49 protein-coding genes, 5 tRNA genes, 2 pseudogenes and 1 riboswitch (1 of these 57 running past the window's edge) are annotated in these 57,671 nt (G+C 40.1%); of the genes and pseudogenes, 13 read left to right on the top strand and 43 right to left on the bottom strand.

What is annotated here, in order from left to right; all coding sequences use genetic code 11:
• From rplB to rpsL, 8 genes are all read right to left on the bottom strand, one after another.
• On the bottom strand, positions 1–769 hold the 5' portion of the coding sequence (rplB, locus tag FFM59_RS00275) for a 50S ribosomal protein L2 (protein WP_137601065.1). Its footprint begins 77 nt before the window's first position; only the first 769 of its 846 coding nucleotides appear in the window; it begins with the start codon at positions 767–769; its stop codon lies off the left edge, out of view.
• A 28-nt stretch (positions 770–797) separates the two neighbouring features.
• A complete protein-coding gene (rplW, locus tag FFM59_RS00270; protein WP_057889772.1) occupies positions 798–1,085 on the bottom strand; it encodes a 50S ribosomal protein L23 in 288 nt (95 codons plus the stop codon).
• Positions 1,085–1,711, bottom strand: coding sequence for a 50S ribosomal protein L4 (gene rplD, locus FFM59_RS00265; RefSeq protein WP_137601064.1), 627 nt, complete (start codon positions 1,709–1,711; stop codon positions 1,085–1,087). Before rplD ends, rplW begins: the two co-directional genes overlap by 1 nt.
• A gap of 18 nt (positions 1,712–1,729) precedes the next feature.
• Entirely contained in the window at positions 1,730–2,395 is a 666-nt protein-coding gene (gene rplC / locus FFM59_RS00260) for a 50S ribosomal protein L3 (RefSeq protein ID WP_137601063.1), read from the bottom strand.
• Positions 2,396–2,430: 35 nt separating this feature from the next.
• A complete protein-coding gene (rpsJ, locus tag FFM59_RS00255; protein WP_137601062.1) occupies positions 2,431–2,739 on the bottom strand; it encodes a 30S ribosomal protein S10 in 309 nt (102 codons plus the stop codon).
• 325 nt (positions 2,740–3,064) lie between these two features.
• Complete coding sequence (gene fusA, locus FFM59_RS00250; RefSeq protein WP_137601061.1) at positions 3,065–5,161, bottom strand: elongation factor G; 2,097 nt, start codon at positions 5,159–5,161, stop codon at positions 3,065–3,067.
• Positions 5,162–5,288: 127 nt separating this feature from the next.
• Positions 5,289–5,759 (bottom strand): 30S ribosomal protein S7, encoded by a 471-nt coding sequence (gene rpsG / locus FFM59_RS00245; protein WP_137601060.1) that lies wholly within the window; start codon positions 5,757–5,759, stop codon positions 5,289–5,291.
• A 14-nt stretch (positions 5,760–5,773) separates the two neighbouring features.
• Positions 5,774–6,187 (bottom strand): 30S ribosomal protein S12, encoded by a 414-nt coding sequence (gene rpsL / locus FFM59_RS00240; protein ID WP_057889778.1) that lies wholly within the window; start codon positions 6,185–6,187, stop codon positions 5,774–5,776.
• A gap of 281 nt (positions 6,188–6,468) precedes the next feature.
• On the opposite strand from rpsL, the gene FFM59_RS00235 reads away from it, so the two are divergent.
• Positions 6,469–7,152: a prepilin peptidase gene (locus FFM59_RS00235; RefSeq protein WP_137601059.1), complete on the top strand. Its 684-nt coding sequence runs from the start codon at positions 6,469–6,471 to the stop codon at positions 7,150–7,152.
• Positions 7,153–7,217: 65 nt separating this feature from the next.
• Here FFM59_RS00235 and rpoC read toward each other — a convergent pair whose 3' ends face one another.
• The 6 genes from rpoC to FFM59_RS00205 form a co-directional block, all read right to left on the bottom strand.
• Positions 7,218–10,865 carry a DNA-directed RNA polymerase subunit beta' gene (gene rpoC / locus FFM59_RS00230; RefSeq protein ID WP_137601058.1) on the bottom strand — a complete coding sequence of 1,216 codons (3,648 nt, stop codon included), beginning with the start codon at positions 10,863–10,865 and terminating at the stop codon, positions 7,218–7,220.
• Between the two features lie 43 nt (positions 10,866–10,908).
• Complete coding sequence (gene rpoB, locus FFM59_RS00225) at positions 10,909–14,523, bottom strand: DNA-directed RNA polymerase subunit beta (RefSeq protein WP_137601057.1); 3,615 nt, start codon at positions 14,521–14,523, stop codon at positions 10,909–10,911.
• Between the two features lie 240 nt (positions 14,524–14,763).
• On the bottom strand, positions 14,764–15,363 hold the full coding sequence (locus FFM59_RS00220) for a TetR/AcrR family transcriptional regulator (RefSeq protein ID WP_137601056.1): 600 nt from the start codon (positions 15,361–15,363) through the stop codon (positions 14,764–14,766).
• 128 nt (positions 15,364–15,491) lie between these two features.
• Positions 15,492–17,966 (bottom strand): ATP-dependent Clp protease ATP-binding subunit, encoded by a 2,475-nt coding sequence (locus FFM59_RS00215; protein ID WP_137601055.1) that lies wholly within the window; start codon positions 17,964–17,966, stop codon positions 15,492–15,494.
• A gap of 17 nt (positions 17,967–17,983) precedes the next feature.
• Entirely contained in the window at positions 17,984–18,451 is a 468-nt protein-coding gene (locus FFM59_RS00210; RefSeq protein WP_137601054.1) for a CtsR family transcriptional regulator, read from the bottom strand.
• A gap of 345 nt (positions 18,452–18,796) precedes the next feature.
• Positions 18,797–21,646 (bottom strand): YhgE/Pip domain-containing protein, encoded by a 2,850-nt coding sequence (locus tag FFM59_RS00205; RefSeq protein WP_170175883.1) that lies wholly within the window; start codon positions 21,644–21,646, stop codon positions 18,797–18,799.
• A 329-nt stretch (positions 21,647–21,975) separates the two neighbouring features.
• Between FFM59_RS00205 and FFM59_RS00200 the strand changes: the two genes are divergently transcribed.
• From FFM59_RS00200 to FFM59_RS00185, 4 genes are all read left to right on the top strand, one after another.
• Positions 21,976–22,242: an ACT domain-containing protein gene (locus FFM59_RS00200; protein WP_137601052.1), complete on the top strand. Its 267-nt coding sequence runs from the start codon at positions 21,976–21,978 to the stop codon at positions 22,240–22,242.
• A gap of 15 nt (positions 22,243–22,257) precedes the next feature.
• Positions 22,258–23,604: a PFL family protein gene (locus FFM59_RS00195; protein WP_137601051.1), complete on the top strand. Its 1,347-nt coding sequence runs from the start codon at positions 22,258–22,260 to the stop codon at positions 23,602–23,604.
• Between the two features lie 422 nt (positions 23,605–24,026).
• Positions 24,027–24,320 carry an autorepressor SdpR family transcription factor gene (locus FFM59_RS00190; RefSeq protein WP_137601050.1) on the top strand — a complete coding sequence of 98 codons (294 nt, stop codon included), beginning with the start codon at positions 24,027–24,029 and terminating at the stop codon, positions 24,318–24,320.
• Between the two features lies 1 nt (position 24,321).
• Positions 24,322–24,909 carry a DUF1648 domain-containing protein gene (locus tag FFM59_RS00185; protein WP_137601049.1) on the top strand — a complete coding sequence of 196 codons (588 nt, stop codon included), beginning with the start codon at positions 24,322–24,324 and terminating at the stop codon, positions 24,907–24,909.
• A gap of 45 nt (positions 24,910–24,954) precedes the next feature.
• Here the strand turns inward: FFM59_RS00185 and icd are convergent, their stop codons facing one another.
• The 7 genes and pseudogenes from icd to FFM59_RS00155 all read right to left on the bottom strand — a co-directional run bounded on the left by icd (position 24,955) and on the right by FFM59_RS00155 (position 32,757).
• A complete protein-coding gene (gene icd / locus FFM59_RS00180; protein ID WP_137601048.1) occupies positions 24,955–26,214 on the bottom strand; it encodes an NADP-dependent isocitrate dehydrogenase in 1,260 nt (419 codons plus the stop codon).
• Positions 26,215–26,229: 15 nt separating this feature from the next.
• A complete protein-coding gene (locus FFM59_RS00175) occupies positions 26,230–27,375 on the bottom strand; it encodes a citrate/2-methylcitrate synthase (protein WP_137601047.1) in 1,146 nt (381 codons plus the stop codon).
• Between the two features lie 114 nt (positions 27,376–27,489).
• Complete coding sequence (gene acnA, locus FFM59_RS00170; protein WP_137601046.1) at positions 27,490–30,135, bottom strand: aconitate hydratase AcnA; 2,646 nt, start codon at positions 30,133–30,135, stop codon at positions 27,490–27,492.
• 331 nt (positions 30,136–30,466) lie between these two features.
• The gene (locus tag FFM59_RS00165) at positions 30,467–31,060 is read right to left on the bottom strand and encodes a DMT family transporter (RefSeq protein ID WP_225420257.1); all 594 of its coding nucleotides are present in this window, start codon (positions 31,058–31,060) and stop codon (positions 30,467–30,469) included.
• Positions 31,061–31,087: 27 nt separating this feature from the next.
• A complete protein-coding gene (locus FFM59_RS10105) occupies positions 31,088–31,339 on the bottom strand; it encodes an EamA family transporter (protein WP_225420256.1) in 252 nt (83 codons plus the stop codon).
• 2 nt (positions 31,340–31,341) lie between these two features.
• Positions 31,342–32,019, bottom strand: a complete 678-nt coding sequence (locus FFM59_RS00160) for a hypothetical protein (RefSeq protein WP_137601045.1) — start codon at positions 32,017–32,019, stop codon at positions 31,342–31,344.
• 93 nt (positions 32,020–32,112) lie between these two features.
• Positions 32,113–32,757: pseudogene (locus FFM59_RS00155) on the bottom strand (bifunctional 2-keto-4-hydroxyglutarate aldolase/2-keto-3-deoxy-6-phosphogluconate aldolase).
• Between the two features lie 159 nt (positions 32,758–32,916).
• On the opposite strand from FFM59_RS00155, the gene FFM59_RS00150 reads away from it, so the two are divergent.
• A complete protein-coding gene (locus FFM59_RS00150; RefSeq protein ID WP_137601044.1) occupies positions 32,917–33,825 on the top strand; it encodes a LysR family transcriptional regulator in 909 nt (302 codons plus the stop codon).
• A 94-nt stretch (positions 33,826–33,919) separates the two neighbouring features.
• A complete protein-coding gene (locus tag FFM59_RS00145; protein ID WP_137601043.1) occupies positions 33,920–34,696 on the top strand; it encodes an SDR family NAD(P)-dependent oxidoreductase in 777 nt (258 codons plus the stop codon).
• 58 nt (positions 34,697–34,754) lie between these two features.
• Here FFM59_RS00145 and FFM59_RS00140 read toward each other — a convergent pair.
• Positions 34,755–34,828, bottom strand: a tRNA-Arg gene (locus FFM59_RS00140).
• A 13-nt stretch (positions 34,829–34,841) separates the two neighbouring features.
• Positions 34,842–34,913, bottom strand: a tRNA-Gly gene (locus FFM59_RS00135).
• 966 nt (positions 34,914–35,879) lie between these two features.
• Here FFM59_RS00135 and FFM59_RS00130 point away from each other — a divergent pair.
• Positions 35,880–37,202, top strand: coding sequence for an MFS transporter (locus tag FFM59_RS00130; protein ID WP_137601042.1), 1,323 nt, complete (start codon positions 35,880–35,882; stop codon positions 37,200–37,202).
• A 43-nt stretch (positions 37,203–37,245) separates the two neighbouring features.
• Here FFM59_RS00130 and FFM59_RS00125 read toward each other — a convergent pair whose 3' ends face one another.
• The 4 genes and pseudogenes from FFM59_RS00125 to FFM59_RS00110 form a co-directional block, all read right to left on the bottom strand.
• Positions 37,246–37,740, bottom strand: coding sequence for a response regulator transcription factor (locus tag FFM59_RS00125; protein ID WP_137601041.1), 495 nt, complete (start codon positions 37,738–37,740; stop codon positions 37,246–37,248).
• Positions 37,670–38,569 (bottom strand): sensor histidine kinase, encoded by a 900-nt coding sequence (locus tag FFM59_RS00120; protein WP_137601040.1) that lies wholly within the window; start codon positions 38,567–38,569, stop codon positions 37,670–37,672. The genes FFM59_RS00125 and FFM59_RS00120 overlap by 71 nt, the downstream gene beginning before the upstream one ends.
• Before the next feature lie 23 nt (positions 38,570–38,592).
• The gene (locus tag FFM59_RS00115) at positions 38,593–38,868 is read right to left on the bottom strand and encodes a hypothetical protein (RefSeq protein ID WP_137601039.1); all 276 of its coding nucleotides are present in this window, start codon (positions 38,866–38,868) and stop codon (positions 38,593–38,595) included.
• 119 nt (positions 38,869–38,987) lie between these two features.
• Positions 38,988–40,900: pseudogene (locus FFM59_RS00110) on the bottom strand (ABC transporter ATP-binding protein/permease).
• Positions 40,901–41,062: 162 nt separating this feature from the next.
• Between FFM59_RS00110 and FFM59_RS00105 the strand changes: the two are divergent.
• Positions 41,063–42,109 carry a hypothetical protein gene (locus FFM59_RS00105; protein WP_137601038.1) on the top strand — a complete coding sequence of 349 codons (1,047 nt, stop codon included), beginning with the start codon at positions 41,063–41,065 and terminating at the stop codon, positions 42,107–42,109.
• Between the two features lie 106 nt (positions 42,110–42,215).
• On the opposite strand, the gene FFM59_RS00100 is transcribed toward FFM59_RS00105, so the two are convergent.
• The 7 genes from FFM59_RS00100 to FFM59_RS00070 form a co-directional block, all read right to left on the bottom strand.
• A tRNA-Thr gene (locus FFM59_RS00100) sits at positions 42,216–42,288 on the bottom strand.
• Between the two features lie 5 nt (positions 42,289–42,293).
• Positions 42,294–42,376: transfer RNA gene (locus tag FFM59_RS00095), tRNA-Leu, on the bottom strand.
• Positions 42,377–42,418: 42 nt separating this feature from the next.
• Positions 42,419–42,491 (bottom strand) — tRNA-Val (locus FFM59_RS00090).
• 121 nt (positions 42,492–42,612) lie between these two features.
• Positions 42,613–43,254, bottom strand: a complete 642-nt coding sequence (locus tag FFM59_RS00085) for a deoxynucleoside kinase (RefSeq protein WP_137601037.1) — start codon at positions 43,252–43,254, stop codon at positions 42,613–42,615.
• 130 nt (positions 43,255–43,384) lie between these two features.
• Positions 43,385–44,854 carry an amino acid permease gene (locus FFM59_RS00080; protein ID WP_137601036.1) on the bottom strand — a complete coding sequence of 490 codons (1,470 nt, stop codon included), beginning with the start codon at positions 44,852–44,854 and terminating at the stop codon, positions 43,385–43,387.
• Between the two features lie 128 nt (positions 44,855–44,982).
• Positions 44,983–45,159: riboswitch (Lysine riboswitch) on the bottom strand.
• A gap of 41 nt (positions 45,160–45,200) precedes the next feature.
• Entirely contained in the window at positions 45,201–45,722 is a 522-nt protein-coding gene (locus FFM59_RS00075) for an RrF2 family transcriptional regulator (protein ID WP_137601035.1), read from the bottom strand.
• 20 nt (positions 45,723–45,742) lie between these two features.
• Positions 45,743–46,285 carry a GNAT family N-acetyltransferase gene (locus tag FFM59_RS00070; RefSeq protein WP_137601034.1) on the bottom strand — a complete coding sequence of 181 codons (543 nt, stop codon included), beginning with the start codon at positions 46,283–46,285 and terminating at the stop codon, positions 45,743–45,745.
• Between the two features lie 42 nt (positions 46,286–46,327).
• On the opposite strand from FFM59_RS00070, the gene FFM59_RS00065 reads away from it, so the two are divergent.
• Positions 46,328–47,125, top strand: coding sequence for a lp_1002 family arylesterase (locus tag FFM59_RS00065; RefSeq protein WP_137601033.1), 798 nt, complete (start codon positions 46,328–46,330; stop codon positions 47,123–47,125).
• Between the two features lie 59 nt (positions 47,126–47,184).
• Here FFM59_RS00065 and FFM59_RS00060 read toward each other — a convergent pair whose 3' ends face one another.
• The 6 genes from FFM59_RS00060 to FFM59_RS00035 form a co-directional block, all read right to left on the bottom strand.
• Complete coding sequence (locus FFM59_RS00060) at positions 47,185–47,373, bottom strand: PspC domain-containing protein (RefSeq protein ID WP_137601032.1); 189 nt, start codon at positions 47,371–47,373, stop codon at positions 47,185–47,187.
• Positions 47,374–47,445: 72 nt separating this feature from the next.
• A complete protein-coding gene (locus tag FFM59_RS00055; RefSeq protein ID WP_137601031.1) occupies positions 47,446–48,111 on the bottom strand; it encodes a phosphatase PAP2 family protein in 666 nt (221 codons plus the stop codon).
• Between the two features lie 78 nt (positions 48,112–48,189).
• Positions 48,190–48,648 (bottom strand): threonine/serine exporter family protein, encoded by a 459-nt coding sequence (locus tag FFM59_RS00050; protein ID WP_137601030.1) that lies wholly within the window; start codon positions 48,646–48,648, stop codon positions 48,190–48,192.
• A 10-nt stretch (positions 48,649–48,658) separates the two neighbouring features.
• Positions 48,659–49,408, bottom strand: a complete 750-nt coding sequence (locus FFM59_RS00045; RefSeq protein WP_137601093.1) for a threonine/serine exporter family protein — start codon at positions 49,406–49,408, stop codon at positions 48,659–48,661.
• A gap of 136 nt (positions 49,409–49,544) precedes the next feature.
• Positions 49,545–49,745, bottom strand: coding sequence for a cold-shock protein (locus tag FFM59_RS00040; RefSeq protein ID WP_137601029.1), 201 nt, complete (start codon positions 49,743–49,745; stop codon positions 49,545–49,547).
• A 225-nt stretch (positions 49,746–49,970) separates the two neighbouring features.
• Positions 49,971–50,618 (bottom strand): metal-dependent transcriptional regulator, encoded by a 648-nt coding sequence (locus FFM59_RS00035; RefSeq protein ID WP_137601028.1) that lies wholly within the window; start codon positions 50,616–50,618, stop codon positions 49,971–49,973.
• A 196-nt stretch (positions 50,619–50,814) separates the two neighbouring features.
• On the opposite strand from FFM59_RS00035, the gene FFM59_RS00030 reads away from it, so the two are divergent.
• The gene (locus FFM59_RS00030; RefSeq protein ID WP_137601027.1) at positions 50,815–51,714 is read left to right on the top strand and encodes a cation diffusion facilitator family transporter; all 900 of its coding nucleotides are present in this window, start codon (positions 50,815–50,817) and stop codon (positions 51,712–51,714) included.
• A gap of 69 nt (positions 51,715–51,783) precedes the next feature.
• Here the strand turns inward: FFM59_RS00030 and rnjA are convergent, their stop codons facing one another.
• Entirely contained in the window at positions 51,784–53,508 is a 1,725-nt protein-coding gene (rnjA, locus tag FFM59_RS00025; protein ID WP_137601026.1) for a ribonuclease J1, read from the bottom strand.
• A 282-nt stretch (positions 53,509–53,790) separates the two neighbouring features.
• Positions 53,791–54,228 (bottom strand): MerR family transcriptional regulator, encoded by a 438-nt coding sequence (locus FFM59_RS00020; RefSeq protein WP_137601025.1) that lies wholly within the window; start codon positions 54,226–54,228, stop codon positions 53,791–53,793.
• A gap of 173 nt (positions 54,229–54,401) precedes the next feature.
• Here FFM59_RS00020 and FFM59_RS00015 point away from each other — a divergent pair, with 173 nt between their 5' ends.
• Both FFM59_RS00015 and FFM59_RS00010 read left to right on the top strand, forming a co-directional pair.
• Positions 54,402–55,880, top strand: coding sequence for an MDR family MFS transporter (locus tag FFM59_RS00015; protein WP_137601024.1), 1,479 nt, complete (start codon positions 54,402–54,404; stop codon positions 55,878–55,880).
• Entirely contained in the window at positions 55,880–56,611 is a 732-nt protein-coding gene (locus tag FFM59_RS00010; RefSeq protein WP_137601023.1) for a DUF4811 domain-containing protein, read from the top strand. Before FFM59_RS00015 ends, FFM59_RS00010 begins: the two co-directional genes overlap by 1 nt.
• A 95-nt stretch (positions 56,612–56,706) precedes the next feature.
• Here the strand turns inward: FFM59_RS00010 and FFM59_RS00005 are convergent, their stop codons facing one another.
• Positions 56,707–57,549, bottom strand: coding sequence for a LysR family transcriptional regulator (locus tag FFM59_RS00005; protein ID WP_225420258.1), 843 nt, complete (start codon positions 57,547–57,549; stop codon positions 56,707–56,709).
• Positions 57,550–57,671 lie beyond the last annotated feature (122 nt).

Below are 57,671 nucleotides of genomic sequence, written 5' to 3'. Positions count from 1 at the left end.
TACCAGCAGTTTTCTTACCCCATGGTGATAGAGGTGATGGACGACCAACTGGAGCTTTACCTTCACCACCACCGTGTGGATGATCGTTAGGGTTCATTACAGATCCACGAACATGAGGACGTTGACCAGAGTAACGCTTACGACCGGCCTTACCAATGTTAATCAATTCATGTTGTTCATTACCAACAGAACCGACAGTGGCACGACAAGTTGCAAGAACCATACGAACTTCAGCTGAAGATAAACGTACAAGGACGTACTTACCTTCCTTACCAAGTAATTGAGCTGAGGCACCTGCTGAACGAGCAAGTTGACCACCTTTACCTGGTTTTAATTCGATGTTGTGTACCACAGTACCAACAGGAATGTTTGACAATGGTAATGAGTTACCAACTTTGATATCAGCATCAGGTCCAGATTGAACTTGCATGCCAACTTCTAATCCCTTAGGAGCAATGATGTATGACTTGATACCATCAGCATATACTAACAATGCAATATTTGCTGTACGGTTAGGATCATATTCGATTGCCTTAACGGTTGCTGGAACGTTGTCTTTGATACGTTTGAAATCAATAACACGATATTGGCGCTTTGTACCACCACCACGATGACGAACAGTAATTTTACCATAACTGTTACGACCAGCGGTGTGGCTCAATGGTGACAATAATGATTTTTCTGGAGTTGTCTTTGTAATTTCTTCAAAGTCAGAACCAGTCATATTACGTCGACCATTAGTGGTTGGTTTGTATTTACGAATTCCCACTATTTTTTCCTCCTATCTTAATTATTAATTATTCTTCGTTGAATAATTTAATTTCTTTTGAATCGGCAGATAAAGTAACAATTGCCTTACGACGCTTTTTAGTATAACCGGCGTAACGACCTTGGCGCTTTAACTTACCGCGAACATTCATGATGTTAACTTGCACAACTTTAACTTCGAAGATTTCTTCAATAGCTTTTTTAACTTGTGTCTTGGTAGCTCGTACATCAACATCGAATGTGTAGCGCTTATCATCCATTGTTGCCATTGATGCTTCGGTAATCACTGGACGTAAAATAATTTCGCGTGCTTCCATTATGCGAGTACCTCCTCTACTTGAGAAAGAGCTGCTTGAGTAATTACTAACTTAGTGTTATTAACTACATTTAAAATGTTGACACCAGATGCACTAACTACTGTAACGTTTGGTAAGTTACGTGCAGATAATTCAACATTTTCACTGCTTTCATCAAGTACTAATAAAGTTTTTTCAGAAACTTTTAAGTTGTTTAGAACAGCTGCAAAGTCTTTTGTCTTAGGAGCGTCAAGCTTCAATGAATCAACGACGACGAGGCCGTTATCAATAACTTTCTGTGAAAGTACTGACTTCATAGCTAACTGACGAACCTTTTGAGGTAACTTGTAGCTGTATGAACGTGGTGTAGGTCCGAAGACGATACCACCGCCACGCCATTGTGGTGAACGGATTGATCCTTGACGAGCACGACCAGTTCCTTTTTGACGCCATGGCTTCTTACCACCACCGCGGACAGCACTACGATTTTTAACCGCATGTGTACCTTGGCGTAATGAAGCACGTTGACGTAGAATTGCGTCGAAAACAACACTTTCGTTTGGTTCGATACCGAACACATCAGCATTCAAATCAACTGAACCGTTTTCTTTACCATCTTGTTTATATAATGCAACGCTTGTTGTCATTACCTAGTTCCTCCTTCCTTAAGCTTTGTTTGCTTGCTTGCTAAGATTTTTCTTAGTGAAAGCTTTAACTGAATTTGTAATTGTAACGTATGACTTGTTAGCGCCAGGAACATTCCCCTTAATTAACAATACATTGTTGTCTGTATCAGCACGAACGATCTTAAGGTTTTGCATTGTAACAGTGTTTCCACCCATGCGACCTGGTAGTGCTTTACCCTTGAACACACGGTTAATAACAGCACCGAGTGAACCTGGACGACGATGATAACGAGAACCATGAGACATAGGTCCACGTTGTTGGCCATCCTTATGGATGTTACCTTGATAACCGTGTCCCTTTGTGGTTCCAGTTACGTCAACGGCTTCACCAGCTTCAAATAATGAAGCGTTGATTTCGCCACCGACTGTAATGTCCTCTCCTAATTCAGCGTCTCGTATTTCACTAATGAAGCGCTTAGGAGTAGTTTTTGCTTTTGCTACATGACCTTGTTCGGGTTTGTTGCTTAAGAATTCGCGTTTATCGTCGAATCCTAATTGAACGGCATTGTAACCATCATTTTCAACTGTTTTAAGTTGTAAAACAACGTTAGGTGTGACGTCCACAACAGTGACAGGCACTAATTCACCAGATTCAGTAAATACTTGTGTCATACCGACTTTTTTTCCTAAGATTCCTTTGGTCATGAGTACACCTCCAATATTTTGTAATTTTTTCTAGATTAAAGCTTGATTTCGATATCTACACCACTAGGCAAGTCGAGTTTCATTAATGAATCAACTGTCTTAGGTGTTGGATTTACGATGTCAATCAAACGCTTGTGAGTACGCATTTCAAATTGTTCACGTGAATCCTTATGCTTATGTGGTGAACGGAGCACCGTGTATAAAGTACGTTCCGTTGGTAGCGGAATCGGACCTGAAATTGATGCACCTGTACGTTTCGCAGTCTCGACAATCTTGTCAGCAGACTGGTCTAAAATACGATGTTCATAAGCCTTCAAACGAATACGAATCTTTTGGTTTGCCATTTTGTTCCCTCCTTCGTCAATTTTTAAAAATTTGACTAGCTCCGTGAAAGTTACCGCCACATCCTGTGGCAAAGCGTCCGGGTGTGTCGCAATCTTTCACATCACCGCTCTTCATGTCTTGAACCCACCCGGGAGTAACATTCACCCCTTCGAAAGCTCAAGTACTTATCTATAATACTAGAATTTACGGGCGAGTACAAGCATTTTATGCAAATTATCCAAATATTTTCATTACATTTTTGTTACAGTATTTTGCGAAAAATCGACAAAAAAATCTCAAAATCTGAAATTAATCAAATTTTGAGATTTTTAAACATGTTAAGAATTATTCTTTAATGTTTGAACCACCATTTTTCTTGATGATTTCTTCTTGAACTGACTTAGGAACTGCTTCGTAATGATCAAATGTCATTGTGAAGACACCACGACCTTGTGATGCTGAACGAAGTGTAGTTGCATAGCCGAACATTTCTGATAGAGGAACATATGAATGAACTTGTTGTGCATTTCCACGTTCTTCCATACCATCAATGCGTCCACGACGTGCAGTAACTTGTCCCATGATATCACCCATGTATTCTTCAGGGATAACGATATCAACCTTCATGATTGGTTCAAGGATAACTGCACCAGCATTCTTAGCAGCGTTACGCAATGCTAATGAAGCGGCAACCTTAAATGAAGCTTCAGATGAATCGACATCATGATAACTACCATCATAAAGTTTGGCTTTCAAGTCAACCAATGGGTAACCGGCAAGCACACCATTTTCAAGTGATTCACGAAGGCCTTGTTCAACTGAAGGAATATATTCACGAGGAACAACCCCACCAACGATAGCATCTTCGAATTCAAATCCGGCACCTTCTTCGTTTGGAGTAAATTCAATCCAAACATCCCCATATTGACCTTTACCACCAGATTGGCGAACAAACTTACCTTGGGCAGATGTTTGTTTAGTAAAGGCTTCACGATAAGCAACTTGAGGAGCACCAACAGTAGCTTCAACGTTAAATTCACGTCTCATACGATCGATGATGATATCCAAGTGCAATTCACCCATTCCGGCGATTAATGTTTCACCAGTTTCAGGATTAGTTTCAGCCTTGAATGAAGGATCTTCTTCAGCAAGCTTTTGTAAAGCAACATCCATCTTATCTTGGTCAGCCTTTGATTTAGGTTCAACGGCAACTTGGATAACTGGATCTGGGAATTCCATAGATTCTAGCTTCAATGGATGATTTGGATCAGTTAATGAATCACCAGTAGTGGTATTCTTCAAGCCAATCGCAGCAGCGATATCACCTGAGAATACTTCTGGAATTTCTTGACGGTGATTTGAATGCATTTGGAGCAAACGACCAACACGTTCACGTTTGCCCTTAGTTGAGTTCAAAACATATGAACCTGATTCAAGTGTACCAGTATAAACACGGATAAATGTTAAACGACCAACGAATGGATCAGTTGCAATCTTGAAAGCTAAAGCAGCAAATGGCTTGTTATCATCAGCTTCAAGTTCAACGTTTTCACCAGTATCTGGGTCAGTGGCGTTGTATGGACGAACATCCAATGGTGATGGAAGATAGTCAACAACGGCATCCAACATCATTTGAACACCCTTATTCTTGAAGGCAGAACCAGCAAGAACTGGGAATAATGATAAGTCCAAAGTTCCTTTACGGATAGCAGCTTTAATTTCTGCCTTTGGTACTTCTTCTCCGCCAAGGTATTTTTCCATAATATCATCATCAACGTCAGCTAATTTTTCAATCATAGCGTCGCGACGTTTTTTTGCTTCTGCAGCAAATTCTTCAGGAATATCAACTGTATCCCATTCAGAACCATCGTCACCATGATACAAGTCAGCCTTCATTTCAACTAAGTCAATGATACCGCGGAAATCATCTTCGGCACCGATTGGCATTTGGATAGGTAAAGCGTTAGCTTGCAAACGATCCCCAATTGTTTCAACTGAGAAATCGAAGTTTGCACCCATCTTATCCATCTTGTTAGCAAAGACGATACGTGGAACATTGTATTCTGATGCTTGACGCCAAACTGTTTCAGTTTGAGGTTCAACACCGGCTTGTGCATCAAGCACAGCAACGGCACCATCAAGAACACGAAGTGAACGTTCAACTTCAATAGTGAAATCCACGTGTCCGGGAGTATCGATAATGTTAATACGGTGATCTTTCCATGCAGCTGTGGTAGCAGCTGATGTGATTGTGATCCCACGTTCTTGTTCTTGGGCCATCCAATCCATTTGTGAAGCTCCATCATGAGTTTCACCAATTTTATGGATTTTACCAGTATAGTACAAGATACGTTCTGTAGTAGTAGTTTTACCGGCATCAATATGAGCCATGATACCGATGTTACGAGTCATTTCAAGTGGAAATTCGCGTGTGTTTGCCATCTGAAAATGTGTCTCCTTCCAATTTTTAAATAATTAGTTAACTTCTGAAAAAAAGTGACTCCTATATGAACACATATAACAGCCACTTTTAAAAGGGATTACCAGCGTCAGCTGATAACTTTGAATCTTACCAACGATAATGTGCGAATGCACGGTTGGCATCAGCCATTTTATGAGTGTCTTCACGTTTCTTAACTGAAGCACCAGTTTCGTTAGCTGCATCCATGATTTCACGTGCAAGACGTTCTGTCATAGTATGTTCCCCACGTGAACGTGAGTATTGAGCAATCCAACGAAGACCAAGTGTCGTACGACGATCTGGACGAACTTCAATCGGAACTTGATAGTTAGATCCACCAACACGGCGAGCCTTAACTTCAAGAACTGGCATAACATTTTCCATTGCTTGTTCGAAAACTTCAACGGGGTTGTTTCCAGTTTCTTCCTTAATCATATCAAATGCTGAATAAATAATTTTTGAAGCAGTTCCGCGCTTACCATCAATCATCAAACGGTTGATTAAGCTGGTAACTAGCTTTGAGTTGTACATTGGATCTGGTAAAACTTCTGGTTTTTGTACATGACCTTTACGTGGCATTAACTAACTTCCTCCTAAGCCTTTGGTTTCTTTGTTCCGTATTTAGAACGACTTTGACGACGTTCATCAACACCGGCAGTATCTAATGTACCACGGACGATATGGTAACGAACCCCTGGTAAATCCTTAACACGGCCTCCACGAATCAAAACAACACTATGTTCTTGTAAGTTGTGTCCGATACCTGGAATATAAGCAGTAACTTCGATTAAGTTTGAAAGACGCACACGGGCGTACTTACGTAAAGCAGAGTTAGGCTTCTTAGGTGTCATAGTTCCGACACGAGTAGCAACTCCTCGTTTTTGTGGTGATGGATTAACAATAGCTGCTTTTTTGTAGCTGTTGTAACCAAAGCTCAAAGCAGGAGCTTTTGACTTTGATGTTTGAGACTTACGTCCCTTACGTACTAATTGGTTAATAGTAGGCATTAAAATGTTCCCCTTCCGAATTTTAAGTCCACACATCCAGGTGGTTCATTTTTTCTTATAAAAAAATGACACAAGGATCGTGTTTTCATTTGTGATTCTTTTCGACGACAGTGAAAACTGTCAGTCGACAGAATAACTGTGTTGTGAAAAAGCACCTTTACAAGAATAGCATGTGTTTTTATCTATGTCAACGCACATCAAGCTAATTTCAACTAACTTTTTTAAATTAATTTAATTTGACTCCAGTAGCGTACTTATTAACTATAAAGGAGATTTCGACAATGTCAATTATAGCATTTTTGTACGGTACAGTTCTAGCCTCATTCATCACTTTGTGTGCGGACCGAATTCCCAAACACGTTTCAATTCTTTATCCACGTTCCCGCTGCGACAATTGCCAGGTTCAATTACGATATTGGCAATTAATCCCTATTTTTGGTTACCTGTTTCAACTAGGACACTGCAAAAATTGTCATCATCACATTTCACCCATATCAACATGCGTGGAATTAATTATTGGTTTGATTGCCTTACATGCACCGCTCAATCATCCTTTACAACTCATTTGTTTTATTTTATTCTATGGATTTTTATTATTCATTAGTTTAACTGATTTGTCACACCAATTTTTTTATTCCACCGGATTATTGGGACTCTTACCTGGTATTTTCATTTTTGAATCGGCTAAGCGTTGGGAATGGCAACTGGGTTGTGTGATGATTACAACCTTATTGTTTTTACTCTTACTCGCCCATTTAACTAACGGGTTAGGCTCGGGCGATATTGAATTAATTTTAATCTTTGAAATTTTACTCGGCTTTGAACAAACGATGTGGATTATTTGTATCTCGTCTTTACTCGCACTATTCACCATCTTATTAACTCGGCATCAATCACGAATTCCGTTCGTCCCTTTTTTAAGTCTCGGTTTCTTAATTGTGACGCAAATCTTCTACTATATGTAAAAAGGACACTACCGCAAGTTGCGATAGTGTCCTTTACTAGTTTGTGTCTCAAATTGAGCTACACTCTAGTTTTTGTTATTCAATTCTTGTTCAACTTCACTTGTTGATTTGATTGAGTATACGCCGTCAGTAGCTCCGACTTTAACAGACTTAGGCTTGATATTACGGTATTCACCCATACCAGTACCGGCAGGGATAATCTTACCAATAATAACATTTTCCTTAAGTCCAACAAGTGGATCATGCTTACCGCGAATAGCAGCATCAGTCAATACACGTGTTGTTTCTTGGAATGACGCAGCTGAAAGGAAACTATTAGTTTCCAAGGCAGCCTTAGTAATACCAAGGATAACAGGACGACCAGTTGCGGGAACTCCCCCAGCAACAAGGGTCTTGTAGTTTTCATCACGGAAATCATTGATATCCATCAAAGCACCTGGCAAGACATCAGTGTCACCTGGATCCATGACACGAACCTTACGGATCATTTGACGAATCATGATTTCAACGTGCTTGTCCAAGATTTCAATACCTTGCATACGATAAACCTTTTGGATTTCACTCAGCAAGTAAGTTTCAGTTGAAAGAACATCACGAACTTGGAGTAATTCCTTAGGATCGATGGCACCATCATTCAATGGAGCACCACGATGAATATAGTCGCCTTCAGCAACTCTCATACGAGACGTAATTGGTAATGTATACGTTCTTGTATCAGTTTCACCTTTGACAGTAACATCCTTAGTACGTTCTGCAGGATTTTCTTCGATTGATTCAACAGTCCCAGTAACTTCAGTAATTTCAGCTTTACCTTTAGGATTACGTGATTCAACAATTTCTTGAATACGTGGAAGTCCTTGAGTAATATCTTCGTTACCAGCCACACCACCGGTATGGAAGTTACGCATAGTCAATTGAGTACCTGGTTCACCGATTGATTGAGCGGCAACTGTACCAACAGCTTCCCCTGCTTCAACCCGATCACCAGTAGCAGCATTACGTCCATAACAACGTTCGCAGACACCATGTTTAGTGTTACAAGTAAATGCAGAGCGAATGGTTACCTTAGTAACACCAGCATCGATAATTGCTTGTGCAACACCTTCATCAATCATTTCATCGCGGCCAATCAGTACTTCACCCGTTTCAGGATTCTTAACTGATTTGATTGTGTAACGGCCAAGAATCCGGTCGTACAATGGTTCAATCATTTCGTTACCGTCAGTAATGGCAGTAACATCAAGTCCACGATCAGTATGACAGTCTGCTTCACGAACGATAACATCTTGAGCCACATCAACTAGACGACGAGTTAAGTAACCTGAGTTGGCAGTCTTCAAGGCAGTATCGGTCATCCCTTTACGAGCCCCATGAGTAGAAATAAACATTTCCAAAACGTTTAGTCCTTCACGGAAGTTAGAAAGGATTGGCAATTCCATAATCTTACCATTAGGCGCAGCCATCAAGCCACGCATACCAGCAAGTTGTGTAAAGTTTGAGATGTTACCACGGGCACCGGAATCACTCATCATGTTGATTGGGTTATGGAGATCCATATCATCAATCAATTTTTGTTGAACTTCATCCTTAGCGTTGTTCCATACACCGATAACACGTTCATAACGTTCGTCATCAGTAATCAAACCACGACGGAATTGCTTCGTAATTGTAGCAACTTCTTTATGAGCCTTATCGATAATTTCAGGTTTTTCTTTCAGAACAGGCACATCAGCACTACCAACGGTAATTCCAGAAATGGTTGATTCGTAGTAACCCAAATCCTTCATACGGTCCAAGAGTAATGATGTAGCTGTTACTTTATATTGCTTGTAAACTTCGGCAATGATATCTGACAAGAAGCCTTTACGGAAAGGTGGTACAAGTGGAGTTTCAGCAAGACGAGCTTTCAAATCTTCCCCAGGGTTCAAGAAGTCTGCATCAGCCACACCTTCTGTTAAGTTTTCACTAGTTGGTTCGTTCAAATATGTCAATCCTTCAGGAAGAATATCATTAAAAATCAACTTACCAACAGTTGTGATTAACACTTTACCGCGTTGTTCTGGCGTAAATGGTTTCTTTGGCATTGATGCTGTTGACACACCAACACGTGAGTGAAGATGGACATAACCATTTTGATAAGCAGTCCGAGCTTCGTTAATGTCAGTGAAGACCATACCCTCACCTTCACGACCAGCTTCTTCTGTCGTCAAGTAATAGTTACCAATAACCATATCTTGTGAAGGTGTAACCACTGGTTGACCATCACGAGGTGAAAGAATATGACCAGCAGCAAGCATCAACAAACGTGCTTCAGCTTGAGCTTCATCTGAAAGTGGTAAATGGATAGCCATTTGGTCACCATCAAAATCGGCATTGTAAGCTTCACACACAAGAGGATGCAAACGCATAGCTTTTCCAGAAACCAAAACTGGTTCAAAAGCTTGAATTCCCAAACGGTGCAATGTAGGGGCACGGTTCAACAGAACCGGATGTTCCTTAATTACGTCTTCAAGAACGTCATATACGTCATTGTCTTGGCGATCAATCTTGCGCTTAGCATTTTTGATGTTTGAAGCCAATTCACGAGAAACAAGTTCCTTCATGATAAATGGTTTAAACAATTCCATTGCCATTTGAACAGGTAATCCCATTTGGCTCATCTTAAGTGATGGACCAACATCGATAACTGAACGGCCAGAATAATCGACACGCTTACCAAGTAAGTTTTGACGGAAACGTCCTTGCTTACCTTTAAGTAAGTGAGAAAGTGACTTCAATGGACGGTTACCTGGTCCAGCAACTGGACGGCCACGACGACCATTATCAATTAAAGCATCAACGGCTTCTTGAAGCATCCGCTTTTCATTTTGAACAATGATTCCAGGAGCATTCAAATCTAACAAGCGTTTCAAACGGTTGTTACGGTTGATAACACGGCGATATAAATCATTCAAATCTGAAGTAGCAAAACGGCCACCTTCAAGTTGAACCATCGGGCGAAGATCTGGAGGCATAACTGGCACAACGTCCATTACCATCCAGTCCGGACGATTACCTGATTTGATGAAGGCTTCCAAAATGTCCAAACGACGAACTGCACGAGTCCGTTTTTGGCCAGAAGCATCTTTCAATTCTTCTTTTAATTCATCGGCTTCTTTTTCAAGATCAACATTTTCAAGCAACTGCTTAATTGCTTCTGCACCCATTAGGGCAGTGAAACGATTACCATACTCAAGTTTCTTTTCACGATAATCAGCTTCAGAAAGAAGTTGTTTTGGTTCCATTGGTGTATCTCCACCGTTGATAACAACGTATGAAGCGAAATAGATAATTTCTTCCAATGAACGTGGGCTCATGTCTAAGACAAGACCCATACGACTTGGGATACCCTTGAAGTACCAGATGTGAGTTACTGGTGCAGCTAATTCGATGTGACCCATACGTTCACGACGAACTTTAGAGCGAGTAACTTCAACCCCACAGCGATCACAAACAACACCCTTATAACGGATCCGTTTGTACTTACCACAGGCACATTCCCAGTCTTTTGTTGGTCCAAAGATACGTTCGTCAAACAATCCATCTTTTTCTGGCTTTAAAGTACGGTAGTTGATGGTTTCTGGCTTTTTAACTTCACCAAATGACCAGCTACGAACCTTATCTGGAGATGCCAGACCGATTTGCATGCTTTCAAAGTTATTAACGTCAATCAAAGGATGATCCTCCTTATTTTAATTCTACAGTTTTTAAATGAAATTAATCTTGTTGAGTTTCTTTTGGAGATGCAACTTGGTCAACGGTTGTTGACGCAGTTTCTGTGGCTCCGGTTTGTTCTTGCGCTTGTTGTTCTTGTTGAGCAGCAAACTTACTTAGAGCATCAACGTTTACAACGTCGTCGCCTTCATCATCCATATCGCGAAGTTCAATTTCTTCATCTTCTGAATCAAGAACCTTCATATCTAGTCCAAGTGCTTGTAATTCCTTAACGAGAACACGGAATGACTCTGGAACACCTGGCTTTGGAATTGGTTCACCCTTAACGATTGCTTCGTATGTCTTAACACGACCAACAACATCATCGGATTTGTAAGTCAAGATTTCTTGAAGGGTATAAGCAGCACCATAAGCTTCAAGAGCCCAGACTTCCATTTCACCAAAACGCTGTCCACCAAATTGTGCTTTACCACCAAGTGGTTGTTGAGTAACTAATGAGTAAGGTCCAATTGAACGAGCATGGATCTTATCATCAACCATGTGGGCAAGTTTCATATAATGCATGACACCAACAGCAATTCGGTTATCAAATGCTTCACCAGTCCGACCATCATATAAGACAGTCTTACCATCAGCTGGTAAACCGGCTTCACGCACAGCAGCCCAAACATCGTCATCAGTTGCACCATCGAAAACTGGTGTTGCAACGTGAATGCCAAGTTCTTTAGCAGCCATACCTAAATGCAATTCGATAACTTGTCCGATATTCATACGTGAAGGCACACCCATGGGGCTCAACATAATGTCGATTGGAGTACCATCTGGCATGTATGGCATATCTTCTTGAGGGATCACAACGGAAACAGTACCTTTGTTACCATGACGTCCGGCCATCTTATCACCAACTTGAAGCTTACGCTTTTGGGCGATGAAGACACGAACCATCATGTTAACACCTGGTGACAATTCATCACCATTTTCACGAGTAAAGATTTGAACGTCTTGGACGATACCTTCTCCACCATGAGGAACCTTAAGTGATGTATCACGAACTTCACGTGATTTTTCACCAAAGATAGCGTGTAGCAAACGTTCTTCAGCTGATAATTCTGTTACACCCTTAGGAGTAACCTTACCAACTAAGATGTCACCATCATGAACTTCAGCACCAACACGGATAATACCTTTGTCATCAAGATCCTTGAGTGAATCTTCACCGACGTTAGGAATTTCACGAGTCATTTCTTCAGGTCCGAGTTTAGTGTCACGAGCTTCTGATTCATATGATTCGATATGAATTGAAGTGTAAACATCATCACGAACAAGTCGTTCATTAATAGCGATGGCATCTTCGAAGTTATAGCCTTGCCAAGTCATGAATGCAACAATTGGGTTTTGACCAAGTGCTAATTCACCTTGTTCCATTGAAGGACCATCAGCAAGAATTTCGTTTGATTCAACCTTGTCGCCTAATTTAACAATTGGACGTTGGTTGTAGTTCTTACCACCATTTGAACGGTGGAATTTCATTAATTTGTAGTTATCAAGTGCGCCATCTTCACGGCGAACACGAATTTCACGAGCATCAACGTATTCAACTACACCATCATTTTTGGCAATTAAAGCAACGCCAGAATCATGAGCAGCATCGTATTCGATACCAGTACCAACAAGTGGTGAATGAGGGTCAAGCAAAGGAACAGCTTGACGTTGCATATTGGCACCCATCAAAGCACGGTTAGAATCATCATTTTCCAAGAAAGGAATACATGCAGTGGCAACGGCCACAACTTGTTTAGGTGAAACGTCCATGTAATCAAGGTTTTCGATACCAGTTTCCAAGTTCTCTGATTGAGCACGAGCCATAACTGTATCGTCAACAAATGAACCATCATCATTCAACTTCGAGTTAGCTTGAGCAATAACGTAATTATCTTCTTCGTCGGCAGTCAAATAATCGATTTTTTCAGTAACCTTATGAGTATCCCATGACACACGACGGTATGGAGTTTCAATAAATCCATAACGGTTGACACGAGCGTAACTTGAAAGACTATTGATCAATCCAATATTAGGACCTTCAGGAGTTTCAATAGGACACATACGACCATAATGGGTATAGTGAACATCTCGAACTTCATATCCGGCACGATCACGAGTCAAACCACCAGGTCCAAGGGCAGACAAACGACGTTTATGCGTCAATTCACCCAAAGGATTGGTTTGATCCATGAATTGTGAAAGTTGTGATGAACCAAAGAATTCTTTGATTGAAGCCACAACGGGACGAATATTAATCAATTGTTGAGGTGTAACTGTTTCACGATCTTGGATTGACATCCGTTCGCGAACCACACGTTCCATCCGTGAAAGGCCAATCCGGAATTGGTTTTGTAGTAATTCACCAACTGAACGAATACGACGGTTACCCAAGTGATCAATATCATCGGTGTTTCCAATACCTTCTTGTAAATCAAAGAAGTAGTTCATTGAAGCCAAGATATCTGCAGGCACAATGTGCTTATATTTAAGATCAATATGACCGTTACCAATGATAGGAACTTCACGTTCAGGATCATTCTTAGAAAAGACCATAATCTTTTGTAAGATAACTGGGTCAGTCACAACAGCTTGTTCTGAAGGTGTGTATGTGATGGTCTTGAAGTCTTCACGATCAAGGTATTCGCCTAAATCTTTCATTACTTCTTTTGTAATCACGTCACCCTTTTGAGCAATAACTTCACCAGTTTCTGGATCAGCTAATGTTTCTGCCAAAGTTTGATTTAATAAACGAGTCTTCAAATTAAGCTTCTTGTTAGTCTTGTAACGACCAACTGGAGCCATGTCGTAGCGTTTTGGATCGAAGAAACGAGCCGTCAACAAACTACGTGAAGAATCAGCAGTCTTAGGTTCACCTGGACGAAGACGTTCGTAAACATCTTTCAAGGCTTCTTCAACACGTGAATCTTCATTATTCTTGTGAATATCTTTATCTAGGGTCAATGAAAGTGAATCATTGTTACCAAACATATCGATAATTTCATCATCAGAACCAAATCCTAAAGCACGAACTAGTTCTGTCAATGGAACTTTACGAGTTCTATCGATACGAACATAAGAAACGTCCTTAGCATCAGTTTCATATTCCAACCATGCACCACGGTTTGGAATAAATGTTGCGCCGAAACTAGGGCGACCGTTCTTGTCAGCTTCTTCACTAAAGTAAACCCCTGGTGAACGAACCAATTGAGAAACGATAACACGTTCAGCACCATTAATAATGAAAGTACCTTGGTTCGTCATTAATGGAAAATCACCAAAGAAAACATCTTGAGATTTGATTTCGCCAGTTTCGTGGTTCGTCAAACGAAGTGTGACATGCAATGGAGCTGAGTAGTTTGCATCATGTTCACGCGCCTCATCCACTGTATACTTTGGTTCTAATAATTGATAATCAACAAACTCTAATGATAAGTTTCCTTGGAAATCATCAATAGGCATGATGTCATCAAACATCTCTCGCAGACCTTCATCTAGGAACCATTGATAAGAATCAGATTGAATCTCGATCAAGTTAGGTAAATCTAGAACTTCTTTGATCCGTGAGTAACTACGACGAGTACGATGTTTTCCGTACTTAACTAAATGTCCGGCCAAGCTGTTCACCTCTCTGTTTTTGATTGACAGAATCCATCCTTCAAATGTTACATTTTGGTTACAAATGCACCTCAGCAACGTTTTTAAGCACAAAAAAATCCAAAAACAACCACTGTTGCTTTTGGGTTCTATTATGAAGCGCAACATGGACAATAGATCATGTTGCTCAAATGGACTCACAAATATATACAAATTCAATTTTACTGCATTCCTGTTAAATGTCAACCGTTTTGCTTACAATTAATCTTGTTCTTCTGCAATTCCAAATAATACTAATTTTAAGGATAACTTACCCTTATCACGGCTTGAAATTGATGAACCACCAACACGGTAAAAACTACTAAACATGGCATTCAAACTAGAAATTAGAATGTCAGCAGCTTCATCAGGTAAAACTTCTTTTCTTAGGTTAACTTCGGGTAAATTAAAGTAGCCAGTCAATGGATCAAGATAATACATCCGATAAAGCATCCCCAGTTTCCGTTGCCCTGCTGGTGATAGGTGCGCATAACTTTCGTGAATAAAAATGCCAACACCCTTTGGATGAATATCAAAAATGTTCTTAGTAATCTCATCAAGTCGGTTAAGGGGTTGTAAACGAGGTTTTAAAACGCCTTGTCCAATTACCTCACGGACGTCTTTTCCGACACGGTTAACGACTTCCAAATAAACTGCTTCTTTATCATTAAAATGATGATACATTGCAGGTTGTGTAATGCCAGCAACATCAGCGATATTACGCGTTGAAGTTTCGGCATATCCCTTTTCCAGGAATACTTTGCGGGCTGAGTTAATGATTAGTTCGCGTGTTTTTTCACTTCTTGATTGCTCCTGAACCATTGTATTGCTCCAATCTTTTGATTTAACGTACAAGATATGACACAAAACGGAAAGTTAGATACCTAAACTAACTATACTCTATAAAAAAAGCTTAGAGAAAAAAGCTCTCCCTAAACTACCCAATGATCTTACTTCGCCGCTAATCCCGACGCATTGTGTTGATCTGTAACATTTAACTTAATTTTACCAGAACGAGCCCCAACTGTCACTGTATCTCCGACATTTATTTCACCTGACAAGATTGATTCACTCAAGAGATCCTCAATTTTGGTTTGTAAAGCTCGGCGAATTGGACGAGCACCATACTCTGGGTCAAAGCCTGCTGCTGCAACAACATCGATGGCAGCTGGCGTAACTTTCAAGTCAATGCCTTGTTCGCTCATACGTTTAATCACGTTTTTCATCATTAATTTAACAATTTGATGTAATTCTGGCTTCTTTAATGAATGGAAGATGACTGTTTCGTCAATCCGGTTCAAGAATTCGGGACGGAAATGTAATTTCAATTGTTCTTGAATGGTGCTCGACATTGCTTGATAGTTATCTTGCATGTCTTTGGCACCAAAACCAACTTCCTTTTCATCACGTAACGTGGTAGCTCCCAAGTTAGAAGTCATAATCAAGATTGTGTTTCTGAAATCAACTTTACGACCCTTAGCATCTGTCAAATAGCCATCATCTAAGACTTGTAATAACAAGTTAAAGACATCTGGATGGGCTTTTTCAGCTTCATCTAAAAGCACAACTGAGTATGGATGTTGGCGAACTTTTTCAGTTAATTGTCCACCTTCATCATAGCCCACATAACCTGGTGCAGCACCAATCAAACGGCTGGTACTGTATTTTTCCATGTATTCAGACATATCGACCCGAATCATGCTGTCTTCTGAGCCAAAGACTGATTCAGCCAAAGTCTTAGCTAATTCAGTTTTACCAACCCCAGTAGGTCCAAGGAACATAAATGAACCAATTGGACGGTTAGGATCTTTCAGGCCACTGCTTGAACGACGAATTGCTCGTGACACGGCAGAAACTGCTTCACCCTGACCGATAACCCGCTTATGCAAAATGCTTTCCAAGTTGACGAGGCGGTCACTTTCACTCTTTTGTAATTGTGTCAGTGGAATTCCTGTCCATTCAGCAACAACTTCAGCCACATCTTCACCAGTAACTTTCAAATCATACTTCGCATGACTATCTTCAACTGGGGCAGCTTGTTTGTCGAGCTTGGCCTTTAATTTGAGTTCTTCTTGGCGTAATTCAGCAGCCAAATCGAAGTTTTGATCTTCGATAGCTTCTTCCTTTTGAACACCAAGTTTTTCTAATTTTTCAGTAGCCTTCGTTTGTTTTGATGGTTTGTCTTGCGCATCAATTCGAACTTTAGCTGAAGCTTCATCCATCAAATCAATGGCCTTATCTGGTAAGAAACGGTCACTGATGTAACGTGATGACAAGGTAACAGATTGTTCAATCGCATCATCAGTAATTTCTACATGGTGATGGTCCTCGTAACGATCCTTTAAACCAGTCAAAATTTGAACGGCTTCGTCTTCAGTTGGTTCAGCAACTTGAACGGTTGCAAAACGACGTTCTAAGGCAGCATCTGATTCAATATACTTTTGATATTCATCTAACGTTGTCGCACCGATTGTTTGAAGTTCTCCACGAGCCAAAGCGGGTTTCAAAATATTGGAAGCATCGATAGCACCTTCAGCGCCACCGGCACCAATTAAGGTATGCAATTCATCAATGAATAAAATGACATTTCCATCACGATAAATTTCATCAATCACTTTCTTCAAACGATCTTCGAATTCACCACGGTACTTAGTGCCAGCAACTAATGAGCCCATATCGAGCATCATTAAACGTTTCTGAGCTAAATCACCAGGAACATCCCCACTAATAATCCGTTGAGCTAATCCTTCAGCAATCGCAGTTTTACCAACTCCGGGTTCACCAATTAATACTGGGTTATTCTTCGTCCGACGGCTCAAAATTTGAACCACCCGACGTACTTCTTTTTCACGACCCACCACGGGATCCATTTTATCTTCACGAGCACTCTGAGTTAAATCACGAGCTAGTGAGTCTAAAGTTGGTGTCCCTTCAGCTTGTGTTGATTTTTGCTTGTTAGCCTGGCGACGTTTAGGTGCGTCAGAAACTCCGAGACGACGCATTACAATGCGACGTGCTTGATTTAAATCAACATCTAAGTTGAGTAAAATGCGAGATGATAGAATACTTTCATCTGATAATAAGGCAAGAAGTAGGTGTTCAGTACCAATTTTCAAAGCGCCTAAGCGTTTAGCTTCTTCTCCAGCGACTGCGAGAATTTCTTTGGCTTTAGGAGAATATGGTAAATAACTATCCTTATCTGCGCCGGTTAAAGTCCCGTAACCAGTGAAGCGTTCAATTTCTTCGCGAATATCATCTTCACCAACTGAGAATTGTTGCAACACTTTGCTAGCAATTCCATTTTGTTCAATACTCAAAGCTAGCAGTAAATGTTCCGTACCTACAGCTTGATGTTTGAAATGTTTGGCCTGTTCTTGAGCCAAAGTAAGTACGTTTTTGGCGCTTGGTGTAAATAAGTTATCCATAACAATTCCCCTCTTTCTTAACTTTCGTAACGCAATCTGTTCAATAATGAAATCAGAACGTGTGCTCGAAGTGTATCCCCCACTTGACGATTGTCAAACGCTAACGTTTGCTTCGATACCATCACAGCCATTAAATCGGCTTCACGACGTGTAATCACATCTTCATCATACAATGTTTGAATTATCGAAACTGCATCCCGCTCATTGATTTCGTCTCCAATGACCTGAATTAACGTGTTCAACACAGCAACATCATCCATTAAGTTAACTTTTTCAATCCGAATATAGCCACCGCCACCTCGTTTGCTTTCAACGAGATAACCATTTTGAATGGTGAACCGGGTTTTAATAACGTAATTAATTTGAGATGGCACTACATCAAACAGGTCAGCAACTTCTGAACGTCTGATTTCTACGTGCTCAGAATCGGACAAAATATTTTTTAAATAGTTCTCAATCACATCTGAGATATTTTGGCCTTCCATAACTAACCTCCTGTATCTTTGACTAATGTTGACTAATATTATACAAACAAAATTCATAATTGCAAATGATTTAGCCTAAAATAACCGATGTTTATCGAAAATATATCAAACACAATAGTCACTGACTAAATTTGCACACATTCAGATAGATAAAAAATAGTTGAACCGATTTTATTCGGTCCAACTATTTTTGTATTTAAGTAGCGTTACATCAGTCAGCATACTTATTGAATTGTGTTCAATAAGTCTACGTCTTCCGTCTAGTTATGAATCATGAACATAAGAAGAACACTTATATCCATAATTCTAAACTATACTCAGTCGCAAACCGACTTATTTCACTACTTATTCTTCTGATGCATCATTTGTATCACGCTTATTTAACATCATATCAACAAGATATGCGATACCACCGAGAATAGCAGTAAAGACTGTTAAGAATGCGATTGCTAACCAGACGCTGTAGTCACCGCCATTGATTAGATTTTCGAAACCGTGAATTGCATGAGTCATTGGTAAGATATTTCCAACTGCTTGATAGAACCCTGAAAGCATAGCGTTAGGGAATACTTGACCAGTGATAATCACTTGAAGGAGTGACAACAATACTGCGAACAGTACGCCGACACGGCCAAAGATATGATAAAGCAACATGCAAATCAAGGTGAAGAAGATTGAAGTTAACAAGGTAAAGAGTGTTAAACCAACCCAGTTTGAAACAGTCACACCTAAAATACCGATTAAGGCATCTGCAATGATTGCTTGAACAACTGCCGTTACACCAATTGCGAGCAATGGTTCTTGTAATAAGCTAATCTTACGTTGTTTAGGTGTAAAGAGACCTAATTGGGTTACCACCGCACTTAGGAATAGCACAAGTGCTAATACTAATGGTGCAAAGGTATTCTTCAAATCTTGTGTATCACTATTAATGTCTTTTGTAGTTACTGGAGTAGCAAAATGATTTGTGTTCTTAGATGAATCACTAACTGGTGTTAATTGGCTAACACCATCTTGAAGTGCAGTATTCAACTTGTTAGTACCATTTCCAGCGGTGACCAAACCATCTTGAACTTGATGTGAACCATCAGCCAATTGTTTTGAGCCACTAGCTGCTTGATCAGTTGCATCAACAATCTGACCAGTACCTGAACGAAGTTGTGGACTTGCAGCAGTCAATTGTGAACCACCATCATTGATTTGCAATGCACCAGATAATAATTGTCCAACACCAGCAATTAAAGTTGGAGCAGAAGCTGATAATGTCTTATTACCGTCAGCAACTTGTTGAGCTCCTGAATTTAATTTGGCATTGTTGGCTACTAATTGATTTGCACCAGGAATAATCTTATTGGCTACGCCATCAAATAATTGTTCAATTCCACTGACAAGAGTTGGTGAACTATCATTTAATTGAGAATTACCATCAGAAAGTTGTGATGAACCATCAATTAATAAGTCCAAATTACTATCAATCACAGTATTGACATGCGATAGGCTCTCTTTCAATGTCTGTGTACTACCGGCGACTGAATTTAAATTATTAATTGTAGTATCACTCAACAGTGGATCAGTTTCATTAAATAATGTATCAGCTTCAGTCATAATCTTTTGAACTTGAGCTAACATCTGATTAGCATCATCCGTAGTCAATGTTGCGCCACTTAATTGATCACTGAACTTTTGTAAAGCTGTTGTTGATTGAGTTTTAACTAAATTAAATGCATTTGCGTTTATTGTAGCATCATTTCCAAGTTTTTTATTTGCCGTAGAATTAGCAGCCGAAGCAGCTTCTAAGGCTGTAGTGTCAGCACCAGACGCTTTCAATTTAGCAATTTCTGCATCTAATGTGGCTTGTGTCGAAGTTGCGGCCGTCTGATCAGAGCTAACTTGATCTTTCGACTTAACCATTCCTGAAACCATTGTCAATTGGCTTTGCAATGATGCAATTTGCGACTTAGCTGATGAGATTTGATCCAACAATGGAGCTAAACTTTGCAACGTTCCCATTGCAGTCTTCATGCTTGCCATGTCAGTTTTTAATTGCGCTGTGTCAACTTGAGATTGTTTCATTACCTTGGTCATATCAGAAACACTAGCAATAATTGAATCATTGGCTGAAATTCCTGATTGAAGTTGTGCAAAAGCATTATCAACTCCAACTTCATCAGCAGTTCCACCTGGTTTACCATTCTTCAATTGTGAGATACCAACGTTCAAACTCTTGGCACCATCAGACAATTTTTGAGTTGAAGTCGTCAAACTCTTGTCTGGATTACCATTACCAGTTACACCATCCAACAACTGTTGAATACCAGGTAATAACGTTCCACTCAATCCAGATTGAAGAGTTGAAACTCCATCAGTGTACGTTTTAACACCAGATGCAACCTGTTGTGAGCCATCTGCTAATTGTGCAGTTCCACTAATCAGTGGTTGTGCCTTGGCAGAGAGTTCTTGAATACCAGCTAACATTTTAGCGTTGGCTGAGGCTAAGGTATCAACACCTGTTGTATAAGTGTTAACGCCGTCATCAAGTGTTTGTGCACCTGACTTAAATTCAACCATTTTTGAAGCTAATAAATCGAGGTTACGGACAATTTGGATGTTTCCATCTTGTAGTTGCACCATACCATCGTCTAATTGTTGAGTTCCAGCTGCGGCTTGTTTTGTCCCAGTCGATAATTTCTTAACTCCACTCAACAATGATTTACTATATGCTTCTTGTAAATCAGTCTTAACTTGGTTCGTTACTGTATCAGCAACCGTGGTAGACACCATTGATGACAAGTAGTTGTTCTTCTTTGACTTATAGACGTCGATGTTACTGATTTTTGGATTCTTTTCTAAGGCAGTTCCTGCGTTAGTTGAGAAATCCTTAGGTAGTTTAATTTCTAGATAAACATCTCCAGATTTCAACTTCTTCTGAGCTGTTTTCTCGTCCATAAACTCCCATTTAACTTGGTGGTCTTTCTTTAAAGTACTAACCACCTGTTCACCCATGTTAATCACTTCGCCATTACTTTCAATGGTCTTATCTTGATTAACAACGGCAACCGGAATGTTTTTAGTGGCATTTGTTTGTTCGTATTGAATAAAATTAAAGATTGCAATCAGCAAAGCTGCTGGAATCAAACAAGCAAGTACCACGTACGCAATCCGTTTACCACGGGCACTCCCGAAATTACTAAACATCTGATATCCTCCGTTCAAACTTAGAAACATTTCATAACCTTTTATTAATGTCATGAACCGTTTATTACTTTACCCGTTACCCCGGGTGAATGTCAACCCTTTACATCAGGACGCATTAGTGACTCGTTCTAATAGTTGCCACTATCAACAATTTGTCAGTCTTGATATCACTATGCTCGATAAATTCATAAAATCGACATAAAATACGAATAATAAATTCAAATTTATTTTGAATGTTTGGGAAAATGAGAGTTTTTTAATAATTGGACTATCGACGTCTGTCACTTTTCGGTATAATAGGAAACAACTTATACAATAGGAGAATCGCTATGAAAATTATCATCACAGTTGTCGGAAATGACAAAGTCGGAATCGTGGCTGCTGTTAGCCAAAAATTGTCAGAACTACAAGTTAATATCATCGATATGTCTCAAACCTTGATGCACGGCAGTTTCACCATGATGCTGATGGGCGAATTAAACGCGGAAGCAGATTTTGCTTCTATTAAAAAGGAATTATCCACTGTCGGGGAACAAATTGGTGTTTCAATTCACGTTGAAAACCAAGAACTCTTTGACGCAATGCAAAATATTTAAGGAGTCTGTCCAATAATGGAAACCAAACAAATTCGCGATACCATCGCTATGATTGACGAACAACATTTAGATATCAGAACTATCACCATGGGTATCTCACTGCTTGATTGTATCGACAGTGATAGTCATAAAGCCTGTGAAAAGATTTACGATAAAATTACTCGTTGTGCTGAAAACTTGGTCCCTGTCGCTGAAGAATTAGAAAATGAATATGGTGTGCCAATTGTCAACAAACGGATTACCGTCACACCTATCTCATTAATCGCTGCGGCTGCCACTGATACAGACAGCTATGTTGAATATGCGGTCACCATGGAACGAGCTGCAGCCAGCCTAGGCGTAGACTTAATTGGTGGCTTTTCCGCCCTTGTTCAAAAAGGATATCAAAGTGGTGATCGAAAGCTGATTGCTTCAATTCCAGATGCGTTGATGGCTACTTCGAGAGTTTGTAGTTCAGTCAATGTCGGATCTACTAAAACTGGAATCAACATGGATGCCGTCGCTGAAGTTGGTGAAATGGTCAAAGCCTTAGCTGATAAGAGTCCATTAAAATGTATGAATTTTGTTGCTTTCGCCAACGCGGTTGAAGACAATCCATTCATGGCTGGTGGTTTCCACGGTGTTGGTGAGGCCGATTGCGTCATCAATGTCGGAATTAGTGGTCCAGGGGTTGTCAAACGTGCACTCGAAAAAGTCCGCGGTAAATCTTTTGATATTGTGTCAGAAACCATCAAAAAGACTGCCTTTAAAGTAACTCGCATTGGGCAACTGATTGGAACACAAGCATCTGAACGTCTGAATGTACCTTTCGGGATTGTTGATTTATCATTGGCACCGACTCCTGCTCCAGGCGATTCTGTTGCCGAAATTTTAGAAGAAATAGGACTTGAGAGTGTGGGTGCTCCAGGCACTACCGCTGGCCTCGCTATGCTAAATGATGCCGTTAAAAAAGGTGGAATCATGGCTTGTGAACACGTTGGTGGTTTATCAGGTGCCTTTATCCCTGTCTCTGAAGATGCTGGGATGATTAAAGCCGCCGAAAATGGCAACTTAAATATTGAAAAACTAGAAGCAATGACTGCAGTTTGTTCTGTTGGTTTGGATATGATTGCGGTCCCTGGTAAGACGACTGCATCCACAATCAGTGCCATTTTGGCTGACGAAGCAGCTATTGGTGTGATAAATAACAAAACGACTGCCATCCGGGTCATCCCCGTACCTGGCAAGGACGTTGGCGAAGAAATTGACTTTGGTGGCTTATTCGGCCGAGCACCTATTATGCGTGTTAATCAAAGTTCTCCTGCTGCCTTCATTGGTCGCGGTGGCCATATTCCTGCACCAATTCATTCATTTAAAAACTAGTGTGTGAGCATGAGCGGTCAGACATTGAGTATTAATAGAAAAGAATCATGATGGCTGCACTTTGCCATTATGATTTTTTTTAATTAAGTGAAATGTTTACTCTTGTGAACATGATTAAACTAGTGTGTGAACATAACCAGTGTACTTTTGAGTAACCCATTTTTTTAATTTTTCAATAGCTTGTTTAACTTGAAAACTACAAGTCACTTGTATATATTTGTATGTAAAAAAAGAACCAGCTGAGTCCATAGCCGAGTCCCTACCTAATATAGTGTCACTTTGTTGGAGTAGTCGTTTATACGACTACTTTATTTTTTAACACCTATTTAGAATTTTATCGATATAGTATTGACTTTTTAACTATTTCAGGCTATTATCTATTTAGAAATAATTCTAAATAGTTTGGATGAGGAGGTCATGGAATGTCATTAAACGAAACGTTGAAAGCCATCTCAGATCCTGTCCGTCGTCAAATTTTAGAAAGTCTAAAAAACCAAAGTCAATCTGCTGGTGAAATTGCTGCACAGTTTGACTTAAGCCAAGCAACGGTGTCTTACCACCTTAAACTACTGACCCAAGTTGGACTCATTACGAGTCGGAAAGAAAAAAACTGGATTTATTATGATTTAAACATCAGTGTCTTCGAGGAAATATTAGCCTGGATTTATAACTTTTCAAAAGGCCCTGAATCAAGCAACTCTGAGGGAGGTAAATAACATGAAAACAATCAAGCAACTAATCATCAGTGGCTTAATTATTTTAGTCCCAATGATATATGGAGTTTCTGTTTATTCCGAATTACCAACTAAAATGGCCACCCACTTTGGCATTGATAACACTCCTAATGGCTTTATGAGTCGTTCATTTTTCATTTTTGGTTTACCATTATTAATGCTGCTTGTTCAGATCCTTTGTACCTACACCATGGTATACGCAGCTAAAAATAAACCAGCCAGTCGTTTTCAAGAAGTTGTGGCTTGGGTTATTCCCGTCTTCACCGTCATTTTGTATCCAGCCACGATTCTTTACAATCTGGGTAATGAAATTGACTTCTGGCGACTCACCGTCACGATTGTGTCTCTGGTCTTCATCATCACCGGTAATTACCTTCCAACCTTCAATGGCGAACGAAAACAAGATAAACGTTGGCGTGGAGCACAGTTTCCGGTGGGACGAGTCTTATTTTACGGTGGCATTTTGTTATTAATCAGTATCTTTTTCAACCCAATTTTGTCAGTTGTTCTGATTGCCGCCATCATTATTGGCATTTTTGCAGTCATGTTAATTGCGAAACCGCATAAATAAGGATATTTAAAAAGTTGGACCAATCGGTTCAACTTTTTTTCATTTCTATAAGTGTTCAGCCACGTAGGTACCAAAGCCACTAGTACTTAGTGCTTTTGTTTCATCATCAGTAAAGTCTGCAGTCACGTGTCCACCGCTGATTGCATCAGCAATTCCACCACGAATTAACTTACCAACTTCTGGCCAGCCAATATAATCAAACATCATGGCCCCAGATAAAATAATCGAGGTTGGGTTCAATTTATTTTGACCAACGAATTGAGGGGCCGTGCCATGCGTAGCTTCAAAAATTGCATGTCCTGTTTGATAGTTAATATTGCCACCAGGGGCAATTCCAATCCCGCCTACTTGGGCCGCCAGGGCATCAGAGATATAATCACCGTTCAAATTTAAGGTAGCGACCACTTCAAAATGCTCAGGGTACAGCAACGTTTGTTGGAAAAAGTTATCCGTGATAATGTCATTGACCATCACTTTGCCAGCGGCTTTCGCAGTATCCCAAGCTTGATCAGCTGCGACTTTACCGTCTCGTTCTTTAATAGAATCGTACTGAGGTGTTGTAAAAGTTTGGTCAGCATAATCTGATTCGATTAGCTCATAGCCCCATTTTTTAAACCCACCTTCCGTTTTCTTCATGATGTTACCCTTATGAACCAACGACAGCGTATGTTTATTATTAGCCAAAGCATATTCCATTGCCGCTTTCACCAGGCGCTGAGAGCCCTCAATCGAGACCGGTTTAATTGCAAAAGCCACTGAATCGGGGAAACGGACCTTGTCAATTTGATTTTGATCCTTGAGCAATGCCTTGATTTGATCTGCTTCTGGTGTATGCACATCTGCTTCAATGCCCGCATAAATGTCTTCTGTATTTTCGCGGAATACATCAATGGCCACATTTTCCGGGTGCTTAACCGGCGAAGGCGTTCCAGGATAAAATTCAACTGGTCTAAAACAAGCATAGAGGTCCAATTTTTGGCGTAAAGTTACGTTAATTGAACGATGACCTACTCCAATCGGCGTCGTCAGCGGACCTTTAATACCAACTAAATATTCTTTTAAGGTTGCTAAAGTTTCATCTGGTAACCATTGACCAGTTTGTTTAAATGCCACTTCACCAGCTAAAATCGGCTTCCAGTTGACCGCTTTTTGCCCGGAAAAGGCCTTCTTTACAGCTTCATCAAAGACTTCTTGCGCCGCTCCCCAAATTTCTGAACCAATTCCGTCTCCTTCAATAAATGGAATCGTTGGATGATCTGGTGTTAATAACACACCATTTCTCATTTCAATTTTCTCGTCTGCCATGTTAAACTTCCTCACTTATGATTTAGTCGCACCAAAATCCACGACTTTTTTTGTCACGGATGCCGTATCTTGTGCTTTGATTGGGCCAGTGTAATGATGCATCTCACCAACATATTCTGATGATGGGCGAATTAATGTGCCATCCGTCTGTTGCTCAATAATATGTGCCATCCAGCCGGTGGTACGACAAGCGGCAAACATCATCGTAAAGGTCGAACTATCCAGGCCTAGGCAATGGTAAATCACGGCCGTGTAGTAATCGACATTGGGATATAATTTGGTTTTTTCAAACATATAATTAGCAATCTGTTCTTCCAAATCAAAATACACTGAATTATTCGTAGTTTGTGCCATTTTTTCAGCAATGCCACGCAAAATTTTAGCCCGTGGATCTCCATGCTTATAAATGCGATGGCCAAAGCCCATGATTTTTTTACCAGCGGCAATTTGTTTTTCAATGTAATCAATCGGTTTAATGCCTGTTTCGCGAATCTCCGCCAACATTTTGAAAACTTGTTCATTTGCTCCACCATGCAGTGGTCCTTTTAAAGCACAGACGGCAGCCGTCAAACAAGAATAATAGTCCGCTTGCGTTGAAGCGACTACCCGTGCGGTAAAAGTCGACGCATTAAATTCATGGTCAGCATGTAGCACCATCACCGTTGAAAACATTTTTACGTACTCTGGGCTTGGTCGCTGTCCAGTAAATAAATACATGAAGTTTTCGACGACACCCCAGTCTTCGTGAACTTCCATCAATTTTTGATTGTCACGTAACCGGATAATCGCAGCAATTGCGGTCAGCATTTTCGCCAAAATCACTGGTGGTTGATCCAAGCCATCCTCATTATGAGTCGTTCCCAACAATGAAACAGTCGTTCGTAAAATACTCATCGGATGCTGTGGTTCTTTAGCCACTTCTTTGATCAAACGAATCGTTTCATCTGGTAACTTCATTTCACTAACCAACAATTTCCGTAAGTCTTGGACTTGTTCAACGGTTGGAGTTTCTTGATGCCACAATAAATACACGACTTCTTCAAATGAAGCATCCTTCAGTTCTTGAATTGGATAACCACTATATGTTAACTTTGCGTCTTTTGTCGAGCTGATTTTGGTTTCTGAAATTACAACTCCTGCTAATCCTTTGGGTAGGTCCATATGCTCACCTCATATTTTCTATGTGTCTTCCTCTACGTCTTATTTTTTTGTGCAATTATTAACAAGTAAGAGTGCACCACGAGATTGTAGTGTGGTTACCTGAGATATGGTGTTCTAATCGAGGCTGGTTGCACTCTTTTCTTTTACAATTAATGGCAATATGCCACCATTTTCATAGTATTCCCAGTCTTTTGGTGTATCAAAGCGAAGTTTGGTATCAAATTCGACTTTTTTGGTATCTTTAGTGGCAATTACGTGGGCCGTCGTTTGATTAAGCTTGATATCAAATGTTTCGGTACCATCAAGTCCAAGACTTTCAGCCGTATCACCATTTTGATATTCAAGAGGAACAATTCCCATCATGACCAAATTAGAACGGTGAATTCGTTCAAAACTTTCGGCAATAATCGCCTTCACACCCAATAACTTAACCCCTTTGGCGGCCCAATCACGTGAAGAACCCATCCCGTAATCTTTACCAGCCAAAATCACTAATGGCGTTTGATCCTGTTTATACTGCATTGCTGCGTCAAAAATCGTCGTTTCTTGATTGGTTGGTAAATAACGGGTAAAACCACCCGTTTTATCCGGGACAAGTTGGTTACGTAAACGAATATTTGCTAACGTCCCACGCATCATGACATCATGGTGACCGCGACGTGAACCATATGAGTTAAATTCTTTGATTGACACTCCTTTACTAGCTAAATATTTACCAGCTGGCGTGGTTGAACCGATGAAACCTGCTGGAGAAATATGGTCAGTCGTGATGGAATCACCAAAGCTCGCCAGTGCACGCATATCATCGAATTCACTTGGTTGGCCTTCTTGTTGTTCAAAGAATGGTGGTGACGCAATGTAAGTTGATTGATCATCCCATTCATAAGTGACTGATGATGGTGCTTGTAAAGCGTTCCATGTTTCGTTCTGTTTTAAAATAGACGAATAATTATCTGAGAATTGTTCAGGCTTAATGTACTCGGTGGCGATTGCGTCGACATCTTCATCGGCTGGCCACAAATCAGTCAAATATACTGGCGTGCCATCTGTGCTAACACCAACTGGTTCAGTGGTAACGTCAATATCAAGCGTTCCCGCTAAAGCGTAAATCACTACTAGTGGAGGTGAAGCCAAATACGTATCTTTGACAAGCGGATTCACCCGCCCTTCAAAGTTCCGGTTACCACTTTCTACCGCCGCAATTGGATAAGGTCTGTCCACGACACTTTGTTGTAATTCTTCTAACAACTGGCCGGAATTACCGATACAAGTCGTACAACCATAACCAACTAAGTTAAAACCGATTGCATCGAGGGAATCTTGTAAGCCAGCCGCTTTCAAGTAGTCAGTTACTACCCGTGAACCAGGAGCAAAAGACGTCTTGACGTATGCGGGCACCTTTAGCCCAAATTCAACCGCTTTTTTAGCAATTAATGCCGCGGCAATTAGAACTTGTGGGTTTGAAGTATTAGTACAACTGGTAATGGCCGCAATGCCTAATGATCCTGGGCGAAGCGCAAAGTCTTGACCCGCAACTTGTACTGGATAGGCAGCCATGTCTCGCCGGTCCTCAAACTGTGCTGGTAAGTTCGCCAATTTCACAATATCTTGTGGACGACTAGGTCCAGCGACACTACTTTCTACGGTACTTAAATCTAATTCTTCAATTTCACTGTAATGTCGACTACTATCAGTGCTTTCGTCATAGAAGAAGTGGTTAGCTTGTGAATATTCTTCCACCAAATTAATCAACTCATCTGGGCGACTCGTCAATTTCAAATATTCTAGCGTTTGCTGATCAACCGGGAAGAAGCCACAGGTAGCCCCATATTCTGGTGCCATGTTCGCAATTGTTGCCCGATATGCCAGTGGTAAATGCGCCAAGCCGGAGCCATAATACTCCACAAATTTGCCCACCACTCCATGATTACGCAGTTGATTCGTCAACGTTAAGGCCAAATCAGTCGCCGTCACGCCTGGATTCAATTTGCCAGTTAACTTAACCCCAACGACACGTGGCATTGGCATAAATGATGTTTCGCCCAACATACTTGCTTCAGCTTCAATTCCGCCAACGCCCCAGCCCAGCACTCCCAGGCCATTAATCATGGTTGTATGCGAATCAGTACCGACCAAAGTATCTGGAAAAGCTTCGAGTTCGCCATTCTCATTTTCTTTGGTGCGAATGACTTGAGCTAATCGTTCCAAATTGACCTGATGAATAATTCCAGTATCAGGTGGAATCACGGTCAAATTATCAAAACTACCTTGCGCCCACTTCAAGAACTTATATCGTTCTTCATTACGTTCAAATTCTTTTTCAATATTATAGTCAAAGGCCAAGTCATCCCCAGAGCGGTCGACTTGTACCGAGTGGTCAATGACCAAATCAACGGGGACTTCGGGATTAATTTTTTGAACATCCCCACCTTGTTCTGCCAATGCATCACGCATGGCGGCCAAATCAACCAGTGCAGGCACCCCTGTAAAATCTTGTAGAATCACACGTTCAGGATTGTAGGATACGTCTTGGTCATGATGTTCATCCCAATTAACAAACGTCGTTAACGCCGCAATCTTTTCAGCATCATTACCGGCACGGCGTAAGGCCGCCTCTAACAACACTCGAATCGTATATGGCATTGATTCCACCGAAGCACCATGATCAGCTAAAAAAGCTGCGATATTTGCAAAATGATACGTTTTTCCATTAATCTCAAATGTCTTTTGTAACGAATCTGTCGCCAAATAATCCACCATCTTTCCCGAAATTTATGTATGAGTCGACAAGGTTACTAAGTCGTGTCACCCAATTATTAAAACTTTTTAATCTTATTTTAATTTTTTGTAACTAATAATACCCTAAATCGGAACTTGTGCATCGTCAAGCAAATTCAGGGTTTATTCGCCAATTGCATTGCAAAACAAAGTGGACAACCATCACAAACTTAATTTTATTAAGTCAATTTTTTTAATATTTGAGTTAATTGACAACTGACATGTTTATGTAAATTAGGACAAAAATATCTCATAATGTAGCAAAAAAATACTTCATCATTATCCGACGAATAATTAATGAAGTACTGAAATGTTAAGTTTTTTGACTACTACTATTTTCAATTAATAAGAAGGTAAAGACTGAACCGAGGACAATAATGTTTCCCACAATTGTCAGTCCAGTGATTGATTCACCGAGCAACAAAGTGGCCAGGATGGTGGCACCCACCGGCTCACCCAGCATACTCATCGAAATGGTCGTGGTATCAATGTAATTCAACAGATAATTGTAAATCACATGCGCTAAGGTTGGGACGACCGCCAACAACCAGAAGATTCCCCACTCTCTGGGTGCAAAGCCAGTCATCTGTTGTTGAGTGATCAAGTTAAAACAGTTCAGCGTGATGCCGGCTACTAAAAATACCACGAAACTATATAACCAGTGCGTTACCTTGAGCATCACTTGCTGACCGACCATCATATACGTCACCAACGCAATCATACACAATAACGACAGTCCATCCCCAATCATCGTCGCCACTCCATGGCCAAAGTCCCCCCATCCCACCAAGCAGATTCCAATCAAGGAGACCCCAATCGTCACCATCGACGCCAAATTTGTGCGCTTTCCAAACACCAAAAATTCCGCCACTAAAGCCACAATTGGTTGCAAGGCAATGATAATCATCGAGCTCGCAACCGTCGTCAGCTTCAATTATTCAAACCACAGCCCAAAATGACAACCCAATAAAATCCCGGCAAATATTAGCCGGCCCCATTCAGCTTTGCGTAACGTCAACAGCTCTTTACGATACCGATACGCAATTGGCAACAATAATAGGCTCGCAAAATACATCCGATACATACTAATCGTCGTCGCTGGTGCATTGGACCACTTCACAAAAATCGACGCAAAGGAAGTCGCGATAATTGAAATAATTAATAAAAAATTGGTTTTAGCTTTCATTTTTAATCCTTCAAATCGTTATTAATATCTAAAATCAAAGGTAAGTGATCCGAGTAATCTAAAAACTCCCTATTACCGATTTCTAAATGATACCCATCGTTTTCTGGTACATACGAATAATCAATATGATATGGTTGTAGCTCGTTTCGATGTAGGAAGAAAGTAGGCTGTGTTTCTTTCCCAAATTGTTCTCCAGTTTGTGTATGGTAAGCATATATGTGATTAACTCCGTTCATTAAGTGATTAAAAAAGCTATGAGTCCGTCGACCGTGCTTTTTGTCCCAAATAACACTACTATTGAAATCTCCAATAATTATTGTATCTTTAAGATTATTCATATGTAACTGAGTGTATGTGCATAAATCCTCTATATAACCATGTTTGGTCCAGACACATAATATTTTCTTATCTTGAAAACAGATTGGCAAGTAGTAATCCATATTGTAGTCATTCCAATCTTGTTTCGTAAACTTGTCTTTATTGGAATAAATCAATAATCCCTTGATATCACCATCCTGTTTTAAATACATAATGTTTTTATGGGTTTCTCGAAAGGTTGTAAATTTATCATTATTTATATCTCGGCACTCAGCTACGATACATAAATCTGCCGAAATCTCATCTAATTTTGAATACTTCTTTTGAAAACCATCATTGCAATTCCAAAATACGATTTTCATTTTAAATCACCCCGTTTTTTATCCAAACATAAAGAAGTCACCATTGCTAGTGACTTAGGTAAATTATATGATTCAGTTGGTATTACACAAGGGTTATTTTTGATTCAGTTGGCGATATTTAGTCATAAACTTCTTTGCCATTGCGGTAACCCCGGCATAATCGTCCGTGTCAGCTGGTTTCAACAAATTACCACCAGCACCTAATGCAACGACGCCGGCATTAATCCATTATTCCATATTGTCTAGGCTCACACCACCAGAAGGCATAATACTCAATTGTGGCATGGGTGCCATCACTGCTTTGACCATCGATGGTGAAGCTTCCGCCCCTAGAAACATCTTAACAATATCCACGCCGGCTTCCAGGGCAGTTTTTATTTCTGTAATAGTAAACGCACCTGCCAAGTAAGGAACTTGATACAAGTTAGCCATCTTCGCCGTTCCTTCATCAAACAAAGGGCTAACCAAAAACTGAGCACCATCATTAATGGCCAAACGTGCCGTCACAGGTTCTAGCACTGTCCCAGCCCCAATAACGACGTCGGTCTGCGCATACTTAGCGGCCAGTTGACTAATTACTTGATCCGCCTGTGGAACTGTAAAAGTCAGCTCAATTCCCTTAATTCCACCAGCAACTAACGCTTCAACCACTTTGATGGCCTTGTCTGCAGTCTCTGCTCCAACCACCGCGATAATACCTGTATATTTAATTTGACTTAATGTTTCAAATCTTTTCATCAGTTTATCTCCTCTTGTGTTTGACTAAGTAACTTAACTACGTGAACAGTATAAAGCAGTAATTCTTGCAAATAGATCAACTAAAGAAGACTACCTTGAAACTAAAAGTTACAACTGTATCATTAAATACTGTTACAATTATCTTGAGGTGAATGACAAATGGACACTAACGACTTAAAAATATTTACAACAACTTATGACAATCACTCTTTTTCAGCGGCATCTGAGAAACTTTTCATGTCGCCGCAAGGAGTCGCCAAAGCCATTAATCGGATAGAGGCGGATTTATCGGTGCAATTATTTATGCGCTCAAAAGCTGGCATTAAACCTACTGCATACTCCCATAATTTATATAATAAAGCGACCGAACTAGAGTTAATGTTTCAAAGTATCAACGCACCCACGGACGATACGCGACTCGCCAATGAGATTGTCAGTGTCTTTTCAACTTACGGATTCTTATCTTTTTTAGGTTTCAATTTCTTTCAAAGCTTTCAAGCGGACCATCCCGAGACAACTTTAAATTTGGTAGAATTCCCGGATTCGGCATTGCGAAATATGTTAAATGATCACCACGCCAACATTGGATTCATTAACGGTCCGATTGATTTAAAAAAATACGATGGTTTTTTTGTCGCCCGTAATCATTATCGCATTTTGGTCTCGCCAGACAATCCGTTATACCAACATCCATCTCTCACTTTTGCTGACTTGAATGGCCAAGCTCTCGGTATTAAAGGAAAAGAATATGATATCTACAATCGTCATTTGAATAAGTTGATCAATCGCCATACGGTCCCCGCCAGCTACTTTGAGACTTCTGAAGATACTTTTTTACTTGAATTTGTCGCACAAAATTTAGGTGTGGCAATTATTCCTGATTTCCAAGTCGAGTTACCACAATTCGCAGACTTTATCCAAGCCCACAATTTGGCATCCAAAGAGCTAACCGGGGTCGAATTTATGCGTGATATTTACTTCGTCCAAGTTCTCGATGCCACCCTGTCACCAGGTGAACAAGCTTTCCGTGATTTTGTACAAAAATTAGTTGCAAAAAATAATAGTTAACTTGAACTTATTTCTTTTGAATCGTAGCTGTAGTTCGGGTTACAATGAAAGTGGTCAATTGAATGACTATACTAAAAACACGAGGAGAATTAATATGTCAGATTTATACAATTTAGAGGGTAAAGTTGCGATTGTCACTGGAGCATCTTCTGGTTTAGGGGCAGATGCCGCTCGTGCCTATGCCAAAGCTGGTGCCGACGTCGCTTTATTTGCCCGTCGTGCAGAAAAACTTGAAGCCGTTGCCAAAGAAATTGAAGCCATGGGGCGCAAAGCTCTTCCGGTTTCAGTTGACGTTTCCAATGAACAACAAGTCAAAGATGGCGTGCAAAAAGTTGTTGATACATTTGGCAAAGTCGATATCTTATTAAATGACGCTGGGGTCGCAGTTCCTGGTGGTGTGGAAGATCTTACCGAAGAAGCCTGGGATCAAGGAATGGCCATCAATGTTAAGGGGCCTTTCTTAATGAGCAAGTACGTAGTTCCATTGATGCGTAAAGCTAAATACGGCAAGATAGTCAATATTGCATCAGTAAACGCCATTATTGCTGATAAAGTACCAGTATTATGGCGTCATAATTACAACGCTTCTAAAGATGGTGTCCGTGGTTTAACCCTTGGTATGGCCGCATCATATGCTCAAGATAATATTACGGTCAACTCAATTGGCCCTGGACTATTTGAAAGTGAAATGACAGAAAATACCTTGTTTAAAAATGAAGGTTTCTTAGCTGCCTACAACGCAACTACCCCGGCTTCACGTCCTGGTAAACGCGGTGAATTAAATGGCACTATTTTATTCTTTTCATCTGACGCTTCCAGTTATGTCACAGGACAATACGTTGCCGTTGATGGTGGTGCATCAATCGTTTAAATTAAATAATATGGTAAACAAAAGCAGCTAAACAATTAAGTTTAGCTGCTTTTTCGTATGCACCCAGTAGGAGTCGAACCTACAACCTTCTGATTCGTAGTCAGACACTCTATCCAGTTGCGCTATGGGTGCAAATTAGTAACAAAGCGGAAGACGGGATTCGAACCCGCGACCCCCACCATGGCAAGGTGATGTTCTACCACTGAACTACTTCCGCAAATGCTTTGTTATCGGCCATCCGACTTAAAGTATATTACGCTATAACTTCAATTCTGTCAATGCACCTTCACCATTTTGTTCGAATTTTGTGAATCGCCAGTGATAATGTCTTAAATAATTGGTAAACGAAAATGTCTCGATTTTATTAAGATTCTCTGGCATCATGTTTTTCACAAATTTACGATGAAAAATCAAAAAATTGCATCTAATAAAATGTAATTGATATTTATTTACGTATTTATATAGTGAGTGGCTAAAAACCGCTACCTAATACATTAGTGTCACATAGCAGACCTATACAACCAACTTTATATGTTAGGGGGTCTGAATGGTGAAAACTAAAGAAAGGTCACTTTGTGAATTGGACTATTTTAAATTGTTCAATGACACATGTCAGATGATTATCAACGTGGTCAAACGATAATCATCCTGATTACAGTGTTAAGAAGAGAGTATTGCACCCGGCGTTCAAATTCGGAGCAATAACGAAAAACAAAGCAAATTGTTTTGAATTTTAAAATGATTTGCTTTGTTTAAGTTAGGTGACGAAGTTGCTGGGTAAAACACGATTAAAAAAAATAAAGTAGCCGTTTAAACGGTTACTCAAGCAAAGTGACACTATATTAGGTAGGGAATCAGCTGTGCCATCAGCTGGTTCTCTTTTCACATACAAATATATACCAGTGACTTATAGTTTTCAAGCAAACCCAAGTTATTCAAAGAAAAGTGTGAATCGTCGGCGAAAATGTCTCGATTTCATTTAGACAAAAAATACTACTTCAACAAGAATCGACTTAAATCGTCACTTTATAAAAGAAAGCACACTCTCATTAAAATCTCATAATATAAGTCAAAATCTCAAGCAAACTTTATTATCCATTGAACTTTTCTCAACCAATTGAAGTATCTGCCATACCCGTGTAACATTGTCCCTACTCGATTAAGAGAAGAGGAGGACTAAATTATGAATACAGCACCTGCACCAAGAAGCGAACGAAAAATTGCGACTAATATTCTTAAAGGATCATTGGGAAACATGGTCGAATGGTTTGATTGGTACGTTTATGCTTCGTTCGCAATTTATTTTTCCGCAGCATTTTTCCCATCAGGGGATAAAACGGCTGAATTACTTTCCACAGCAGCAGTCTTTGCAATTGGATTTTTCATGCGCCCACTTGGCTCATTCATTTTTGGCCGGTTCGCCGATCGTCATGGTCGCCGTACGGCACTCACGTTATCAGTTATTATTATGGCCAGTGGTTCACTAGTAATTGCAATTACTCCAGGATATGCCACTATCGGCATCTGGGCACCAATTATTTTAGTCATTACCCGCTTGTTTCAAGGATTATCACTGGGTGGTGAATACGGGACTTCTGCCACCTACTTGTCTGAAATGGCATCCCCTAAAAAGCGTGGTTTTTATTCATCGTTTCAGTATGTCACATTAATATCTGGACAACTTTTGGCACTATTGGTTCAGATTGTCTTACAAAATGTACTCACCGATGCTCAAATATACCAATTTGGTTGGAGAATTCCGTTTGTGATTGGTTCCTTTGGCGCTTTAATTGTACTCTGGCTCCGGCTCACCATGGAAGAATCAGATCAATTTAATGACGTAAAGGCCAAAAAAGAAAAGAAGGCCGGCACATTAAAATTACTCTTCCAATACCCTCGTCAATTCTTCACTGTCGTTGGGTTAACCTTTGGCGGTACGATTGCCTTCTATGCTTATACGACCTATCTTCAAAAATTTATGATTAACACGACCGGATTAGACAAAAAGGTGGTTACCTTAATTAACTTTTCTGCCTTACTCATTATGTTAATCTTACAACCTATTTTTGGCGCATTGTCAGATAAAATTGGTCGTAAACCGTTACTCCTTTGGTTTGGGGTTGGTGGCACCGTCTTTACCGTCCCAATTTTTAAACTTCTATCAAATACGAATTCAAACTTTGTCGCTTTCCTATTGATGTTGGCCGGGGTCGTGATTGTTTCTGGCTATACTTCTATCAATGCAATTGTGAAGGCCGAACTATTCCCAACTGAAATTCGAGCACTTGGCGTTGGTTTCCCCTATGGACTCACAGTAGCCATCTTCGGTGGAACGGTTGAATACGTGGCTCTGTGGTTACGTCAAGCTAGCCTTGAATCGCTATTCTTCTATTACGTCGCTGCGGCGGCACTGGTTTCATTGATTGTTTACTGGAGAATGCTCGAAACTTCAGAATCATCACACATTGATAAACCAGTTGAAAACACAACACCAGAGGTTCATTAATCCAAAAAACGATACCATCAAATTTAAATGATGATATCGTTTTTTACAGTTTAATAATACCTAATTTCTTGGCTTTAGCGACCGCTTCTGCACGGGTTTCAACCTGTAATTTGCTATAAACTGACGTTAAATGAACCTTAATTGTTCGTTCACTGAGATGCATTTGATTGGCAATTTCTTGATTATGCAAGCCTTGAGCGACTTGATTCAAAACTTCAAATTCACGGTCAGTTAATGTGATTTGTTCTTCAGCCGTTGCAGTCGGTGACAAAGCTTTCGCAATAATATTAGGATCTAAACTCACCTGATTATTGACGGCGCCACGAATTGCACTCGTGATTAACTCCTCATCTGAATCTTTCAAGAGAAAGCCTTTAGCTCCGAGTTTGAGCGCCTCTTGAATTGGCCCCTGGTCATCAAAGGTAGTTAACATCACTACCGGTACCGAGTTGCCTATTCGTTTAAGTTCAGTCAACATTTGAATGCCGTCCATCTCTGGCATGCGAATATCGGACAACATTAACCACACTGGTAACATCCAAAGTTCCACCAAGTGAGATGGCCCGTTCTTGCATCCCCTGCATTCCGTAGTGTCCCTTCAGATTAGGTTTTTCCAAACTAAAACCTGCACCAAAATCAATAATTTGGAGGACGAACATTGCATCCTTAATATCTGACCGAATAATTACTTCCTTAGCATCAGTGTGTTTCTCTACATTGTTCAAGGCTTCCACTACAATTCGCACGATTTCAGTCATTTGTTCTTGTGAGTATTCGGGTACATCTTTCAAACTGTTTTGAATTTTAAGTTGATGTCCCTTTTGGAAAGCATCAAATAGCATCGCTAATCGATCTGAAAGGTTATCATATTGAATCGTGCACAGTTCAGACAATAATTCTCGCGATTCTTTCAGTGATGAGCGACTGGCCGCACTGGTTTCCGTCAAAATTTCTCGGACTGCCGTCAAATTACCTTTGTCCATGTTCTTCACGGCAGCACTGAGTTGTAAACTAATCCCAGCTAATTCTTGAGTTAGCGTATCGTGTAAATTTCGAGCAACTCGTTGCCGTTCGGCCTTAACCGTCACTTCTTCAATTTGCGAATAGGCCACTTTTAATTCATCCACTAAATCCTCAGCTCGGTTACGTTCCTCCACGGCTTTTTGATAAATCCGATAGAAATACCACGCCGCAATACCCATGAAAATGAGTGATTGCAACACCAGTAATCCTCGGATAGTACTCGACAACAGTGCATAACTGACAATTAATGCCGAGTAAATACAGATAATGCTAATCAAAATTTTCCGAGGTCGTGAGAAAATCACAATTGACTCAATCAGCAGAATTGTAAACAAGCCAATCATGTTGACAATGAAAATTCCGTTGACTAAAAAATTAAGGTTTTCGGTGCGACAGCCACAATGCGTGGGCTCAACCAAATCATCGTGAGTTGGTAAATGATACAGATACCCATCAACGTGGCTTGAATTGCCAATGAAAAATATGGTTTGCCTGGTAAGGCTGGGCCTAAAAAATCATTATCCGTCACCACTTGATTAACAAAGACCGCGGCAAACGAAAATACCAACATCACAATCAACATTGGTATTCTCACGCTTTTGATAGCTTTACTAGCACTACTTAATTGGTTTGTATCGTTCATTGACTGTCTCCCATTATTTCTGATTTGATTGTACAACAAACGATAACTAACTACTAGCTGAACTAGTCGGCACTCAAGGCATCAATTGGATTCAAACTTGCAGCGCGTCGAGCTGGCAATTAAGCGGCAATTAATGAAATGGCTAACGCTGAGATAAACGTGGTAACCACATTACCAAAGCTAATTTGCACAAAACTATAATCTGCTATTGAGCTGAGCATGAAGTTAATCCCGACTCCGAGTCCAAACGCTAACGCCGTGGCTAATGTGGCACTCACTACCCCGATAATCAGTGATTCACTGATGAATAAACGGCGAATATCACTCTTACTTTCACCTAAAGCTCGTAAAATTCCGATTTCTTTCGTCCGAGAACTAACTGACATAAACATCGTCACAATAATCATCAATGCTGACACGAGTAATGAAATTGCTGCAATTGCTGACAATACCATTGTTGCCAAGTTAACGTAAGTCTTGATGGTACTAATCATTGAGCCAATTGAAGTCGCTGTATATTCACGTTTGCCACTATCCTTCAATGTGTTGATTTTCTTCGTTGTTTTCGTCACATTGTTCAATTTGTTGATTTTAACGGCCACTGAAGCTGCACTCGTGTCAACGTTGCTAGCTTTCATCGCATCCGTTAAAGTTTTAGTGTTAATTGCCGTTAAGGAAGTCATCCCCATACTATTGGAAGCACTAGCAATTCCTGAAACTTTAGCTGTTGTTTTCACCGCTGCACTATTACCATCTTTGTCTGACGTGGTATATGAAACCTCAATCGTCTTGCCAACTAGACTCTTCCAATTCTTATTAATCTTCTTGGCCGATGCTTTATCGAGTAAAATCTCACCAGATCCTGGTTTAGAACCTTTAACAATAGACGAAGTGGAGCTGGTATTGGTCCAGTTTTTAAGGAAGAGACCACTGTTGATTTTGAACCAGATTGCAAAGTGACATTGGCTGCCGAATAACTTTTTTCAACCGTCGCCACATTTTTGACGTCCTTAATTTCCTTAATATCATCGTTACTCAAGGTTTTGACTTTCGTGGCTGCAGCCGAAGCAGATGGTCCAGCTGCATCGCCTGATGATTTACTATATTTTGATACCGATATCACCTGTGGACTGGCTAAATCCGTAACTTGCTTATCAATATAGCCAGAAATGCCATTCCCTAATCCAGAAAATAACATCACCGCAAACAACCCAACGGCAGTCCCAAAGACAATTAATGAATTGCGCCACCCGTTATATTTCAAATGTTTATAGGCTGTTTTGTAGCTCACCCAGGCTGGCAATAATCGTGAGGATTTCGTACTCACCTCATGACTGACCGGATAAGCGTCACGTAAATGAGTATCACCATCAATCTTTCCATCCACCATATGCACAATCCGTGTACCAGAATCTGCCACCGTTTGCGAGTGAGTGACCGCAATCACTAAGCGGCCTTCTTCAGCAATTTCATTTAAAATTTGTAGCACTTCTTGCGTGTTTTCAGCATCCAGGGCTCCGGTTGGTTCATCGGCAATGATTACTTTCGGATCACTGGCTAAAGCACGAGCAATTGCGACCCGTTGCTTTTGACCACCAGAAAGCTGATTAGGGAACTTATGAATCTGTTCCAGTAAACCAACCCTATCTAGTAATTCGGTTGCTTTCTGCTCGCGTTCACTTTTAGATAAGGTTGTCATATCCAATGGAATCAGCACATTATCTAAAATTGATAAGTGGTTAATTAAATTGTAGGCTTGGTAAATGTAACCGATAGTATCACGTCGATATGAATCTAGCGCTTTTTCATCACTGTGATTTAATTTTTGTCCGTTAACAATCACACTACCATCAAACTTACGGTCTAGCCCACCAATGATGTTCATCAACGTGGATTTTCCACCACCAGATTCGCCGAGAATGGAAACAAATTCTCTTAATTCAAATTTTAAGTCAATCCCCTTCAAAACCGGGAATTCTTCTTTACCTAAATAATACGATTTATGAATGTCTTGCAGTTCTAAATAACTCATTTAATTGTCCTCTTTAATTTAATATTTATTAACAAGGACTACTATAAAGAACCTATTGACTCTGCACATCGTCCCTCTAGGCAAACTTTGACTGCCTAGTTGGGCAATGTAGATTCTATGGTATAATCAGTTCTAATCTACTAACTAGAAGGAATTAAATCTATGAATGATATATTTCGTTATCAGCAACTTTTCCAACGAGTTGCATTTTTTTTGCTAATAATTATGGCGATTTTTGGTAATCTGCCCTTATTCATTGTCGCTAGTATCATGATTGCACTATTTTTAACACTCAAAGTTTGTATCACCACTCGCTATCCAACTAATCTGAAAGTAATTCTTTCATTTGGTTACATTGCGGTGATGGTAGTTCAAATTGTATTTATCGCTAATGCCAACGTTGATCAATACTTCTTCACTAGAATCATCGCAGCTATCTTATTGCCACTCCCATTTTTACTAGAGTGGGCGGTCATGCGAAAAAATGATGATATATTTTATTTACCATCACTCGGTGAACTAGCAACAATTAGTTTTGAACCATTTAAAGAAAATCTACAAGCCATTCATGAACAAGTTTCAAGTGTTGGCCATGTGCTGTCAGGCAACAATATTAAAGCATTGTTTAGTGATTTACACCGTCATAATTCACTCAATTACATTAATGAACGTTCGCTCGATACCGATTTCTTCGCCCGGGCCGAACAATCCTTAGATGATCCGAACTTGTATATCGTGGTTTCCAATACTGGTACTCCCGCCAGTCAATTGATTGGATTATTTACCCAAAAGCAATTTAACCATGCCAGCCTCAGCTTTGACCGTGAATTGTCGACCATTATTTCGTACAACGGTGGTGAACGGGTTTATCCACCTGGATTAAATCCTGAAATGTTATCATCACTTCACAAAAATGATGACGCAAGTATTTTAATCTACCGCCTTCCTGTCACCCGAGCACAAAAAGAAATCGTATTGAACACGATTCGTGAAATCAATACGACTGGTAGTGCGTATAATATTCTCGGCTTAATTACTAAGCGTTCATTGCGTCGCAATATCATGTTTTGTTCGCAATTTGTTTACCGCATGTTAGAAATTGCCGACGTTGCTTACTTTGATAAAAAAGCCGGTGACGTTCGACCAACCGATTTTATCGAGCTCGATTATCATCGTCAACTAAACTATGTTGATGAAATTAAATTTTAATGGCTCATTGTCATCTACAGTCCATCGTAACCAACGCGATGGTCATTTTTTTGTCCAAAAAAAAAATGACCATCATAAAATAGTCAATTCCTTTAAAGGCGTAACATGCCGACTAGAGGATTCGAACCTCCGACCCCCTGTTTACAAGACAGGTGCTCTGCCAACTGAGCTAAGTCGGCAAATATGCGGATGAAGGGAATCGAACCCCCACATCTAAAAGATACAAGAACCTAAATCTTGCGCGTCTGCCAGTTCCGCCACATCCGCAAATGTGTATTAAATTGTAACTTTTCACTATTCCGAGTGAAATGGAGGATACAGGGTTCGAACCTGTGACATCCTGCTTGTAAGGCAGACGCTCTCCCAGCTGAGCTAATCCTCCATTGTACATATCGCCATAAGACAACTATATTACTTTATCATGACCTAAAACCCTTGTCAACGGTATTCAGATACATTTCTTTGAAAAAATAATACTTTTATTTAGGCGATACGAGACAAAATTAGATAATTGATAATTCCTTTAATTTGGCATCAACCATCTTTAAAACGTGTGCCTGGGCATCTTGATCTTCAACAAAATTGTATTTGTCACCATCAATGGCCAACTTAGGGCTTTTATCATACTTGTCGAACCATTCTGAATAGCGTTGATTCAAGCTTAAGTAGTATTCATACAGACTTGGATCTTCATTAATTTGTTCGTATGAACGACCCCGTTTTTTGATGCGTTCTAGCATCGTATCAAATGAAACTTGGACGCAAATCAGCAAGTCTGGATTCTTCTTTTGTGGTACTTCGGGTAATTCTTCCATCATATTTTGCACAAGGGATTCATGAATTTCAGCTTCCGTTGAAGTTGCTCGTCCAAGGTCCGCGTTTAGCTTAAACAACAATGGATCTTCGAAAATTGACCGATCCAACACATCAGTTGGATTAGATGAGGCATTTTTAATTTCCTCTAGTCGTTTATTTAAAAAATACATTTGGAGTAAGAATCCATATTTCTTTGGATCTTTATAAAATAATGGCAAAATTTCATTGTCATCAACGGATTCATAGAAGGCTTGGCTATGTAAATGATCAGCCAGCATTTGTGTCAAGCTGGTCTTACCAGCACCAATTGTTCCAGATAATACAATCATATTCATTCTCCTCGTTCAAATAAGTCCGAATATAATTGTATCATCATATTTTAGCTTCAGAGGTTACTAGATTGTTACAAAACCAAAAACAGCGACAGACCGCTGATTAGCGACCTATCACTGTAGTTAATTATTCTTCAAATGATTCTGATTTAGTTTTAGGTGTCAAATCCACTTCTTTTAATGGAATGACGTGTGTCTTGTGACGAATTTTGTAGTAGAAATACAAGACGGCAAATAATGGCACACTCATATAAGTAATTCCAATTTTGGCCCAGTCGAGTTTTGCAAAGGCAGTTAAGTCTTGACCCACAATGACCAACACACACAATACTAAGGCTAAAATAGGCCCTAATGGGAACCAAGCAGCGTGATATCTCAGTTCACTGACCGAATGGCCCTGAGCGATGAAAGCACGCCTGAAACGCAAATGAGAGATTGCTATCCCTAACCAAGCAATGAATCCAGTTAACCCACTAGCGGCAATTAAGAATTCATAAACGCGAGGTCCAAAGATTCCTGTTAAAAAGGTTAATGCTCCAATAATGGTAGTTCCTAACACGGAATACATAGGAATTCCACGAATGTTGGTAATTTTGAAAATCTTAGGTGCATATCCTTCTAATGATAATGAATACAACATCCGGGCTGAAGCATACAAACCAGAGTTGGCTGAAGACACCACGGCGGTTAAGATAACTGCATTCATCACACTAGCAGCAGCGGCTAAACCGGCACGCTTAAAGACCAATGTAAATGGACTCATGGCGATATCAGCTTCAGATGAACCCAGCAAGTTGTGACTAGTATATGGAAGCACACAAGCAATCACGAAAATTGATAAGATATAGAAAATCAAAATCCGCCAAAAAGTTGACTTGATAGCCTTGGGAATACTAGTTTGTGGATCTTTTGATTCTCCAGCCGTGATTCCGATTAATTCAGTTCCTTGGAACGAGAATCCAGCAACTAAGAAGACTCCCAGCATTGGCGCTAACCCACCAACGAATGGGGCTTGTTTGTACGTTAAGTTTGAAAAGCCAACTGGTTTACTACCACCCAAAATGCCGACAATAATGAATAATCCGACAATTAGGAAAATCACCACGGTGACAATTTTAATGATGGCCATCCAATACTCAGCTTCCCCAAAGGTACTAACCGAAAGTGCATTAATGGCGAAAATTAAGATTAACGTGATCAAACTAAATATCCAACTAGGAACATGAGGCAACCAGAAGTTGACCACAACCCCCGCTGTCGTTATTTCTACGGCAATCGTAATTGCCCAATTAAACCAATAATTCCAACCCATCGCAAAACCTAGTGCCGGATCCACGAATTTGGTTGAATATGCTGCAAACGAACCGGTCAATGGCATATAAGTTGCCATTTCACCTAAACTGGTCATCAAGAAGAAAACCATCATCCCCATAATTGCATATGCGACTAGTGCTCCACCAGGACCTGCTTGATGGATAACCGAGCCACTCGCGATGAAGAGCCCGGTTCCGATTGAACCACCCAACGCAATCATTGAGAGATGCCTCGTCTTGAGTCCACGCTTAACTTGGTTGTTACCTGAATCTTGTGTTGCCATATTGAATCTCCTCCTTGTGCTACATACCACATTACCTGTTTGATCTAAAAGAGAGAGAATTGACATAAAATAAAAAAAGATCTCTTTGTTTGTCACGCAAACAAAAAGACCCCTATTCTTCCGGTCAAATCGTCGACAGCGCCCCGCAAATATTTTTGCGACAGTCCCTGATTTATTAGACCAGGGCCCAACAGACAACTAAAATAAGTAGTCATCCATTTCGGCATGGCACCCTTTCAACAGCTCTACGACGCTCATTCGTCTAAAGCCATCTACTGATGAGTCACGCGACCTCTTCTTTCGATATGACAAATATTATACACCATTCAGGCGAAACCTCAATAGCTTAAACGATTTTCAAGTTATCTAATAATTGTTGGCGAAAATCTTCTGGTGAGCTAATGCTTTCATTCCAGTCAATTTTCGGTACCTGCGACACATGCAATAAATTCAATAATAATTCATTCACACTGTGTTGTTTCAATGCCGCAACCCATTTTTCATCGGCTTCATCAAAAACTTGACTGATGATTTTATTACCATCTTTCACATATGAATGTATATCGGCAAAGACATTGTCAATAATGCCAGTTGGTCGATAACTTTGAATTTCACCTTCAACCGCCGTCACTAACTCATACATGGAAATTTGACTCGGTAAGCGACTGACCGTAAAACCGCCATTCGTCCCCGGAACCGAATGTACGATTTTACCCACGACTAATTTACGCATGATTTTTTTTAAATAACTAGATGATCCACCCAGACGGGTATGAATCAATTCCGACGATAGCGGTATATCTTGTTCTTGTGTCGCGAGTAACGTCAAAATGCACGCCGCCTGTTCGACTTTCTTTGTGAGTTTCAAAATGACCCCTCCATAGTTTATCAATCATTTAACATTGATTCAGACAAATAAAAATACTCTAATTGTTCATCAAATTGATCTTCACTCAGGTAACGCGGTACTTTCTTAGCTTGAAATCCCATGCGTTTCAATAACGCTTGTGATCGGACATTATCTGAATGTGCACCCGCATAAATACCAACAAAATCTGTCTCTTCAAAATACGCACTGATCAACTGTCGAAGTGCTTCGCTCATTAATCCTTGTTGCCATGAATCACGACTCAATACAAAGCCAATTTCGCACTCAAACTCTGAATACACATAGTTTAATAAATACATCCGGTAAAACACAACTAATCCGACCGCATTTCCCGATTCTTTATTTCGCAAAATATAAATTAATGAGTTTTGGGTCTTAACTAACATCGTTAAACCCATTAATTTTTCTGGCCGTGTCTCCGGTAACCGTAAGCCACTCATTAAATTGAGTTCTTGATCCTCAAACATATCTGCGACATCTGTGACATCGGTTAGCGCAAAACGATTAATTAATAATCTATTGGTCTCATACGTATCTTGCATTATAATAGCTCCTAGACAAATCTATTTTTACGAGGTACTTCAATGAATATACAAACTATCCCACTGGCAGACGATAATTACCAAACATCCGCCTCATTAACTACTTATTTTACTGACAATCAATCACAGGTTCAACCCGCTTTAGTATTTGTTCCAGGCGGTTCATATACCCATATTAGTTTGCCAGAAGCCGAAAAAACGGCCCTATATTTTGCCGAACATGGTTTTCGCTGTTTTATCCTGCGTTATAGTTTCGTGAACGAAAAATCACCTTTGCTACCAAGTCCGTTAATTGAAATTGCTAAAAGTCTCAAATTAATTCGCCACCAAGCCACCGAATGGCAAGTAGACCCTGACAAAATTGTCGTGATGGGCTTTTCAGTTGGCGGCCACTTAATAAGCTTGTACAACAATTTTTGGCACGCCCCTTGGTTAGCTGAGGCAGCCGGGGCAACTAGTGCTGAAATGCAACCCAACGCCGTCATCCTAGGTTATCCAGTCATTGATTCACAACTTGGATTCCCAAACTCAGCTGAAGTTGAAGCAAGTTGGACGGATGATCCAAGTTACTACGCTGCTCAAAAGCATGTGCACAGTACCAATGCGCCAACCTTTCTTTGGGCCACTGATGATGACCCACTGGTTCCCTCAATTAACTCAATTGAGTACAGTCTGGCCCTTTCAAAACAACACGTCCCTCAGGAATTCCACTTGTTTCATCACGGTCCCCACGGCTTAAATTTAGCGACTGAAGCTACCGCCAAAGATGATGCTCATGTGCAACCACACGTCGCTCACTGGACCACGTTAGTGCTGGAATGGTTAGCTAAAACGATTTAAAAAATGAGATTGAAGCCTAGTTATTTAGCTTCAATCTCATTTTTGTTTAAATATAATTTTTAATCGTCTGCACCTGGCATCACGATTGCCGCCACAATATAGATTAATCCGAGGGGGAAAAATCCGGTAAAGACCATTGCTGTGGCATAAATAATTCTCACAATCGCTTTATCCCAGCCATAACGCTCGGCAAAGCCTCCGCAAACTCCGGCAAGTACTTTATCTCTAGAACGATGTAATTTGTCCATGGCGCACCTCCAGTAAATTAGTTAGCTGTCCTTAGTTAAAGCATAGCACAACCACCGAACGCGTCCAAATATTTAAATCTCTGAATTAGAGACGAACTTCCATTGTTTTAAAATTGGCGCTAACCACACATACAACCATTCCGATACTTGCAACCAGGCATAAGCCAATAAAACGGCTGCAATCGTATCACTTGGGTAATGTGCGAAAAGATAAACCCGTGAAATAGCGAGTAAAATCAAGAAAATCACGAGGATAGCTTCCAAAATAAAGCGTCGTAAGCTACTTTGAATCAGTGGCACCACGATAATAAAGATGATGGCAATCACCAAAAACATACCAAAGACGTGACCACTTGGGAAACTATAACCGTCGTCACCCTTTAAATGCTGAACCGGACGGGCACGTTTCACAATTGCTTTTAAAATGTAAGCTACAATATCTCCGCCAACAATTGTTCCTAACGCCCACAATGCCGGAATTTTATACTTAAATCCCCATAGCAAGAAGGCAATAATAAAGGTATACACAATCGCCAGCTTCGGCTCTCCAAGGAACGTCACAATCGTCATTAATTTATCACGAAAGTTAGTTTGCGTTGTGGTAAAAAATCCTTGAATTAACGAATCACACAGTTGAAACACCACTGAGTTAAACATGACTAGGCACGCAAGGATAATCACGAACACGCCTGACCACAGGAATCTCTTAATTCTATCTTTGTCTTGTTCAATGAACATGGTTTGTTCCCCCAAATAATTAGTTGTCTCTATCTTAGCATACGTACCAAGGTAATCTTTCTCAACTTTTGATTAAATTCACATTTTTTTGATTACTTCAGTCCGAAAATAAGTTGAAAAGCGATGATACATTTCACCTAGCACAAATCCCATTGCCAATGCACCCGCAATGACAATCACTTGCACGCAAAATGACCACGCGGTTTGCGTATGGCCAATCGCAAAGTTTCTGACCATCTGATACGACTGCCCACCAGGAACAAAGGATACCAGACTCGGAATATTAAAAATCATCATTGGCATTTTTTTATACTTAGCGGCATACAAACTCGCCACACTGATTAAAAAGGCCGCCACTAAGTTACCAAACGCAATTCCAACACCTAGATGGCTCAGTGCAAGGTAAACACCCCATGAGCCCGCGCCAATTAAACCAGCAACGTTAAAGGCTTGATGCGGAATGTTCATAATGATTCCAAAACAAATCGTTGCGACGTACGCCATAATTAGTTGGAAGATCATATTATCAAGTATCATTATCTTCCTCCTAAATAAAGTTCAACACGACGACAATGCCGCCTGCGATTGCAACAGCTGAAATTAAAGCTTCAAACGCTCGTGCTGGTCCACTGATTAAATTACCGCTGACCAAGTCACGAACTGCGTTGGTAATCGGCACGCCAGGAACCAGGGGCATGATACTACCGATAATAATATTATCAAAATGTACCCCTAGCCCTAATTTAACCGCAACTAACGCTAAAATACCAATCACAAACGATGAAAAAAATTCACTTAAAAATTGCACTTGAAATTTATGATTAAAAAAGTAAAAAATGGCAAAGCCAATTCCGCCAATTACAAAGCCAGCGGGTGCATCGACATACTCGTGAGTAAAAATAATCAGTAAGACCGCACTCAACATTGCTGCCGCTAAAAAACGGACGAGAAATGAAAAAGTCGGCGTATCATTATCAATTCGATCTAGCAACCGCACTAATTCTGGTAAGTCAATTTCTTGTTGGGCAAATTGACGAGACAATTGATTAACTCGTGCCACCTTATCCAAATCGATGGAACGATGTTCAATACTCGCCACCTGCGCATTGGGATGGTTATCAATCGAGATTACAATCCCTGTCACTGTCACAAACATTTGTGCGTTAACTACGCCGGCATTATAAGCAATGCGCTGCATCGTATCAATCACCCGCGCCATTTCGGAACCATTTTCAATTAATATTCGTCCGGCCTGTAGACAGGCATTTAAAATATGGGTCTGTTTTTCAAAACTCATGTCCATGTAATCTCGCCACCTTTATTGTTATTCTAACCTTGCCTATTATGCACTATCTAAACGTGGTTATTCAACATAAAACCACAAAAAAACTCCCAGAACCGGACGGCTCTGGGAGATAAGATTTAATTTAAAATTAAGCCTTGTTTACGTTAACTGCTTGTGGTCCACGGTCACTTTCTTCTACGTCGAAAGTTACTGATTGGCCTTCATCAAGAGTCTTGAATCCGTCACCTTGGATAGCTGAGAAATGTACGAATACATCGTTGCCATCTTCGCGAGTGATAAAACCAAAGCCCTTATCTGCGTTAAACCATTTTACTGTTCCTTGTTCCATGTTGAAAATCCTCCTGTGCAATTGCACGTACGTTTTTTTGTAATTCATGCTCCGGTGCAAATTGGGGATATTCCAAACAATGAAACGATCGAACCAAAATTACCTTACTTAAACTACAAGATTTAGTATAGCATACCAATTTTTAAAAAGATACCTACAACTCACTACTTTATTAAGAAAACTAAGATTTTTTAATGTTTTATCAAATCGCCATCCAATTTAGCTTTATTGAACGAAAATATTGTGCGCAGCTTTGAACGAAATGCTGATTTCTGTCTCATCTGCGAGTCGTTTTACAATAACTGGCCCCTCAAATGGTTCATGTCTTAAAACAATCACTTTGGTGTTCGCGCTGACACCTAAATTATGAAGATAAGTTAACAGATCGTGATTATCAATAATTCTAGTAATCGTGATTTCTTGACCGTCTTCAATATCGGCTAAAACAATATTGGAACTTTCTGGATAATCACCGTTTTCATCAGGAATTACACCACCATGAGGACAAAACTTGGGTTTGCCAAGAAAATCATATAAAGCATCGGCGAGTTTGTCGCTCGTTTGATGTTCGAGTACTTCGGCTTCGGAATGGACATCGGCCACTTCATATTTTAAATCATCAACTAAAAATGTTTCCCATAGTCGATGCTTGCGCACCAATTCAATGGCTAATTGATGGCCCAATTGAGTTAAGGTAATCCCCGCATAAGGTTCATGAATCACTAACTTTTCTTCGACTAACTTGGTAATCATTTCTGTAACTGAGCCAGCGGCCACGTCTAACCCGAGAGCAATTTCTTTATTTGAAATTTTACGTTCTGTGCCACCCAGTTCAAAAATAATCTTGATATAATCTTCTTTCATTGGTGTCATAAGCTTGTTCCGTGACTCTCCTTAAGTGTTTTAAAAATAATAATCGTGGTGATATGTAATTGAGATATTGAATTCAAGTTGCAAATAGCATATCATAATATTTAAGTTAGGACTACCTAAAAATAATTTCAATATACATAATATTCTATTGAACCAACAATGTACATATAAACAACTTATTAATGGGGTGGATGTGGTGGATGAAGAGATTTCAGGTAAACGGTTTTTATGGGTAACGGTACTTAATTTAATTATTACTATAGTAGAAATCCTGGGTGGCTTGGTGTCCGGTAGTTTAGCACTGCTATCTGATGCGTTTCACAATTTAGGTGATTCATTATCCATCTTGCTCGGTTACTTTGCCCAATTAATCGGGAAGCGTCCCGAAACTGAACGGCAAACGTTTGGCTACCGCCGGGCTGAAATTCTCTCAGCCTTTCTCAATGCCTTATTTTTAATTATTGTTTCCGTGTTCTTATTGATAGAAGCCGTGAAACGATTCTCCAGTCCTTCCACAATTGATGGACCAGTGATGCTGGTTGTCGCTATCGTTGGACTACTCGCCAACTTAGTGTCCGCCCTCTTACTTCATAAGGGCAGCGAAGGCAGCTTAAATATCAAAGCTACCTATCTACATGTCCTGAGTGATTCCTTATCATCAGTCGGCGTAATTATCGGTGCTTTGATTGTCACAATTTGGCATATCGACTGGGTCGATCCAGTCTTAACCATTGGTGTGGCCGTCTTCATTTGTTTTGAAGCCTGGCCCATCGTGAAACAAACGATTACCATTTTAATGCAAGCATCCCCCAAGCTCGATTATCTCGCCATTCAAAATGATATCGTGGCAATTGATGATGTCATCTCAGTTCATCATATTCATGCGTGGATGATTGATGAACATCGGATTATCTTTTCCGCTCACATCAATGTGCTAGATTTACCGATTAGCGAAGTTGAACCCATCTACGCCGAAATTGAATTGTTATTAAAAGAAAAATACGGTATCGGTCATGTCACCATTCAAGCCGAAGTAGCGCGCGGTTTAGACGAAGAACTGTTTAATACTCCCGGTGACACAAATACGGAAAATTAAAAATGGACTGTAATACAAAACATTAGTTTTGTATTACAGTCCATTTCATTTCAACAAGCAAATCACTCATTAAACAGTTTGTTTTGCTGCTTGTTTTTCTTCATTATTAATAATGGTTACCATTGGAATGATGACTGGCCGGCGACCAGTTTGGGCATAGAGAAGTTTTTGCAAACGACTCACAATTGTCCGGTTCAAAGCACGTTCATCAATCTTCTTCCGACTCTTAAATGTATTTAAGATAGCCCAGAAGACTTCATGGTTGGCGGCTTTAATTAATTCTTGTGATTCGTGCATGTACACGAACCCACGTGAGACAATGTCTGGTCCAGCGACAATTTGATGGTTTTTCAAATCAACCACTGCAATTGCAGTCACGACCCCTTCTTCTGAAAGAAGACGACGTTCGCGAATTTCTGGATTTCCGACACTATCACCAACATCACGACCATCGATGTAAACATCCCCGGCTGTATCAATATGATCAGCAATGCGTGCAGTATCCTTGGTTAAGGCCAACACATCCCCATTTTCCATGGTGAAGCGATTTTCCTTAGGAATACCAGTTAATTCAGCCAATTTGGAATGAACTTCCAACATTCTAAACTCACCGTGAATTGGCATGAAGAACTTAGGCTTCATCAAACGGAGCATCAATTCTTGTTCTAGTTGACCACCATGACCTGACGCATGGATGTTATTCAAGTAACCATGAATAACCGTAGCGCCCGCTTCATCCAATTTGTTAATTAATTGGTTAACACTAGTTGTGTTACCAGGAATTGGATTACTTGAGAAGACCACTGTATCACCAGGTTGAATGGTGATTTGACGGTGAGTTCCGGCAGCGATGCGGCTCAAAGCTGCCATTGGTTCCCCTTGCGAACCAGTACACATAATCAAAACCTTTTCAGGTGGATATGAGTTGATTTCATTAGGATCAATCAACACTTCCTCTGGAATGTTCAAATAACCTAATTCTTGTCCGGCAGCAATTGCATTTTCCATGCTTCGGCCAACTACGGCAATCATGCGGCCTTGGCGCATTGCTTCATCCGAGGCTTCTCGTAAACGATAAACGTTTGAGGCAAAGGAAGCGAAAATAATCCGGCCTTTAATTTTTTCAAAGACGCGACGAATATGCACGTCAACCCATTGTTCTGACTTTGAAAATTCAGGTCGTTCTGCATTGGTACTATCTGACGCCAATAACAAGACGCCATTTTCACCCAAAGCAGCCATTTTTTGTAAGTTAGGTGATGGTAACCCACCAACAGGGGTCAAATCAAACTTGAAATCACCAGTTTCAACAATGGTTCCTTGAGGTGTATGCACCGCAACTCCTAAGGCATCAGGAATTGAGTGGGTCGTACGGAAAAATGAAACTGACATTTTGTTAAATTTCAGAATCGTATCTTCTTGAACTTCAATTAATTCAGCATTGCGAAGTAAATGTTTTTCTTCTAACTTACCTTTAATTAATGACAAGGCAAATGGACCCGAATAAATGGGAACATTGACTTGTTGTAAGAAGAATGGCAACCCACCAATATGATCTTCGTGACCATGGGTGATAACAATTGCCTTAATTTTATCTTTGTTTTCGACTAAATAAGTATAGTCTTGGATGACATAGTCAACACCCAAAAGTTCGTCTTCAGGGAATAAAACCCCGCAGTCGATGACAATAATTTCGTCTTGAAATTGCACACAGTACATGTTTTTCCCGATTTCTCCGAGTCCACCGAGTGCGTAAAACGCAACTTCATTGTTGTTAATATTTAATTTTTGCATATCTATCTAGTTCCTTTTTTTGTTTTTTATTATCTATATGTATTCCGTTTTTTGTCACGAATAACTGCTATGTTCCCAATATTAAAATGGTCTCCGCCTATTTTTTAATACGCAAAATATACTTTGTAGTGCTCCCAATCAATTTAAAATATGAAAACTTCATTTATTTATCCGCTCGTTCGTTACTTTCCAGTATATCATAACGTTTTCTAAAATGGTACTGCCCACAACTCAATGGATAAGAAAAGCAACCAACCGGAATGAGTGATTGCCTAAAGTATCTTATTTGTCATCGACTAAATGCATGGTGACCCCATCCAAATCGACAATTGCTACTAACTTTTTACCTGGTTGGTCTTCCACCGGCCCCATGTTAACAGCTGGTTTGCCATCAATCTCATCTATAGAAACAAACCGTTCCACCATTACTTTACGTAAAACCGAAATGGTTTCTTTTTGTTCATTAGCCTTTTTGACCGCAACCGGCAAGGTGTAACCCTCATCCAAAAAGTATTTGATCATCCGCACGCGTGACAGTGTCGCCATCGAATACTTACGATTTTGGCCCGTTTGGATTTGAATCGGATGAATATAGCCTTTACTTTCCCAATAACGCAATTTACTTTGAGAAACTTGTGTAACCCTTGCCAAGTCACCAATACCAAACTGCATCATTTTTTGATCAAAGACTTCTTTTAATTGTGTTGGAACTTCAATCAACTTTTTACTTCCTTTCGAATTCTAATAGTGGTATTGTATCAAAGTTGTTTTCATTTTGATAATTTATATGAACTCAGTATATATTTTCTCACAGTATTGTCAAGTTATTTGACAAAGTTAAAAAATGAGTTTAAAGTAACAAACATGGAAATTTAGAAAAGAGGTATTTTACGTTGGCAAAAAATGTAGACGTTAACGGAAAGCCTTATAGTCGTGGAGTTTTAATTGCTCTTCTATTAGTAGGTGTTTTCTGTACAGTATTAAATCAAACAATCTTAACCACTGCGTTCCCAGCCTTAATGAAGGCATTTGATATTAACACTTCAACTGTTCAATGGTTAACCACTGGATTCTTGATGGTTAATGGAATCATGATTCCTGTTAGTGCATTTCTAAGTGCTCGCTTCCCAACCAAATGGTTATATATTGTAGCCATGAGTATTTTCGAAGTTGGTACAATCATGGCCTGGGTCGCTCCTAGTTTCCAAGTGCTCTTAGCTGGACGTTTAGTTCAAGCTGTCGGTGTGGGAATTACGATGCCTTTAATGCAGACCATTATGTTAAGTATCTTCCCTGCAAATAATCGTGGGTCAGCCATGGGGATGGCCGGTATTGTTATCGGACTAGCTCCTGCCCTTGGACCTACATTGTCTGGGTGGGTGATTGATAACTTTACTTGGCGTGACCTATTTGGAATGATTGTTCCAATCGTCGCCGTAGTCATTATTTTAAGTTTCTTCTTTATGAGAAACGTTATCAAAACCACTAATCCCAAACTCGATATTTTATCATTGCTATTATCAACTGCCGGTTTCGGTAGTTTACTTTACGGCTTTTCATCAGTTGGTACGGATGGATGGACTAGCGTCACCGTTCTTTCAACCATTATCATTGGTGTGGTCCTCATTTTATTCTTTGGTTATCGTCAACTACACGTCAAAAATCCATTCTTGGAAATTCGTGTGTTCAAATCAAAAGAATTTACAATTGCAACAATTTTAAGTTCTGCCGTCATGGTTGCCATGGTGGGTGCAGAAATGATTTTGCCACTTTACCTTCAAAATGTTCATGGTATGTCAGCCTTCCATTCTGGATTAGCGTTACTACCTGGTGCATTGATGATGGGAGTTATGAGCCCAATCACTGGTAATTTATTTGATCGATATGGTGCAAAGCGTTTGGCCTTAACAGGGATGATTCTGTTAACGGTTGCCACTATTCCATTCATCTTTATCACTCGTAACACGCCAACGATGTACATTACCATGTTTTATGCGGTTCGGTTGTTTGGTATTTCAATGGTTATGATGCCAACAACAACTGCTGCGATGAACTCACTATCAATGGATATGATTTCTCACGGTACGGCTGTTAACAACACCACTCGTCAAATCGCTAGTTCAATGGGAACTGCCGTCTTAGTTTCTGTTTTATCAAACGTCACGACGAACAACATGCCAGCTAAGAGTTTACTCAAAGCTACGCCTTTTGATTACAAGATCAAAGCGGTGGATGCAGTTATGAATGGTTACTCAGCAGCATTTATCATTGCGGTGGCCTTTAGTGTCATCGGATTGATTGTAGCCTTCTTCTTAAGTAGTAACAAAAATCGAGTAAAAGTTACACTCGAAGCGAAAGGAGATACTAAATAATGGTATTAATCACATTAGTAATCGGTGCAATTGCCTTCTTCATTGCCTTTATGTTCACCTTTAAGCCAGCTAGCCGCATTGCAGCGTTGCTCATTTCAGGGATTGTACTAATTGGTTCAATCGTTCTCATGGTTGCCAATTATTCAAATCATTTCGGGATGGAAAAGAAAACTGTTATCACTTCGACAGAAATATACTCAGCTTCAAATTCAGATACCATGCCTATGATGCTTTATAAAAAAGTTGGTACCTCTGGTAAAAATAATGTTTATGTATACAACTTAAAATCGACTCAAAAGACTCCAAATCATACCAAAGCTGACGAATATACTTCTAACAAAGTAAAAACCACTAGCGATGGTACAACAGCCACAATGCAAACCAAAACCACTCGTTGGGTTTGGAAGAGCGACTTTTACAAGAATCTCTACATGTGGTCAGGAATGAATAACACAATCGTTAAGCGCGTCAACACCTTCACATTGCCAAAAACTTGGGTCACCCTTTCGACCACTCAATCCGCAGCTTTGAAAAAGGAAATGGCTAGCATGACAACCGAACAACAGGCCGCAAGCAAAACTGCTGGAACACAATATGTGACCCAAGCAGTGACTGCTGCCATGGCTAAGAATCCAACGATGTCAACGACCGAACAAGGTCAAATTGCTAAACAAGCACAAGCTGAATATTCTTCTCAAGTGCTCAAACAAGCGATTGCTTCAATAAAATAATCATTTAAGATAATTCCCCAATTATTTTGAGTCAAAAAACGAGACTTCCTCAAGTCTCGTTTTTTTTAGTCTCAATTTTATCAGTCAACTCGTGTTTAAGCTTTTAGGGAATTGATATTTTGATGGATTAAATCAATAAAGTATTTACTGGCAATCGGCAGGCTATTATCATCTTTTTTAATGATACCGACTTTTCGATATAAAGTGGGCTGTAATGGCTTTAAATCCACCTGATAATTGGTTCCCTGTAAAACCAATTCAGGTAAAATACTCACTCCGAGGCCTTCTTGTACCATCATCGCCACTGTATCATCATCGTGAGCCCAAATTTTCACATCTACCTCCAGTTGCTGTTGACGAAACGCTTCTAACGGCTCACTGAAATTACCTTCTTCAATTAACAGTAATGATTCGTGCTGCAAATCTTGTAAAGTGACCGACACTTGTTGGGAGAGACGATGATGTTTGGGCAAAACTGCGACAAATTTTCCTTGAACCACCAATTCACTTTCATAACCACTGGGCGCATCGGGACTAATGAAACCAAAATCTACTTCCCCATTACTGATCCATTGGGTAATGGTTGTGTAATCGCCTTGATGAATCACAAATTTCACCTTTGGATACTGAGCTTGAAATTGTTTGATAATTTTAGGTAACCAGTGGCGTGAAATGCTAGCATAGGCCCCAATCCGTACCACGCCAGACTCCAAATGATTAATTTGCGTCACTTTTTCACTCAATAATACTTGCTGGGTTAATAATTTTTGAATAAATGGATAAACTTCTTCACCTTCGGGCGTCAATTGCACCCCCCGTTTTGATCGATATAACAATTTGATTGACATCTCTTTTTCGAGCGATGAAATCATCTGACTAATGGCGGACTGAGTATAGCCTAAAATTTCGGCAGCTTTGGTAAAACTACCGACTTCAATGATTTTTTGGAACGGAGCAAGGAAACACGTTCTTTCAAGGACGTGATGGATTGCTCTTTTTTATTGCCCGAAGGGCTATTGTAGATGGTGTTAATAAAAAGTGCTATAATTACTAGTATGAA

Origin of the sequence: Paucilactobacillus nenjiangensis (genome assembly GCF_005405445.1) — a bacterium.
Taxonomy (GTDB): Bacteria; Bacillota; Bacilli; order Lactobacillales; family Lactobacillaceae; genus Paucilactobacillus; species Paucilactobacillus nenjiangensis.
The sequence above is the reverse complement of the archived record's forward strand: the minus strand, read 5'-3'. Positions and strand labels throughout refer to the sequence as shown.

Coding starts and splice junctions, on each gene's coding strand:
- rplW (WP_057889772.1), bottom strand. CDS start 1,085: ATGGAAGCACGCGAAATTATTTTACGTCCAGTGATTACCGAAGCATCA.
- rplD (WP_137601064.1), bottom strand. CDS start 1,711: ATGACAACAAGCGTTGCATTATATAAACAAGATGGTAAAGAAAACGGT.
- rplC (WP_137601063.1), bottom strand. CDS start 2,395: ATGACCAAAGGAATCTTAGGAAAAAAAGTCGGTATGACACAAGTATTT.
- rpsJ (WP_137601062.1), bottom strand. CDS start 2,739: ATGGCAAACCAAAAGATTCGTATTCGTTTGAAGGCTTATGAACATCGT.
- fusA (WP_137601061.1), bottom strand. CDS start 5,161: ATGGCAAACACACGCGAATTTCCACTTGAAATGACTCGTAACATCGGT.
- rpsG (WP_137601060.1), bottom strand. CDS start 5,759: ATGCCACGTAAAGGTCATGTACAAAAACCAGAAGTTTTACCAGATCCA.
- rpsL (WP_057889778.1), bottom strand. CDS start 6,187: ATGCCTACTATTAACCAATTAGTACGTAAGGGACGTAAGTCTCAAACA.
- FFM59_RS00235 (WP_137601059.1), top strand. CDS start 6,469: ATGTCAATTATAGCATTTTTGTACGGTACAGTTCTAGCCTCATTCATC.
- FFM59_RS00220 (WP_137601056.1), bottom strand. CDS start 15,363: ATGGTTCAGGAGCAATCAAGAAGTGAAAAAACACGCGAACTAATCATT.
- FFM59_RS00215 (WP_137601055.1), bottom strand. CDS start 17,966: ATGGATAACTTATTTACACCAAGCGCCAAAAACGTACTTACTTTGGCT.
- FFM59_RS00210 (WP_137601054.1), bottom strand. CDS start 18,451: ATGGAAGGCCAAAATATCTCAGATGTGATTGAGAACTATTTAAAAAAT.
- FFM59_RS00205 (WP_170175883.1), bottom strand. CDS start 21,646: ATGTTTAGTAATTTCGGGAGTGCCCGTGGTAAACGGATTGCGTACGTG.
- FFM59_RS00200 (WP_137601052.1), top strand. CDS start 21,976: ATGAAAATTATCATCACAGTTGTCGGAAATGACAAAGTCGGAATCGTG.
- FFM59_RS00195 (WP_137601051.1), top strand. CDS start 22,258: ATGGAAACCAAACAAATTCGCGATACCATCGCTATGATTGACGAACAA.
- FFM59_RS00190 (WP_137601050.1), top strand. CDS start 24,027: ATGTCATTAAACGAAACGTTGAAAGCCATCTCAGATCCTGTCCGTCGT.
- FFM59_RS00185 (WP_137601049.1), top strand. CDS start 24,322: ATGAAAACAATCAAGCAACTAATCATCAGTGGCTTAATTATTTTAGTC.
- icd (WP_137601048.1), bottom strand. CDS start 26,214: ATGGCAGACGAGAAAATTGAAATGAGAAATGGTGTGTTATTAACACCA.
- FFM59_RS00175 (WP_137601047.1), bottom strand. CDS start 27,375: ATGGACCTACCCAAAGGATTAGCAGGAGTTGTAATTTCAGAAACCAAA.
- acnA (WP_137601046.1), bottom strand. CDS start 30,135: ATGGTGGATTATTTGGCGACAGATTCGTTACAAAAGACATTTGAGATT.
- FFM59_RS00165 (WP_225420257.1), bottom strand. CDS start 31,060: ATGATTATCATTGCCTTGCAACCAATTGTGGCTTTAGTGGCGGAATTT.
- FFM59_RS10105 (WP_225420256.1), bottom strand. CDS start 31,339: ATGAAAGCTAAAACCAATTTTTTATTAATTATTTCAATTATCGCGACT.
- FFM59_RS00160 (WP_137601045.1), bottom strand. CDS start 32,019: ATGAAAATCGTATTTTGGAATTGCAATGATGGTTTTCAAAAGAAGTAT.
- FFM59_RS00150 (WP_137601044.1), top strand. CDS start 32,917: ATGGACACTAACGACTTAAAAATATTTACAACAACTTATGACAATCAC.
- FFM59_RS00145 (WP_137601043.1), top strand. CDS start 33,920: ATGTCAGATTTATACAATTTAGAGGGTAAAGTTGCGATTGTCACTGGA.
- FFM59_RS00130 (WP_137601042.1), top strand. CDS start 35,880: ATGAATACAGCACCTGCACCAAGAAGCGAACGAAAAATTGCGACTAAT.
- FFM59_RS00125 (WP_137601041.1), bottom strand. CDS start 37,740: ATGTTACCAGTGTGGTTAATGTTGTCCGATATTCGCATGCCAGAGATG.
- FFM59_RS00120 (WP_137601040.1), bottom strand. CDS start 38,569: ATGATTGGCTTGTTTACAATTCTGCTGATTGAGTCAATTGTGATTTTC.
- FFM59_RS00115 (WP_137601039.1), bottom strand. CDS start 38,868: ATGAACGATACAAACCAATTAAGTAGTGCTAGTAAAGCTATCAAAAGC.
- FFM59_RS00105 (WP_137601038.1), top strand. CDS start 41,063: ATGAATGATATATTTCGTTATCAGCAACTTTTCCAACGAGTTGCATTT.
- FFM59_RS00085 (WP_137601037.1), bottom strand. CDS start 43,254: ATGATTGTATTATCTGGAACAATTGGTGCTGGTAAGACCAGCTTGACA.
- FFM59_RS00080 (WP_137601036.1), bottom strand. CDS start 44,854: ATGGCAACACAAGATTCAGGTAACAACCAAGTTAAGCGTGGACTCAAG.
- FFM59_RS00070 (WP_137601034.1), bottom strand. CDS start 46,285: ATGCAAGATACGTATGAGACCAATAGATTATTAATTAATCGTTTTGCG.
- FFM59_RS00065 (WP_137601033.1), top strand. CDS start 46,328: ATGAATATACAAACTATCCCACTGGCAGACGATAATTACCAAACATCC.
- FFM59_RS00060 (WP_137601032.1), bottom strand. CDS start 47,373: ATGGACAAATTACATCGTTCTAGAGATAAAGTACTTGCCGGAGTTTGC.
- FFM59_RS00055 (WP_137601031.1), bottom strand. CDS start 48,111: ATGTTCATTGAACAAGACAAAGATAGAATTAAGAGATTCCTGTGGTCA.
- FFM59_RS00050 (WP_137601030.1), bottom strand. CDS start 48,648: ATGATACTTGATAATATGATCTTCCAACTAATTATGGCGTACGTCGCA.
- FFM59_RS00045 (WP_137601093.1), bottom strand. CDS start 49,408: ATGAGTTTTGAAAAACAGACCCATATTTTAAATGCCTGTCTACAGGCC.
- FFM59_RS00040 (WP_137601029.1), bottom strand. CDS start 49,745: ATGGAACAAGGAACAGTAAAATGGTTTAACGCAGATAAGGGCTTTGGT.
- FFM59_RS00035 (WP_137601028.1), bottom strand. CDS start 50,618: ATGACACCAATGAAAGAAGATTATATCAAGATTATTTTTGAACTGGGT.
- rnjA (WP_137601026.1), bottom strand. CDS start 53,508: ATGCAAAAATTAAATATTAACAACAATGAAGTTGCGTTTTACGCACTC.
- FFM59_RS00010 (WP_137601023.1), top strand. CDS start 55,880: ATGGTATTAATCACATTAGTAATCGGTGCAATTGCCTTCTTCATTGCC.